Source organism: Labrys sp. HAY1-8F (assembly GCF_056754975.1).
Window position 1 is genome coordinate 1,628,537 of record NZ_JBPGWZ010000001.1, and the last position, 56,844, is coordinate 1,685,380.

The 56,844-nt window shown below is 65.2% G+C and carries 51 protein-coding genes and 1 pseudogene (2 of these 52 only partly in view); 31 read left to right on the plus strand and 21 right to left on the minus strand.

Annotation, left to right across the window (positions count from 1 at the left end):
- The 12 genes from ACR9ZN_RS07525 to ACR9ZN_RS07580 form a co-directional block, all read right to left on the minus strand.
- Window positions 1-401: the 5' portion of an ABC transporter permease gene (locus ACR9ZN_RS07525; protein WP_441771624.1), read on the minus strand. The gene continues 658 nt to the left of window position 1, outside the view; only the first 401 of its 1,059 coding nucleotides appear in the window; its start codon is at window positions 399-401; its stop codon lies off the left edge, out of view.
- Window positions 391-1,920: a sugar ABC transporter ATP-binding protein gene (locus tag ACR9ZN_RS07530; RefSeq protein WP_481271810.1), complete on the minus strand. Its 1,530-nt coding sequence runs from the start codon at window positions 1,918-1,920 to the stop codon at window positions 391-393. Before ACR9ZN_RS07530 ends, ACR9ZN_RS07525 begins: the two co-directional genes overlap by 11 nt.
- Before the next feature lie 169 nt (window positions 1,921-2,089).
- Window positions 2,090-3,118 carry a sugar ABC transporter substrate-binding protein gene (locus ACR9ZN_RS07535; protein WP_434960003.1) on the minus strand — a complete coding sequence of 343 codons (1,029 nt, stop codon included), beginning with the start codon at window positions 3,116-3,118 and terminating at the stop codon, window positions 2,090-2,092.
- Between the two features lie 151 nt (window positions 3,119-3,269).
- Window positions 3,270-4,265: an ABC transporter permease gene (locus ACR9ZN_RS07540; protein ID WP_454816997.1), complete on the minus strand. Its 996-nt coding sequence runs from the start codon at window positions 4,263-4,265 to the stop codon at window positions 3,270-3,272.
- Between the two features lie 10 nt (window positions 4,266-4,275).
- Window positions 4,276-5,229, minus strand: coding sequence for an ABC transporter permease (locus ACR9ZN_RS07545; protein WP_454816995.1), 954 nt, complete (start codon window positions 5,227-5,229; stop codon window positions 4,276-4,278).
- The gene (locus tag ACR9ZN_RS07550) at window positions 5,222-6,850 is read right to left on the minus strand and encodes a dipeptide ABC transporter ATP-binding protein (protein ID WP_481271811.1); all 1,629 of its coding nucleotides are present in this window, start codon (window positions 6,848-6,850) and stop codon (window positions 5,222-5,224) included. The genes ACR9ZN_RS07545 and ACR9ZN_RS07550 overlap by 8 nt, the downstream gene beginning before the upstream one ends.
- Window positions 6,851-6,874: 24 nt before the next feature.
- Window positions 6,875-8,653, minus strand: coding sequence for an ABC transporter substrate-binding protein (locus ACR9ZN_RS07555; RefSeq protein ID WP_454816992.1), 1,779 nt, complete (start codon window positions 8,651-8,653; stop codon window positions 6,875-6,877).
- 58 nt (window positions 8,654-8,711) lie between these two features.
- Complete coding sequence (locus tag ACR9ZN_RS07560) at window positions 8,712-9,977, minus strand: GNAT family N-acetyltransferase (protein WP_481271812.1); 1,266 nt, start codon at window positions 9,975-9,977, stop codon at window positions 8,712-8,714.
- A gap of 5 nt (window positions 9,978-9,982) precedes the next feature.
- On the minus strand, window positions 9,983-11,248 hold the full coding sequence (locus ACR9ZN_RS07565; protein WP_434959997.1) for an acyl-CoA dehydrogenase family protein: 1,266 nt from the start codon (window positions 11,246-11,248) through the stop codon (window positions 9,983-9,985).
- Between the two features lie 39 nt (window positions 11,249-11,287).
- Window positions 11,288-12,733, minus strand: coding sequence for an LLM class flavin-dependent oxidoreductase (locus tag ACR9ZN_RS07570; protein ID WP_481271813.1), 1,446 nt, complete (start codon window positions 12,731-12,733; stop codon window positions 11,288-11,290).
- 12 nt (window positions 12,734-12,745) lie between these two features.
- Window positions 12,746-13,987: an acyl-CoA dehydrogenase family protein gene (locus ACR9ZN_RS07575; protein ID WP_481271814.1), complete on the minus strand. Its 1,242-nt coding sequence runs from the start codon at window positions 13,985-13,987 to the stop codon at window positions 12,746-12,748.
- Window positions 13,984-15,405, minus strand: coding sequence for an NtaA/DmoA family FMN-dependent monooxygenase (locus tag ACR9ZN_RS07580; RefSeq protein WP_481271815.1), 1,422 nt, complete (start codon window positions 15,403-15,405; stop codon window positions 13,984-13,986). The genes ACR9ZN_RS07575 and ACR9ZN_RS07580 overlap by 4 nt, the downstream gene beginning before the upstream one ends.
- A 331-nt stretch (window positions 15,406-15,736) precedes the next feature.
- Here ACR9ZN_RS07580 and groES point away from each other — a divergent pair, with 331 nt between their 5' ends.
- The 8 genes and pseudogenes from groES (at window position 15,737) to ACR9ZN_RS07620 (ending at window position 22,994) form a co-directional block, all read left to right on the plus strand.
- Window positions 15,737-16,024, plus strand: coding sequence for a co-chaperone GroES (gene groES, locus ACR9ZN_RS07585; RefSeq protein WP_322433050.1), 288 nt, complete (start codon window positions 15,737-15,739; stop codon window positions 16,022-16,024).
- Between the two features lie 74 nt (window positions 16,025-16,098).
- Window positions 16,099-17,727 (plus strand): chaperonin GroEL, encoded by a 1,629-nt coding sequence (groL, locus tag ACR9ZN_RS07590; RefSeq protein WP_481271816.1) that lies wholly within the window; start codon window positions 16,099-16,101, stop codon window positions 17,725-17,727.
- 102 nt (window positions 17,728-17,829) lie between these two features.
- Window positions 17,830-19,410: an ABC transporter substrate-binding protein gene (locus ACR9ZN_RS07595; protein WP_481271817.1), complete on the plus strand. Its 1,581-nt coding sequence runs from the start codon at window positions 17,830-17,832 to the stop codon at window positions 19,408-19,410.
- Window positions 19,411-19,425: 15 nt separating this feature from the next.
- Window positions 19,426-19,644: pseudogene (locus tag ACR9ZN_RS07600) on the plus strand (ABC transporter permease); the annotation flags it as partial.
- Between the two features lie 100 nt (window positions 19,645-19,744).
- Window positions 19,745-20,374, plus strand: a complete 630-nt coding sequence (locus ACR9ZN_RS07605; protein WP_481271818.1) for an ABC transporter permease — start codon at window positions 19,745-19,747, stop codon at window positions 20,372-20,374.
- Entirely contained in the window at window positions 20,374-21,249 is an 876-nt protein-coding gene (locus ACR9ZN_RS07610) for an ABC transporter permease (RefSeq protein ID WP_454816976.1), read from the plus strand. The genes ACR9ZN_RS07605 and ACR9ZN_RS07610 overlap by 1 nt, the downstream gene beginning before the upstream one ends.
- Window positions 21,250-21,272: 23 nt before the next feature.
- Window positions 21,273-22,193: an ABC transporter ATP-binding protein gene (locus ACR9ZN_RS07615; RefSeq protein ID WP_481271819.1), complete on the plus strand. Its 921-nt coding sequence runs from the start codon at window positions 21,273-21,275 to the stop codon at window positions 22,191-22,193.
- A gap of 3 nt (window positions 22,194-22,196) precedes the next feature.
- Window positions 22,197-22,994: an ATP-binding cassette domain-containing protein gene (locus ACR9ZN_RS07620; protein WP_481271820.1), complete on the plus strand. Its 798-nt coding sequence runs from the start codon at window positions 22,197-22,199 to the stop codon at window positions 22,992-22,994.
- Window positions 22,995-23,007: 13 nt separating this feature from the next.
- On the opposite strand, the gene ACR9ZN_RS07625 is transcribed toward ACR9ZN_RS07620, so the two are convergent.
- Window positions 23,008-23,520, minus strand: coding sequence for an OsmC family protein (locus ACR9ZN_RS07625; protein ID WP_434959987.1), 513 nt, complete (start codon window positions 23,518-23,520; stop codon window positions 23,008-23,010).
- 214 nt (window positions 23,521-23,734) lie between these two features.
- Between ACR9ZN_RS07625 and ACR9ZN_RS07630 the strand changes: the two genes are divergently transcribed.
- The 9 genes from ACR9ZN_RS07630 (at window position 23,735) to ACR9ZN_RS07670 (ending at window position 33,441) form a co-directional block, all read left to right on the plus strand.
- Entirely contained in the window at window positions 23,735-24,514 is a 780-nt protein-coding gene (locus ACR9ZN_RS07630; protein ID WP_454816968.1) for an SDR family NAD(P)-dependent oxidoreductase, read from the plus strand.
- Between the two features lie 283 nt (window positions 24,515-24,797).
- Complete coding sequence (locus ACR9ZN_RS07635) at window positions 24,798-25,937, plus strand: ABC transporter ATP-binding protein (protein WP_481271821.1); 1,140 nt, start codon at window positions 24,798-24,800, stop codon at window positions 25,935-25,937.
- 52 nt (window positions 25,938-25,989) lie between these two features.
- Complete coding sequence (locus ACR9ZN_RS07640) at window positions 25,990-27,096, plus strand: ABC transporter substrate-binding protein (protein ID WP_481271822.1); 1,107 nt, start codon at window positions 25,990-25,992, stop codon at window positions 27,094-27,096.
- Between the two features lie 189 nt (window positions 27,097-27,285).
- Window positions 27,286-28,230 carry an ABC transporter permease gene (locus ACR9ZN_RS07645; RefSeq protein ID WP_441771610.1) on the plus strand — a complete coding sequence of 315 codons (945 nt, stop codon included), beginning with the start codon at window positions 27,286-27,288 and terminating at the stop codon, window positions 28,228-28,230.
- Window positions 28,227-29,027, plus strand: coding sequence for an ABC transporter permease (locus ACR9ZN_RS07650; RefSeq protein ID WP_434959982.1), 801 nt, complete (start codon window positions 28,227-28,229; stop codon window positions 29,025-29,027). Before ACR9ZN_RS07645 ends, ACR9ZN_RS07650 begins: the two co-directional genes overlap by 4 nt.
- 40 nt (window positions 29,028-29,067) lie before the next feature.
- Window positions 29,068-30,399, plus strand: a complete 1,332-nt coding sequence (hisD, locus tag ACR9ZN_RS07655; RefSeq protein ID WP_441771609.1) for a histidinol dehydrogenase — start codon at window positions 29,068-29,070, stop codon at window positions 30,397-30,399.
- Between the two features lie 3 nt (window positions 30,400-30,402).
- A complete protein-coding gene (locus tag ACR9ZN_RS07660) occupies window positions 30,403-31,419 on the plus strand; it encodes a zinc-dependent alcohol dehydrogenase (protein WP_481271823.1) in 1,017 nt (338 codons plus the stop codon).
- Window positions 31,420-31,488: 69 nt separating this feature from the next.
- Window positions 31,489-32,235 carry a histidine utilization repressor gene (gene hutC / locus ACR9ZN_RS07665; RefSeq protein ID WP_441771607.1) on the plus strand — a complete coding sequence of 249 codons (747 nt, stop codon included), beginning with the start codon at window positions 31,489-31,491 and terminating at the stop codon, window positions 32,233-32,235.
- Window positions 32,236-32,286: 51 nt separating this feature from the next.
- Window positions 32,287-33,441 (plus strand): alpha-hydroxy acid oxidase, encoded by a 1,155-nt coding sequence (locus ACR9ZN_RS07670; RefSeq protein WP_481271824.1) that lies wholly within the window; start codon window positions 32,287-32,289, stop codon window positions 33,439-33,441.
- A gap of 73 nt (window positions 33,442-33,514) precedes the next feature.
- Here ACR9ZN_RS07670 and ACR9ZN_RS07675 read toward each other — a convergent pair whose 3' ends face one another.
- The gene (locus tag ACR9ZN_RS07675; protein ID WP_454819250.1) at window positions 33,515-34,852 is read right to left on the minus strand and encodes a hemolysin family protein; all 1,338 of its coding nucleotides are present in this window, start codon (window positions 34,850-34,852) and stop codon (window positions 33,515-33,517) included.
- Window positions 34,853-35,320: 468 nt separating this feature from the next.
- Here ACR9ZN_RS07675 and ACR9ZN_RS07680 point away from each other — a divergent pair, with 468 nt between their 5' ends.
- From ACR9ZN_RS07680 to ACR9ZN_RS07695, 4 genes are all read left to right on the plus strand, one after another.
- Window positions 35,321-36,640, plus strand: a complete 1,320-nt coding sequence (locus ACR9ZN_RS07680; protein ID WP_481271825.1) for an ABC transporter substrate-binding protein — start codon at window positions 35,321-35,323, stop codon at window positions 36,638-36,640.
- Between the two features lie 243 nt (window positions 36,641-36,883).
- Complete coding sequence (locus tag ACR9ZN_RS07685; RefSeq protein WP_454816957.1) at window positions 36,884-37,774, plus strand: carbohydrate ABC transporter permease; 891 nt, start codon at window positions 36,884-36,886, stop codon at window positions 37,772-37,774.
- A 3-nt stretch (window positions 37,775-37,777) separates the two neighbouring features.
- Window positions 37,778-38,599 (plus strand): carbohydrate ABC transporter permease, encoded by an 822-nt coding sequence (locus tag ACR9ZN_RS07690; protein WP_454816955.1) that lies wholly within the window; start codon window positions 37,778-37,780, stop codon window positions 38,597-38,599.
- Window positions 38,600-38,738: 139 nt separating this feature from the next.
- The gene (locus tag ACR9ZN_RS07695) at window positions 38,739-39,512 is read left to right on the plus strand and encodes an SDR family NAD(P)-dependent oxidoreductase (protein ID WP_434959974.1); all 774 of its coding nucleotides are present in this window, start codon (window positions 38,739-38,741) and stop codon (window positions 39,510-39,512) included.
- Between the two features lie 267 nt (window positions 39,513-39,779).
- On the opposite strand, the gene ACR9ZN_RS07700 is transcribed toward ACR9ZN_RS07695, so the two are convergent.
- The gene (locus ACR9ZN_RS07700; RefSeq protein WP_481271826.1) at window positions 39,780-40,466 is read right to left on the minus strand and encodes an RES family NAD+ phosphorylase; all 687 of its coding nucleotides are present in this window, start codon (window positions 40,464-40,466) and stop codon (window positions 39,780-39,782) included.
- Window positions 40,459-41,145 carry a hypothetical protein gene (locus tag ACR9ZN_RS07705; protein ID WP_481271827.1) on the minus strand — a complete coding sequence of 229 codons (687 nt, stop codon included), beginning with the start codon at window positions 41,143-41,145 and terminating at the stop codon, window positions 40,459-40,461. Before ACR9ZN_RS07705 ends, ACR9ZN_RS07700 begins: the two co-directional genes overlap by 8 nt.
- 209 nt (window positions 41,146-41,354) lie before the next feature.
- On the opposite strand from ACR9ZN_RS07705, the gene ACR9ZN_RS07710 reads away from it, so the two are divergent.
- The gene (locus ACR9ZN_RS07710; protein ID WP_481271828.1) at window positions 41,355-42,167 is read left to right on the plus strand and encodes a hypothetical protein; all 813 of its coding nucleotides are present in this window, start codon (window positions 41,355-41,357) and stop codon (window positions 42,165-42,167) included.
- Window positions 42,168-42,216: 49 nt separating this feature from the next.
- Window positions 42,217-42,807 (plus strand): HutD/Ves family protein, encoded by a 591-nt coding sequence (locus tag ACR9ZN_RS07715; protein ID WP_454816945.1) that lies wholly within the window; start codon window positions 42,217-42,219, stop codon window positions 42,805-42,807.
- 6 nt (window positions 42,808-42,813) lie between these two features.
- Here the strand turns inward: ACR9ZN_RS07715 and ACR9ZN_RS07720 are convergent, their stop codons facing one another.
- Window positions 42,814-43,716: a LysR substrate-binding domain-containing protein gene (locus tag ACR9ZN_RS07720; protein ID WP_441771598.1), complete on the minus strand. Its 903-nt coding sequence runs from the start codon at window positions 43,714-43,716 to the stop codon at window positions 42,814-42,816.
- Between the two features lie 278 nt (window positions 43,717-43,994).
- On the opposite strand from ACR9ZN_RS07720, the gene ACR9ZN_RS07725 reads away from it, so the two are divergent.
- The 7 genes from ACR9ZN_RS07725 to ACR9ZN_RS07755 are packed head-to-tail and all read left to right on the plus strand — an operon-like array spanning window position 43,995 to window position 52,061.
- Window positions 43,995-45,518 (plus strand): leucyl aminopeptidase, encoded by a 1,524-nt coding sequence (locus tag ACR9ZN_RS07725; RefSeq protein WP_454816943.1) that lies wholly within the window; start codon window positions 43,995-43,997, stop codon window positions 45,516-45,518.
- On the plus strand, window positions 45,508-46,413 hold the full coding sequence (locus tag ACR9ZN_RS07730; RefSeq protein ID WP_454816941.1) for a proline iminopeptidase-family hydrolase: 906 nt from the start codon (window positions 45,508-45,510) through the stop codon (window positions 46,411-46,413). The genes ACR9ZN_RS07725 and ACR9ZN_RS07730 overlap by 11 nt, the downstream gene beginning before the upstream one ends.
- A gap of 24 nt (window positions 46,414-46,437) precedes the next feature.
- Entirely contained in the window at window positions 46,438-48,099 is a 1,662-nt protein-coding gene (locus tag ACR9ZN_RS07735; RefSeq protein ID WP_434959967.1) for an ABC transporter substrate-binding protein, read from the plus strand.
- Window positions 48,100-48,119: 20 nt separating this feature from the next.
- Window positions 48,120-49,136 (plus strand): ABC transporter permease, encoded by a 1,017-nt coding sequence (locus ACR9ZN_RS07740; RefSeq protein ID WP_481271829.1) that lies wholly within the window; start codon window positions 48,120-48,122, stop codon window positions 49,134-49,136.
- Window positions 49,136-50,107, plus strand: a complete 972-nt coding sequence (locus ACR9ZN_RS07745) for an ABC transporter permease (protein ID WP_434959965.1) — start codon at window positions 49,136-49,138, stop codon at window positions 50,105-50,107. The genes ACR9ZN_RS07740 and ACR9ZN_RS07745 overlap by 1 nt, the downstream gene beginning before the upstream one ends.
- Window positions 50,104-51,063 (plus strand): ABC transporter ATP-binding protein, encoded by a 960-nt coding sequence (locus ACR9ZN_RS07750; RefSeq protein ID WP_481271830.1) that lies wholly within the window; start codon window positions 50,104-50,106, stop codon window positions 51,061-51,063. Before ACR9ZN_RS07745 ends, ACR9ZN_RS07750 begins: the two co-directional genes overlap by 4 nt.
- Window positions 51,064-51,071: 8 nt before the next feature.
- A complete protein-coding gene (locus tag ACR9ZN_RS07755) occupies window positions 51,072-52,061 on the plus strand; it encodes an ABC transporter ATP-binding protein (protein ID WP_441771595.1) in 990 nt (329 codons plus the stop codon).
- A gap of 29 nt (window positions 52,062-52,090) precedes the next feature.
- Here ACR9ZN_RS07755 and ACR9ZN_RS07760 read toward each other — a convergent pair whose 3' ends face one another.
- Window positions 52,091-52,972 (minus strand): LysR family transcriptional regulator, encoded by an 882-nt coding sequence (locus ACR9ZN_RS07760; protein WP_434959962.1) that lies wholly within the window; start codon window positions 52,970-52,972, stop codon window positions 52,091-52,093.
- Window positions 52,973-53,087: 115 nt separating this feature from the next.
- On the opposite strand from ACR9ZN_RS07760, the gene ACR9ZN_RS07765 reads away from it, so the two are divergent.
- Window positions 53,088-54,068 (plus strand): quinone oxidoreductase family protein, encoded by a 981-nt coding sequence (locus ACR9ZN_RS07765; RefSeq protein WP_481271831.1) that lies wholly within the window; start codon window positions 53,088-53,090, stop codon window positions 54,066-54,068.
- Between the two features lie 233 nt (window positions 54,069-54,301).
- Here ACR9ZN_RS07765 and ACR9ZN_RS07770 read toward each other — a convergent pair whose 3' ends face one another.
- The 3 genes from ACR9ZN_RS07770 to ACR9ZN_RS07780 form a co-directional block, all read right to left on the minus strand.
- Complete coding sequence (locus ACR9ZN_RS07770; RefSeq protein ID WP_481271832.1) at window positions 54,302-55,462, minus strand: LysR substrate-binding domain-containing protein; 1,161 nt, start codon at window positions 55,460-55,462, stop codon at window positions 54,302-54,304.
- 150 nt (window positions 55,463-55,612) lie between these two features.
- The gene (locus tag ACR9ZN_RS07775; protein WP_434959959.1) at window positions 55,613-56,311 is read right to left on the minus strand and encodes an ABC transporter ATP-binding protein; all 699 of its coding nucleotides are present in this window, start codon (window positions 56,309-56,311) and stop codon (window positions 55,613-55,615) included.
- On the minus strand, window positions 56,304-56,844 hold the 3' portion of the coding sequence (locus tag ACR9ZN_RS07780; protein ID WP_434959958.1) for an ABC transporter ATP-binding protein. The gene runs 263 nt beyond the window's last position; the window shows 541 of its 804 coding nt (coding positions 264-804); its start codon lies off the right edge, out of view; its stop codon occupies window positions 56,304-56,306. The genes ACR9ZN_RS07775 and ACR9ZN_RS07780 overlap by 8 nt, the downstream gene beginning before the upstream one ends.

Genomic DNA, 56,844 nt, shown 5'->3' on the forward strand with positions numbered 1-56,844 from the left:
GCCGCCACGCAGGTCGTGTCAGAGAAGCCGGCCTGGTTGAGCAGGGCAAAGACGGCGGCCGAAAGCCCGAGCGTGCCGGCAAGGGAGAGGTCGATGCCGCCGGCGATCACATCCGAACCGCCGGTGATCAGCACCAGCGTCAGGCCAAAGCCCAAGATGCCCAGCACCGCCGATTGCGACAGGATGAGGCCGATATTGGCGGGCGAGACGAAGGAGGGCACGTTGACAGCGAAGAAGGCCATCACAGCCAGGAAGAAAAGCAGCCCGCCGGCCCGGACCAGGCGCGCGCCGGCGCCTCCCGCCAGATCACGCCAGCTCGCACCGGCCCTGGATTCATGAGGCTTGGGGTGGATCGAGGCCGATGTCGCGGATGCAACCGCTTCCAGGGTTTCATGCGGCATGGCTGGCTCCTTCCCCGGGATCGGCGCCCGTCAGGGCCGCGGCCAGCAGCTGGTCGGACGAGGTGGCCGCGGTCTCGTAGGTGCCGACCACGGCGCCGCGATGCATCACCAGGACGCGGTCGCACACGCCCAGGAGCTCGTCGAGATCGGCAGAGAGCAGCAGGATGCCCGCCCCCTCCTCCGCCAGCTCGGCAATAAGGCGATAGATCTCGGCCTTGGCCGCGACATCGACCCCGACCGTCGGCTCGTCAAGCACATAGATGTCGGAGCGACGGGCCAGCCATTTGGCGATCACCACCTTCTGCTGGTTGCCGCCGCTGAGGGTGCGCACGGCTGCGTCCTGGCCGCTGGCCTTGATCTTGAGTGCCTCGATCAGCTTCGACACTTTCGAACGCTCGCCGGAGCGGTCGAGCCAGCCCAGGCGCGTGATCTGGCAGAGGCTGGCGAGTGTGGCGTTCTCGCGGATGGAGAGGCCGAGCGCCACGCCCTGGGCCCTGCGGTCCTCCGGCACCAGAGCGAGACCCGCCTGCGCCGCCGCCACGGGGCTGGAGAGGCGCCGCGCACGTCCATCGACCTCGATGGTGCCCGCCCGCGCCGGCCGCAGTCCGAACAAGGCCTGGACGAGTTCCTTGGCTCCCGAGCCGAGCAGCCCCGTCAGCCCGATCACCTCGCCGCGATGCACCGTCAGGGACACATTGGCAAAGGCCGGCGGCGCACCGAGGCCGGCAAGGGACAGCACGGGCTTGCCGCGTTCGGCGCGATGCTTGGGGAACAGGTCCTTGACGTCGCGATCGACCATCAGGCGGGTAATCTCGCTGATGGTCGTGCGCGAGGGCTCGAGATGGGCGACATCCCGGCCGTTGCGCATGATTGTCACGACATCGCAGATGCGTTCGATCTCGGCCAGGTAATGCGAGATGTAGATGCTGGTCAGGCCGCGCGCCTTCAGTTGCGCGATGGCGGCAAACAGGCTCTCGACCTCGCGCTTGGCCAGCGCCGCCGTGGGCTCGTCGAAGATGATCAGGCGGGGCTTGGCCAGCAGCGCACGCGTGATCTGGACGATCTGCTGCTGCGCCGTCGACAGGTCGCGGATGAGTGCGCCGCGAGGCAACGTGATGCCGAAGAAATGCCGCAGGGCCTCGTCCGCGCGGCGCTGCAGGCTCGGCTGCCAAACGCCGAGGCGCGACCCCACGGTTTCGCGCCCCAGGAACAGCGCTTCGCCGACCGTCGCGGTCGGCACCAGCAGCCGGTCCTGGTGGATGAAGGCGATGCCGAGTTGCTCGGCCTTCTGGGGCGAGAGATGATCGAGCGGCCGGCCCTCGAATTCGATGCTGCCGGCTTCCGGGCTGACGAGACCGGCCAAAGCCTTGATCAGGGTCGACTTGCCGGCGCCGTTCTGCCCGACCAGGCCGTGGACGGTGCCGGGCGCGACCACGAGTGAAGCGTCATCGAGGGCCCGGGTCGGTCCGAAGGTCTTGACGAGGCCGCGCATGGCCAGAACGGGAGATATGGATGTCATGGCGTCGATCACCGGCCAGCTCAGCCCTTGCTCAGAGGAATGCGGCACGGGACCGGCCACGAGGAAGAGCCACCCCATCCGGGCTTGCGGATGGGGTGGCTGGGCAGGATGGTGTCAACGAGGGCACCCTGCGGGGTTGGTCGGATGCGGGTCGATCAGGTAATGGCGATCAAGCCTGGCCGAGCTGCTTTTGCACCTCGGCGGCGTTCTTCTTGTTGGCGATGACGGCCGGCAGGAAAGTCTGCGAGGGCAGCGTGGTATCGCCGTTGAGATAGCGGGCGAGGTTCAAGACCGCCTGGCGGCCGATGACCGAGGGCTGCTGGGCCGCCACCGCACCAGCCGGCGCCTTGGGATCCTTGACCAGCGCCAGCACTTCGGGGGTGCCGTCGACGCCATAGGTGAGGATCTCGCTGCGCCCTGCGGCGATCAGGGCCTGGGTGGCGCCGAGTTGGGGAATGTCCCAGGCCGACCAGATCGCCGAGATCGACCCCTTGTCCGGATATTTGCTGAGCAGGGCGGTGATCTGCGCATAGGCGTCCTGCACCGTGTTGGGGATGACGTCGCGCAACTCGGGCTGGATAATTTTCACCTCGGGATAATATTTGAGGACGTTGCGCAGCTGGGTGTAGCGGATCTCGCAGACAGGAACGCCCGAAAAGCCGTTGAAGACGACGACATTGCCCTTGCCGCCGATATCGGAGACCAGCTGCAAGGCGAGCTGGGCACCCAGGGAGAAATTGTCCGAGGTCGCCGTGTTGATGACGTTGGTCGAGGGCAGGTCGACTGAAAAGACCGGGATGCCGGCCTGGCGCAGCTTCTTCAGCCAGGGGTCGACGACCGAGAGGGTGCCGAGCGTCTGGATCACCGCATCCGGCTTTTGCGTCACCAGCGTCTGCAGCTGGCTGACCAGCGTCTTGTCGTTGCGCCCGGCATCGAGCCCGATCGGCGTACCGCCGAGTTCCTTCACGGTCTCGACCTGGGCCTGATAGGCCTTCAGGTCGAAGAAATGGTCGGTACCCGCGACGCTGATCGCGATGGTCTTGCCCTTGAGGGAGGGCAATCCCGCTTCAGGCTTGGCCGCTTCCGGTTTGGCGGCATCGTCGGCCCGGGCAGTGCCGCCCAAGGCTGCGGCGGCAGCCAGGGCCGAGCCCATTTTCAGAAGCGAGCGGCGCCCGAGCGGCGTGGAGGAAGTCGTCATCGTGTCGGTCCAGCTTTGATCTCAGCCCGTCTGTCGAGGCCTGGTCAGAGCACACACGTTTGCCGATTATATGTCAACTAAATTTATAGACTTAATATATTGGAATCATCGAGCGCTTCCCAAGCCGACCGTGAGGATGCCCATCGGCCGCTCATCCGGCTGCCGCCAGCGGGTCGCGCAGCCTGGTGATGGCATCGACCAGGAAGTTGCAGGCCACGAAGATCGCCGCGGTGAAGATGGTGGTGCCGATCACCACGGGAAAATCCCCGTCCAGCGCGGCATTGATCGCCAGCCTGCCGACACCGTCGAGGCCGAAGATCTGCTCGGTCACGATCGCCCCGCCCATGATCACCGCCAGTTCCAGCCCGGCCAGGGTGATGATGGGATTGAGGGCGGCCTTGAGCGCATGGCCGACCTGGACGCGCCATTCGCTCAGGCCCTTGGCCCGGGCCGTGCGAATATAGTCCGCTCCCAATACGTCCAGCATGGCCGCCCGCACCACACGTTGGAAGATGCCGATCTCCGCGATCGCCAACGTCAGCCAGGGCAAGGCCAGATGACGAGCCCATTCGAAGGGATTGTCGAAGAAGGGCACGTAGCCGCTGCTCGGGAACCAGTCGATGCCCACGGTCGAGAGCTGGTAGAACAGGAAGAAGGACAACAACATCCCGCTCAGGAAGGTGGGAACCGACAGCCCGACATAGGCGATGGCCGCCAGAGCATGGTCGAGCAGGGAGCCGGGCCGCCGCGCCGCCAGGATCCCCAGCACCAGCGAGACCGCCATCCAAATGATCAGCGCTCCCAAAGCGAGCGAGAAGGTCACGGGCACCTTGTCGAGGATCAGCTCGGTGACGCCTGTCTGTTTGCGGAAGGAATAGCCCAGACCCGGCGGCCAGTGCGCGAGCCCCATCGCCGCCCCCTGGATGTCCGGACCGCGATAGAGATATTGCCAGAGCTGGACATGCCAGGGCTCGTCGAGGCGCAGCGCATGGGCGACTGCATCGATCGCCTGCTGATTGGCATTGCGCGGCGCCAGCATCACCGCCGGATTCTGATAAGCGAGGCGTGTGATGAAGAAGGCGATGACGAGGACGATCACCAAGGTGGTGACCGCCCTGAAGGCCAGGCCGAGAATGAAGCGCAGCATGATCCGTCTCTCAGCGCCGATGGGGATCGAGGATGTTGCGCAAGCCCGCACTCAGCGTGTTGAAGCCCACCACCGTCAGGAAAAGGGCGATGCTCGGCCCGAGCAGGAACCAGGGCTGCAGCTGGTAGAGCGAGGAGCGTTGCGCATCCGCGATCATGTTGCCCCAGCTCGCCGTCGGAGCCTGGATGCCGACCCCCAGGAAGGACAGAGTCGCCTCCGCCACGATGTTGTTGGGCAGTTGCACGGCCCAATAGACCAGGGCGACTGGCGCGACATTGGGCAGGATCTCCCGGATCAGGATACGCCGGCGACTCGCGCCGAGCGTCTGCGCCGCCTGCACGAAGGGACTGTGCCGAAGCGAGAGCACCAGCCCCCGCGTCAGGCGGGCGAAATAGGTCCAGGAGAACAGGGCGATGATCAGCACCACCACCAGCAGGGGATCGGCGATCGGCTGGCCGCTGGCGCCGCGGTTGAGCGCCAGCAGGCTGAGCGCCGTCACCACGAACGGAAAGGACAAGGCCACGTCGATGCCCTGCGAGATCACCCGGTCTGCCAGCCCGCCGAAATAGCCGGCGATCAGGCCGATCGAGGTTCCCACCACCATGGCGAGCGTCGTGGCGGGGATGGAAACCAGCAGGGAAACGCGCGCGCCATAGAGCGTGCGGACCAGGACATCGCGGCCATCGCCGTCGGCGCCGAGCGGAAAGGCCCAGCTCGGCCCGATCGGCAAACCATCCTCCGACAGGGCGATGTCGCTGAACTGCTCCGTCGGTCCGTGGCCGAGCCAGAGCGCCACCAGGGGCGCGAGCAGCGCCGCAGTCACCACCCCGAGCACCAGCAGCCCGCCGAAGCGCACGGATGGCTCCGCCAGCACTGCCCATAGGCCGCTAGGCGGCCGCCTCAGTTCAAGGCGGGAGGAAACCTGCTCGGGGCCCTCGGTAAAAGTCCGGGTCGCCTCAACCATGCAGGACCAGCCTTTCATGCCGGTTGAGATCCCTCGCCTTCTGCCCCGGAATGGCTGCGATGAGCGCCTGCGTATAGGTCTGCCCGGGACGCCGGAAGACCTGCGCGGTCGCCCCCTCCTCCACGATGCGGCCGGCCTGCAGCACCAGCACGCGATCGCACAGATCGGCCACCACGCCCAGATCATGGGAAATGAACAGGATGGAGACGCCGAGCCGGCTTCTGAGGGAGCGCAGCAGCGCGATGATCCTGGCCTGGGTGGTGATGTCGAGGGCCGATACCGGTTCGTCGGCCACGATCACGCGCGGCTCCAGTGCCACCGCGCGGGCGATCGCGATGCGCTGGCGCTGCCCGCCGGAAAGCTGGGCGGGATAGCGATCGAGCACGTCTTGGGGCAGCTCGACCACCTCGACGAGGTCGCGGATGCGCGAGCGAATCTGCGGTGCGGACAGATCCGTGTTGATGATGAAGGGCTCCGCCAGGATGGCACTGATCCGTCGCCTCGGATTGAGGCTGCCATAGGGATCCTGGAAAACCATCTGGATGGCGGAACGTTGCTGCCTGGTGAGGGTCATGGCGCCGGCGTGGGCATAGACGCTGTCGCCGAGCCTGACCTGGCCTTCGTCCGGCCTGTCCAGTCCGACGACGATCCGGCCGATGGTCGACTTGCCCGAACCAGACTCGCCTACCACGCCCAGGATCTCTCCCTCGCGCAGGGCAAAGGAAACGCGATCGAGCGCCTGCAGCGTGCCTTCGGCCTTGCCGCCCCGGCGGAAGCGTCGGGAAATCGCTTCCACCGTCAACAGGGGAGCGGTCTCAACCGGCACCGCGGAGCCAAGGGCCAGGCCGTGGCGCGCCGCTCCCAGCAGCAGCCTGGTATAGGGCTCCTTCGGTGCATCATAGATGCGCGCCGCCGGCCCCTGCTCCACCACGCTTCCCCCGCGCATCACCACCACGTCGTCGGCGATATCGTTGACGACGCCGAGATCATGGCTGACGAAGATCAGGGCCATACCATGGCGCTCCTGCAATTGCCGCAGGAGCGTGAGGATGGCGGCCTGCACTGTCACGTCGAGCGCCGTCGTCGGCTCGTCGGCGATCAGCAGGTCCGGGCCGAGCGCGATCGCCATGGCGATCATCACGCGCTGGCGCATGCCGCCGGAGAACTGATGAGGGTAGTCATCGATGCGCCGGGCGGGATCGCGAATGCCGACCTCGTCGAGCAGATCGAGGATGCGCGTGCGCAGGGCCGATCGTCCCACGCGCTGGTGGGCCGTGATCGCCTCGCCGATCTGGCTGCCGATCGTCTTGAGCGGATGCAGATTGGAGAGCGGATCCTGGAAGACGAAGCCGATCTGCGCGCCCCGCAGGCGACGCAGCCGGCCCGCCGACAGGCCGAGAAGCTCGGTGCCGCGATGGCGCGCACTGCCCGTCACCACCGCCGAGGGGGGCAGCAGGCCGGTGGCCCCCAGCAGCGACACGCTCTTGCCGGAGCCGGATTCGCCGACGATGGCCAGTGTCTTGCCGGCCTCGACGCCGAAGGAGACGCCGCGCACCACCTCGGTGCGATGCCGCCGCGTTCCAAAGCTCACATCCAGATTGTCGACCGCGAAAATCGCCATGGCCGCCTCTCCTGCGCCCTGTCGCTATTTACGCAGGGCAATGTTGGTGATGTCGGCATGCACGGCGAGCGAGGACCAGTTCCACAGCGCGATGCGATCGGAGGTGATGGCGACCTTGCGCTTCTCGAACAGGGGGATCCAGGGCAGGTCGGCGGAAACGAGGCGATCGGCCTTGGCCCAGATCGGGCCTGGATCATCGGAAGGGAAGGCCTCGGCCGCCAGCTGGTTGAGCTCCTTGTTGGAATAGCAGACCGCATGGGTATTGCCGGTGCCGCAGGGCGAGGCATCCGAATTCAGCCAGCCTCCAAGCAGCATGCGCGTGCTCGGCCCCTGCCAGTCGGGTGCGAAGGCCGCCCCCAGGAAGACATCCCAATGGCTCTTGGGGTCCTGGATGTAGGACCGGTATTGCGAACTCGGCACCGGGATGAGGTTGAGGGTAAAGCCGGCCGCAGCCAGGTCTTCCTTGAGCGTCACCGCGATGGCCTGGGTCTGCGCCGTGGTCTGGTACACAGCATCCAGCGTCACGCCGTCGGGATAGCCGGCCTTGGCCAGCAGTTCCTTGGCCCTGGCCGGATCGCCCGCGCTCTTGGGCGTGGCGTAGGGATCGAAGGGCTCGTAGCCCAGGATGGTCGAGGTGATGATCTGGCCGAGCGGGAGAGCGGCGATCGAGCCGCCCTGACGCTGGACGAGATGGGCCTTGTTCACCGCATAGGCCAGGGCCTGGCGCACTTCGAGCTTGCGCAGGGCGGTGGCGCCGGGGCCGGTGGCTTCCGGCCGGGCGTTGAAGGTGATGAAATTGGCCGAGCCGCTGTTGGATGCATGCAGATAGGGGCTCTTCTGCGCCTGATACTGCCGGATCGCGGCCAAAGGCGGCACGTCGAGATAGAGCGACAGGTCGGCTTCACCGGCACGGATCTTCTGCACCACGGCGTCTTCGGTATTGGTGGTGAAGTCAACGACGATCTCATCGACATAGGCCTTGCGGGCTGGATCGGCGGCATGATTGTAGTTGGCCACCTTCTTGAGCACGAGCTTCTGGCCCTGGTCATAGGCTGCGACGTAGTAGGGACCACTCGAGGGCAGGTTCTTCCTGAATTCCAGCGAATCCGGGAAATATTTGGAGGCGATTTCCGGCGGCAGCGGGCTGACGAAGTTCATCGACAGGATGTTGAGGAAATCATAGTTCTTGGAGTCCGAGCGCAGCACCAGCGTCCTGTCGTCGGGCGCGGAGACACCGGCGATGTCATGCGTGTCGGTGAAGGCCTTGGTGGCGGCGAGATCGCCCGTCGGCACCTTGGCGAACTGCTTGCAGTAGTCGGCGAAGCCCGAAAAGGCGAGATTGAAATAGTTGATGGCTGCGACCTGCTTGTTGGGATCGCAGAAGCGCTTGATACCGTAGACGAAATCGCCCGCCGTGATCTTGCGCGTGGTCGAGCCGGAATAGGTGATGCCATCGCGAAGATGGAAGGTATAGGTCTTGCCGTCGGGGCTGACGTCCCAGGACTCGGCAAGGTCGGGCACCAGCTTGGTGTCGTCCTTGATGTCGCCGGGCGCGCCCGGATAGGTCACGAGCTGGCGTGTCACCGCCCGCAGGATCTCCCAGGAATCGGTGCTGTAGCCGGTCAAGGGATCGAAGGCATCGAGATCGGGGTCGAGCGAGGCGATGCGCAGCGTCCCGCCATACGGAACGTCGTCAGCCGCCTGTGCAGCGCCGAGAGCGAGGCCGCCCGTCAGCAGCAGGGCGGCCGTAAAGCGCGACGCGGAGCCGAGCAGCCTGGAACGAGCGAAATGCCGGGATTTCATAGTCTGTTTCCTGATGTATCGAAGAAAGGACGAAGGCCGCTTCGCCATGGCGAAAGGCCTAAAAGACGGTGCCGGCATGGGGCTGCGCCGACGTGGCGAACAAGGCATCGAGCGTGGACAGCACCGCCTCGCTCTCGGCCTTGACCCGGCCGGCCCTGGCGAGTTGCCACCAGCGCGTGCCGCCGAGATAGGTCGTTGCCAAGGCGGCGATATCGAGCTCGGCCTGCGCCGGAGCGTCTGTCGGCACCGCACCCTGCGCCGAGAGGCGGAACCGGCCATTGTTCTCGGCGAAAAGGGGGTCGCTGACGGCGAGCACCACCTCGCCTTCACCGCCATAGCGGCGCGTTTCCAGCGCCAGGCGCACATCGAGAAGACGCAGCCAGGTTTCGTCGCGCTGGCCGGTCACACGCGCCTGCCGATGGTTTTCGAACAGCCATGGCAGGGCGTCATCCACCGGCCGGCCGGGGAAGAGGATGCGATGCACCAGATCGACACTGAGAAGATGGGCGACCAGTGCGCCATAGGCGGCATCGTCGGCCACGACCAGATCGTCCACGACCAGGGTGCGATCCGAACCGGCGAACCACTCGTCGAGGCCGATCGGGTGATAGCGCACATAGCCGCTCTCCCGTCCTTCCTCCCCGGCCACCACGACATAGGCCGGCGCCTTGGACAGGTCCTGGCGCAAGCGCTGGAAGTGCCACCAACCGCGCCAGCGGGCGATGGTGCCGGCCCGCTCAGTGCCGGCCTGGGCATGGATGACGGGCAGCAGCGACCAGGCCTCGTCCGGATCGACGAACCGCACCGGCCCGCCACGCGGCACCTCGGGGCGCAGACGCGCTCCTTCGGCGGCGAGGTCGAAACTGACCTGCGAACTGGCGATGCCATAGCCGAAATGGGCGTAGATGCGCGCATCCGAGGCCCGCAGCGTGGCGACGGCATCGCCGCGCGAACGCGCCTCCGCCAATTGCCTTTCAAGGAGAGCCGTGCCGATGCCCCGCCTGGTATGGGTGGGCAGCACGCCGACATGGGTGACGGCGGCATGGGCGAGGCGTCCGCCACCCGGCACCGTCAAGGTGCTGGCATAGGAATTGACCGTACCCACCAGCGTGCCTGATGCGAAGGCGCCGAGGGTGCGACCCGCCTCATAGATGTCGGCGATGAAGCCAGCATCTATCGGTCCGAAATTCGGCAGTCCCACCATGGCGGTGCGAAACAGGCGAGCGGCCTGGATCAGCTCTGAAGTGCCTTCCAGAATCCTAACCCGAGCCGGTGCCGGGCTCGGCGCCCTGACGGCCGAGAGGTCTACGGCGTGCAGCGACATGGCGCTCAGGCCTTCGCCGGCGGGGTGAAGACGCGAGGCTTCGGCAGCGTCTGGTTGAGCGCGAATTCGCCGATTTCGCGCAGGCGGTAGGACACCGGGTCATGCACCGTATGGGTACGTACATTGCGCCAATAGATGTCGAGACCGTATTTGTTGGCCGTCGAGCGGGCGCCCGTCGCCTCATAGATATCGGCGGTGACCTCAAGCGAGACCTTGGTGGCGATGACCTTGGCCTGGTCGATCAGAAGGGCAAGCTCGCCCCACGCTTGCGCCGTCAGCGCCGGGCCGGCCAGCAGTGCCGCCTGATAGAGGGCCGCGGCCTTGTCCGCCAGGGCCACGCCGGCGGCGATGCCCGCCGACAGGCGCCCGAAGAGCTGGAGATGGTAGGGATCCTCGGTAGCCCTTTCCAGCCCCGACTCGGGCCAGGGCCGGCCATGGCTGCGCACATAGGCGGCCGCAGCCTTGAGCGCTCCCTCGGCAATGCCAAGATAGAAATTGACGAAGATCAGCTGGCTGAACAGCACGCGCAGCCCGTCGCGCTGCTCGACATCGCCGACATAGTGGTCGAGACCCGACAGGAGGTCCGCTTCGGTCGCCTCCACTCGATCGAAGATCACCGAGCCGCTGGCGGTGAGACGCTGGCCCAGATTGTCCCAATCGCCCTCGAAGCTGATGCCCTTGCGCGAGGGCGGGACCTGGAAATGCACCCGCTTCTCGCCGTCCCACACAGTGACGGTGAGGATCTGCGCGATCGAGGCGCCGGTGGCGAAGGTGCGCCGGCCGCTGATCAGATAACCGTTCGCGGTCTTCTCCAGTTCGGCCTTGGGATCGCGCGGATTGCTGACGCCGCCCTGGAACCAGCCCTCCTCGGCAACGCCGCGAGCCGTGCCCTGCCATTGTTCGGGCGTGCCGAGGATGTAGCTCCACACTCCGTTGGAATAGTGATAGGCGATCAGTTGCCCGATCGAGCCGTCCGCTGCAGAGATGATACGGCTGATCTCGAGCGCCTGCGCGAGATTGGCGCCGGCGCCACCCAGGGCTCGCGGCACGGCAAGGCCGAGAAGGCCAGCCTTGCGCAGGAGCCCGATTTCCTCGAACGGATCCTGGTTGGCGCGGTCGCGTTCGAGCGCACTGGCCGCGAGTTCGGCGGCGACATGTTCGGCGCGGCTGCGCCACTCCACGAACTCCGCCTCCGAAAGGCCGGCATAGATCTCGATGGCGGCATCCCTGCGCGTATCGCGCAGGGCGCTCACGGTTGCGTCATAGGCCACTTTGTCTCGTCCTTGTTCAAAACTGTCGGCAAATGGGGGTCACTCGGCCGCGGTCGCGGCCGGCACGTCCCGCGTGGGGACAAAACGGGTGAAGTCGCGGAAGGAGGCGCCGCGATGGTCCTCGCGCAGCCGGCGCTGGCCATCGCCCTGGAAGCGTTCGCGCAGGGTCACCGGCGTCGCCGGCCGCTCGCGGATGCGGCCGCGCTGCCGAAGCTCGGGCACGACGAAGCGGATGAAATCCTCGAAGGAGCCGGGGCTGATGGCATAGGCAAGGTTGAAGCCGTCGATGCCGGTCTCGTCGGCAAGGCGCTCGAGCGCGTCGGCAACCTTCTTGGGCCCGCCGACCAGGGTGGGATGGATGCCGCCAACGCCGATATAGTCGGCGACATCGCCCACGGTCCAGCGCCGGTCGGCATCGATGCTGGTGAGGCTGGACAAAGCCGAGCGGCCGGCATTGGTCTCGATATATTCGATGGGATGATCGAGGGGATATTGCGACCAGTCGACCCCGGTCCAGGCCGAGAACAAAGCGAGCGCCGCCTCCACGCTGGTGTAGGAGAGATAGTCGCGATACTTCGCCTCGGCTTCCTCGTCGGTTTCAGCCGTCACCACGCTAATGGCAGTGATGAACTTGATGGCGTCGGGCGCCCGGCCGAGTTCGATGGCGCGCGAGCGGATCTGCTCGATACGCCGGCGGATCGACGGCGAATTGGTACCGCCCAGGAAGACGACTTCGGCATTCTGCGCCGCGAATTCGCGCCCGCGCGTCGAGGTGCCGGCCTGGTAGAGCAGGGGCGTGCGCTGGGGGCTCGGCTCGGACAGATGCGCGTCCGGCACGGTGAAATAGGTGCCGCGATGATGGATGGCATGGACCTTGGAAGGATCGGTATAGATCCCCCGCTTGCGATCGCGGATGACCGCATCCTCCTCCCACGACCCTTCCCACAGCTTGTAGGCAACGTCGACGAACTCCTGGGCGCGGTCATAGCGCTCGTCATGATCGATCTGGCGTTCGAGGCCGAGATTGCGCGCGGCCGACTCCAGCACGGAGGTGACGACATTCCAGGCGATGCGCCCCTTGGTGAGGTGGTCGAGCGTGGTGAACTTACGCGCCAGCAGATAGGGCTGCTCATAGGTGGTCGACACCGTGATGCCGAAGCCCAGATGCCGGGTTGCCGCCGCCATGGCCGAGACCAGCAGCAGAGGATCGTTGACCGGGGATTGGGCGGCGGTGCGCAGCGAGGCATCGGGCGTGCCGGCATAGACGTCCAGGTGTCCGAGCGCATCGGCCAGGAACAGCCCGTCGAAGCCGCCTTCCTCGAGCAATTTAGCGAGGCCGATCCAGTAATCGATGCTGGTATAGGTGTCGGCCCGGTCGTCGGGATGGCGCCACAGGCCCGCCGAGACGTGGCCGACGACGGCCATGCCGAAGCCATTGAGCAGAAAGGGTTTCTTGGCGGCAATCGGCGGTGATGAAACGGACATCGTTCAAACCATTCACGAATAATAGGTGGGTGGAGGAACCGTCCCGTTGAGGGCGTAGTCGCCCACTTCCAGGACCTTGTAGTGCACGGGATCGTGCAGCGAGTGGGTGCGCACATTGCGCCAGTAGCGATCGAAGGAGAGCGCTCTGGTGGTGGCCCGCGCGCCCATCAGCTCGAACAGGCGGGAGGTGACCTCCAGCGCCACCTCGGTCGAATGCACCTTCGACTGGTAGGCGATGGCGGCGACCTCGCCTCTCTCCTGCTCGGTCAGCGCGCTCCCGCGTTCCACCGCGCGCTGGGCCGCCTCACCAGCCGCATCCGACAGGGCCACGGCCGAGGCCAGCGCGACGGAGAGCCTGCCGAAACGCTCGACCACCAGCGTGTCCTCGCTGGCCTTGCCGGCCGGCGAGGAAAGCCAGGGCCGCGAGCGCGTGCGGACATAGTCGCGCGCCTCCTCGAAGGCACCGAGCGCCGTGCCGAGATAGAGTTCGCCGAAGGCGAGCTGGATGATGGGCACATGCAGGGTTTCGGCCGGCGTCTGCGGGGCGTCCTCGCGGCGATGCGCGACGAGGTCGTCCAGGCTCACCGCGACATTGTCGAAACTGGCGCTGCCGGAGACGGTCAGGCGCTGACCCATATTGTCCCAGTCATGGCCGAAGCTCAGGCCCGGCGCGGGATTGGGCACCACGAACTGGCCGATATGGCCGCCGGCATCGCCCCCGCCGATCTCCGTCCCCGGCGCGAAGCGCACCCAGACATGCAGGGTGTCGGCCACCGCCGCACCGCTGGCAAAGGGCTTGGAACCGTTGAGCACGAAGCCCGTGCCTTGCGGCGTCGCGCTGATGAGCGGCTCATAGGCGGCCTGGGCCACGCCGCCATGGAACCAGCCCTGCCGGAGGAAGCCCTCCGCGCGCCGGGCAAACAGCGCCTGGTTCGCGCCATTCCGGCCCAGGGCCGTGCCGAACAGATGGTAGGTAGCGATCTGGGCGATGGAAGTATCGCCCTTGGCCAGGATGCGGATGATCTGCAGCACCTGCCGGGTGCTGGCACCGCCCCCGCCAACCGCTTCTGGCAGGAAGATCGTCAGCAGTCCGGCCTTGCGCAGCAAATCGATCTCCGCCACCGGATCGGCACCGGCGGCATCGCGCGCCGCCCCCGTCCGCTGCAGTTCCGCCGCGACCTGCTCGGCCGCCTCAACCCGGAGCCGAAACCGCTCCTCCCTGCTCAGGGCTGCCCGCGTTCCATCGGCGCTCATGACCGGGCCTCCGCCGTCTGGGCTGCCGGGAAGGCGAAGCGGGCCGCGGGATGGTCAGGCGGCACCCGCGGGGAATCGGTGCCGAACAGGCGGCTGCGCAGCGCCCCGGTCCGGCGTTCGCGCAGGCGCCCGCGCCGGTCGAGCTCAGGCACGACATGCTGCGCGAAATCGCGGAAGCTACCGGGATTGACGATATGGATGAGATTGATGCCGTCGGTATCGGTCTCGGCGAGGCAGGCGTCGAGATCGTCGGCGACCCGGGCCGGCCCGCCCACCAGCGCCTTCACCCGCCCGAAGCCGCCATCGGGCAGGAAAGCCTCGCGCAGGGTCCAGCGCCTGCCCGAAGCCGGGTCGTCGAACATGCGCAGCAGGGAGCGGTTGGCGTTGGTGTCCCGATAGCGCAGCGGCTCATCGAGGGGGTGACCGGCAAAATCGATGCCCGTGCTCGCCGAATAATGGGTGATGGCGCCTTCCAGGCTGTAATGGCGGCGATAATCGTCGAACTTCATGCGGGCCGTTTCGTCATCCCCTGCCGTGACCACGGCAAGCGCGCTGACGAAGCGGATGGCTCCCGGCGCCCGGCCCGCCTCGCGGGCCAGTTCCTTGATGCCGGCGACATTGCGCCGGATGCCGGCGGCGTCGGCCCCGGCGACAAAGACCACCTCGGCATGGCGGGCCGCGAAAGCCTGTCCGCGCGGCGAGCCGCCGGCCTGGAAGATCACTGGCACGCGCTGGGGGCTGGGCTCGGAAAGATGCGGGCCGGGAACGGTGTAATAAGGGCCGCGATGGCCGATGCCATGCACCTTGGAGGGATCGCTATAGAGCCCTTCGGGGTGGTCCGCGCTGCCGCGGTCGCGCAGGACGGCATCGTCCTCCCACGAGCCCTGCCAGAGCTTGTAGGCCACTTCGAGGAATTCGTCGGCGCGGTCATAGCGCTCGTCGTGAGGGTATTGGGCCTCCAGCCCCAGATTGCGCGCGGCACTGTCGAGCTGGGAGGTCACCACGTTCCAGGCGATGCGCCCGCGGGTGACATGATCCAGCGTGGTGAATTTGCGGGCGAGCAGATAGGGCTTTTCGTAGCTGGTCGAGACGGTGATGCCGAAACCGAGATCGCGCGTGGCCGCCGCCAGGGCCGAAACCAGGAGCAGGGGGTCGCCGAGGGGAGATTGCGTGCCGGTTCGCAGCGAGGCCTCGGCGCTGCCGCCATGCACGTCGAGCAATCCCAGCGCATCGGCGATGAACAGATTGTCGAAGCGACCCTCGTCGAGGATCCGGGCGAGCTCGATCCAATAGTCGAGATCGGTATAACGGTACGTCTCATCCTCGGGGTGTTGCCACAGCCCGTAATTGACATGGGAAACCGAGTTCATGGTGAACCCGTTCAAAATGATCGGTTCGGCGGACACGACGTACGTCATCCATTTCTTGAGCAAAGCGCGTTCATGACTGAACGCTTTTTTGCTCTAACTCATTGTTTCGACGCGTCTTTGCGGTTCTTGGTGAGCCCGTCGAATCGCAAAACGCTTTGGGGAAGTTTGGTTCGCCGGGATGGCCGCGCCTGCTGTCGCCGCAGGCTGCGTCCGGCAATCGATGGAGGTATGATTACGCATCAATTACATATTGTCTATATATTTTGTATTCTTTTTATTGACGACGGCGCTTGACCCGCCCTAGCATGGGTTCAAGCCGCAAAACCCGCCTGAATCAGGCGGCAGATCGCGGTGCTTCAATCAATCTGAGGTAGAATCCATGAGCTTTCGACCGCTCCATGATCGCGTGGTCCTGCGTCGCCTGGAAGGCGACGAGAAAACCAAGGGCGGCATCATCATACCTGACACCGCCAAGGAAAAGCCCCAGGAGGGCGAGGTGGTCGCCGTCGGCCCCGGTGCGCGCGACGAGAGCGGCAAGCTTCAGCCGCTGGACGTGAAGGCCGGCAACCGCGTGCTGTTCGGCAAATGGTCCGGCACGGAAGTCAAGATCGACGGCCAGGACCTGCTCATCCTCAAGGAAGCGGACATCCTCGGCATCATTGCCTGACGTCCCCTCCCCCTTTTCACAGTCAGACAGGCCCGGAGCGCTTTCGTCACCGCCCGGCCCGAAGGAATTCAACCATGGCAGCAAAAGACGTCAAATTCTCCTCCGATGGCCGCGAGCGCCTGCTGCGCGGCGTCGACATCCTGGCCAATGCCGTCAAGGTCACGCTCGGCCCGAAAGGCCGCAATGTCGTGATCGAAAAATCGTTCGGCGCGCCGCGAATCACCAAGGACGGCGTCACCGTCGCCAAGGAGATCGAGCTCGAGGACAAGTTCGAGAACCTGGGCGCCCAGCTCCTGCGCGAAGTCGCCTCCAAGACCAATGATCTTGCCGGCGACGGCACCACCACCGCCACGGTCCTCGCCCAGGCCATCGTGCGCGAAGGCGCCAAGGCGGTGGCGGCCGGCTTCAACCCCCTCGATCTCAAGCGCGGCATCGACCTCGCCGTTACGGCCGCGATCAAGGATATCGAAAAGCGCGCCAAGAAGGTCAAGTCGTCCGAGGAAGTGGCCCAGGTCGGCACCATCTCGGCCAATGGCGACAGCTCGATCGGCGCCATCATCGCCACCGCCGTCGACAAGGTCGGCAACGAGGGTGTGATCACCGTCGAGGAAGCCAGGAGTCTGGAGACCGAGCTCGACGTCGTCGAGGGCCTGCAGTTCGACCGCGGCTATCTCTCCCCCTATTTCGTCACCAATGCCGAGAAGCTGGTGGTGGAGTTCGAGGACCCCTACATCCTCATCCACGAAAAGAAGCTTTCTTCGCTCCAGCCCTTGCTGCCCGTGCTCGAAGCAGTGGTGCAGACCGGCAAGCCCCTGTTGATTATCGCCGAGGACGTCGAGGGCGAGGCGCTCGCCACCCTGGTGGTCAACAAGCTGCGCGGCGGGCTGAAGGTCGCCGCCGTCAAGGCGCCGGGCTTCGGTGATCGCCGCAAGGCCATCTTGGAGGACATCGCCGTCCTCACCGCCGGGGAGACGATCTCGGAGGATCTCGGCATCAAGCTCGAAAACGTCACGCTCTCCCAGCTCGGCCGCGCCAAGCGCGTGCGCATCGAGAAGGAGAACACCACCGTCGTCGACGGCGCCGGCAAGAAGAAGGACATCAGCGCCCGCGTTGCCCAGATCAAGGCGCAAATCGAGGAGACCACCTCCGACTATGACCGCGAGAAGCTGCAGGAGCGCCTGGCCAAGATCGCCGGCGGCGTCGCGGTGATCCGCGTCGGCGGTTCGACCGAGGTCGAGGTCAAGGAGAAGAAGGACCGGGTCGACGATGCGCTCAACGCCACCCGCGCTGCCGTCGCCGAAGGCATCGTGCCCGGCGGCGGGGTTGCGCTGCTGCGGGCCAAGGCCGCCGTTGCCGAGCTCAAAAGCGAGAACGCCGACGTCCAGTCCGGCATCAACATCGTCCTGAAGGCCCTGGAAGCGCCGATTCGCCAGATCGTCGAGAATGCCGGCGTCGAGGGCTCGATCGTGGTCGGCAAGATCACCGAGAACAAGTCGGCGACCTTCGGCTTCAACGCCCAGACCGAGACCTTCGTCGATCTCCTGGAGGCCGGCATCGTCGATCCGGCCAAGGTGGTGCGCACCGCCCTGCAGGATGCCGCCTCGATCGCCTCGCTGATCGTCACCACCGAGGCCCTGGTGACCGAGCTGCCCCGGGAAAAACCGCCGGTCGGCCCGCCGGGCGGCGGCATCGGCGACTTCTGACGCCGACATCAGGCAGGCGGATCGCCCCCGGCCTTCCGCCTGCCGCGACGCACCGTTGCCCGGCGCGTCCGCTCCTCTGACTGGAATGAATGGAAGATTACGATGCGGTTCGTTTCCCTGGGCCTCAGGCTGAGCCTCGCCGGCGCCCTGTTCGCCCTCGTTCATGGCGCGGCCCTCGCCGACGACGCCGACAAATATGGCGGCACGCTGATCGTCGCCCAGAACGCCGAGATCACCAATCTCGATCCAGGCCGGGAAGGCGGCTGGGAGACCTTTCGCATCGCCCGTCACATCCACGAGGCGCTGGTGACCGAGGACCTGTCGAAATCCGGCGCTGAGGTGAAGGTGCCGCCCCTGAAGGCGGCCCTCGCCGAATCCTGGGAGATCTCGCCGGACGGGCGGGTCTACACCCTCCATTTGCGCCGCGGGGTCAAGTTCCATGACGGCACCGATTTCAATGCCGAGGCCGTAGCCTTCAATATCCGCCGCGGCTGGGATCCGAAATTCGAGTTCTACGACAAGATCAGCGCCGCCAACCTCGCCTATACCTATTCCTCGCTCAGCCGGATCGACACGCCCGACGACCACACCCTCGTCCTCACCTTCGCCGAGCCGTTCAGTCCCTTCCTGCGGATGCTCGCCCAGGGCAGCGGCGGCTCGGGCGGCATTGCCAGCCCCACGGCCATCCGCAAATACGGCAATGACGGCTATGCCGAGCATCCCGTCGGCACCGGCCCTTATCGCTTCGTCGAACGGGTCCGCGGCCAGAAGGTCGAGATCGAGCGCTTCGACGGCTATTGGGGCGACAAGCCCTTCCTCGACCGCATCATCTTCCGGCCGATCATTGACGGCAATGCCCGTGTCGCCGCGCTGGAGACCGGCGAGGTCGACATCATCTCCTGGCCGCCGCGCGACAGCGTGGCCAAGCTGAAGGCGGAGGGCTTCAGCGTCGACAATGTCGACCTGCCTTCGGTCTATTACTACACCTTCAACACCGCCAACGAGACCTTCAAGGATCCGCGCGTGCGCCAGGCGCTCGCTTTGTCGATCGACCGGGCCGGGCTGGCGCGCGACCTGCTCAAGGATACGGCCGGGCCTGCCTATGGCATCCTGAACCCGGGGAGCGATGCCTTCGACCCCTCCTTCCGCGACTATCCGCACGATGTGGAGAAAGCCAAGCAGCTGCTGGCCGAAGCCGGCCACCCCGACGGTGTCAGCGGCCTCCTGGAGATCTATACCGGCGGCGAGCCGGTGGCCGAATGGATCCAGCGCGACGCGGCCAAGGCCGGCATCAAGCTCAAGATCCGCTCCTATGACTGGAACAGCTTCCTGGCCCGCAACAAAAAGAGCGGCCCCGAGGTTGCCCTGACCTCGATGGAATGGGGTTTTCTGACACCCTATTGGCTTTACATCGTCGCCCACAGCCAGAGCAGCGGCAATACGGGCCACTACAACAATCCGGCGTTCGACAAGGCGGTCCATGAGGCGATCACCGCCGTCAAGGCCGAGGACATCAGGGACAAATGGCGCGAAGCCAACCGGATCCTGGCCGCCGATGTCGGCAAGCTGCCGATCTATTACGAGCGCACCCATTATGCCGTGGGCAAGAATGTCGGCGGCTTCGCCACCCCCGCCCAGGATTGGTACGATCTCAGCCATGTCTGGCTGAAGGAAAAGCAATAGGCCGGGGGTGCTGGGATGATCGCCCTCATCGCACGCCGCGCAGTCGCCTCGCTCGCCATTCTGGTGCTGGTGACCTTCCTCGTCTTCCTGGTGGTCTATTTCAGCCCGGGAGACCCGGTGGCGATCATGCTCGGCCGCGACGCCTCGGGCGAGACCGCCGACCAGATCCGCCGCGATCTCGGCCTCGACAGACCCTTCCTCGTCCAGTATGGCGCCTGGCTGTGGGGCCTGCTGGGCGGCCATTTCGGCACATCGATCACCATGCATGTGCCGGTGCTCGACATCCTCGTCCCCGCCTACGTCAACACCTTCATCCTGGCGCTGGCGAGTTCTGGTGATCGCCTTGACCGTCGGCGTCCTGCTCGGCGTGCTCTCCGGCCTGCGGGCCGGGGGTTGGTTCGACCGGCTGGCGGCCGCAATCAGCGAGGGCCTCGCGGCGACGCCGGTGTTCTGGCTCGGCATCATGCTGATCTGGCTGGTCTCCAAGCAGCTGCGCTGGCTCCCTTCATCGGGCATGTACAATCTCAGGGGCTCCCATTCCCTGGCCGATCTTCTCGCCCATCTCGTCCTGCCGGCCTTCTCGGCCGCCGTGCTCGCCATCGCCATCATCATGCGCCTGACGCGCGCCAGCGTCATCGACGCGCTCAATGCCGATTATGCCAGGATGTTCGCCTCGGCCGGCATGTCGACGCCGAGGCTGCTGTTCACCCAGATCGCCCGCAATATCCTGGCGCCGATCGTCAGCATCGGCGGGCTGCAATTCGGCACGCTGTTCGGCGGCGTCATCTTCGTGGAGACAGTGTTCGCCTGGCCCGGCCTCAGCGCCCAGCTCTACAACGCCATCACCGCCCATGACATCCCGGTCATCCAGACCGGCGTCCTGATGATTGCCGCGACCTTCATCGTGATCAACCTGATCGTCGACCTCGCCCTGGTCTGGCTCAATCCACGAGCAAGAGCCTGATGTCGCTCTCCCAAGCCTCGAATTCCCTCGGGCCATCCCCCACCGACGCGCCCATACGGCGACGCTGGATCAATCGCGGCGTCATCGGCCTTGCGATCATCGTCGCGGTGGGCGCCCTGGCAGCCCTGGCCCCCCTGATCTCGCCCTATGACCCCGACATCGGCGAAGGCGCCCTCCGCCTCGCACCGCCCGGCACGCCGGGCCATTTGCTCGGGCTCGACGGCCAGGGGCGCGACATCCTCTCCCGCCTGATCTGGGGCGCGCGCCTGTCCCTGATCGCCAGCATTGTCCCGGTCGCCATCGCCTTCATCGTCAGCCTTGGCCTTGGCCTCGCCGCCGGCTTCGCGCGCAAGCCTCTGGGCGAGGTGATCATGCGCGGCATCGACGTGCTCTTCGCCTTTCCGATGATCCTGTTTGCGATCGCCATCGCCGCCATGCTCGGCCCGGGCCTCACCACCATCATCGCCACCATCGCGCTGTCGCTGGTTCCCTATATGACGCGCGTGGTCTATTTCGCGGTGCTGGCGGAAACCGGGCGCGAATATCTGGATGCGGCGCGCCTGCTCGGCGCCGGCCGGACGGCCATCCTGTTCGGCGAGCTCCTGCCCAACGTGCTCTCGCCCGCCATCATCTACGCCACCACGCTGATCGGGCCGATGATCGGCTTTTCCTCCGGCCTCAGCTTTCTCGGACTCGGCATCCAGCCACCCTTGGCCGATTGGGGGCGGATGACCGTGGATGGCGTCGGCGTGTTCGCCGAGGGCGCGCCGCATGTGGTGATTGTCCCCGGCGTCGCCATCATCGTCGTCTCGCTGGCCTTCAACTGGCTCGGCAGTGGCCTGCGGAACTGGCTGGATCCTCATCACCACGCGTAATCGCACTCGTTGAAGGAGCGGCCATGTCGATCATTGCCCCCATTGCGCATCACAAGGTTCAAGCGTCGCCAGGCCCTTCGGATCTTTTGCGCCTCGCAGATCTGCACGTCACCATCACCACACCCCGCCGCACCATCAAGGCCGTCAGGGGCGTCGACCTCAATCTCCAGGCCGGCGAGATTCTCGCCCTCGTCGGCGAGTCCGGCTCGGGAAAGACCATGACGGCGGCCTCCATCGTCGGCCTGCTGCCGCGTCCTGCCGCCCGGATTACGCAAGGGCGCATCCTCTTCCAGGGCCGGGATCTGCTCGCTGCCGGCACGCGCGACCGCCAGCGCATCCTGCGCCAGGACATCGCCTTCATCGTCCAGAGCTCGCTGACCTCCCTGAACCCGACATCCACCATCGGCCGGCAGCTTGCCGACATGATCGCCTTCCGCAACGGGTTAGGCCGCAGTGAGGCCCGCCGCGAAGCTGAGCGCTGGCTTGGCGAAGTCGGCATCGAAGCGGCCGAACGCGTCATGGCCTCCTATCCGCACAGGCTGAGCGGCGGCATGCGCCAGCGCGTGCTGATCGCCATGGCGATCAACAGCCGCCCCAAGCTCATCATCGCCGACGAGCCGACGACGGCGCTCGACACAGCCACCCAAAAGCAGATCCTGGCCTTGCTGTCGCGGATCCGCGACAGCTATGGCACCGCCATCCTGCTGATCACCCATGATTTCGGCGTGGTGTCGTTCCTGAGCGACCGCATCGCGGTCATGCAGCAGGGACGCATCGTCGAGACCGGGCAGACCGAGCGGGTGCTTGCGGCACCCCAACATCCCTACACGGCGACACTGATCGATGCCGTGCCGCGCCTCGACCATCCCCTGCCCCGCCCCATGCCCAGCGTGATCAGCGAGCAGGATCGGCCGGCCATCCTTGCCCGTGCAGCCGGACGATAAGCGATGGTGGCATCCCCTCTCCTCCAGGTCCGCGGCCTCACCCGGCGCTATAGCGTACGCACCGGCCTGTTCGGCCGGCAGCACGAGGTCGTCGCCGTCGAGGATGTCGATTTCGCGATCGAACGCCGCGAGATCGTCGGCATCATCGGCGCCTCCGGTTCGGGCAAGTCGACGATCGGGCGCCTGTTGACCGGCCTGGACCAGCCCGACGGCGGCGAGATCCTGTTCGGCGGCGCCAGGATCGACGGGCTGTCCGACCAGGCGCGCCGCCCCCTGCGCCGCCGTCTCCAGCTCGTGCTGCAGGATGCGTCCTCGGCCCTCAATCCGCGCCGGCGCGTGGGCGTCCAGATCGCAACGCCGATGCTGCGGCTGGGCATCGCCGCCGACCGCGAGGACGCACGCGAGCGCACGTCCCGGCTCCTGCGCCTGGTGGGACTGAGTCCCGACGCGGCCGAGCGCTACCCGCATGAATTCTCCGGCGGACAGCGCCAGCGCATCAACATCGCCCGCTCGCTCGGCGTCGAGGCCGAATGCCTGATCCTGGACGAGCCGACCTCCGCGCTCGATGTCTCCGTGCAGGCCCAGATCCTGGCGCTGCTGCTCGACCTCAAGCAGCAGCTCGGCCTGACCTATGTGTTCATCAGCCACAATCTGGCGGTGGTGCAGTCCTTCTGCGACCGCATCCTGGTGCTCGACAAGGGGCGCCTGGTGGAAAACCTGCCGTCCGGCACTATCACCAGGCAAGCCAGGGCGCCGGCCACCCGCCGCCTGCTGGAGGCAAACCTCTCCCTGTCCGGTTGAGGAGAACCCCGCGTCAGGCCATCCGGTGCAGCGACACGCTGGTCTTCGGGCCGTTCTTGATGGTCTGAAACACCACGCAATAGCGCTCGGTCAGCTTCAGCAATTGGTCAAGCCGTTCTTGCGGCGCCTCGGTGTCGACGTCGAAGCGAAGCCGGATCTCGGCAAAGCCGACCGGCGCCTCCCTGTCGACGCCCAGCGTGCCGCGAAAATCGAGGTCTCCCTCGGCGCTGACCTGGCCGGCCTTGAGAGGCAGGTCGATCGCCGTCGCCACCGATTTCAGCGTCACGCCGGCACAGGCCACCAGGGCTTCCAGCAGCATGTCGCCGGAGCACAGTTCCAGCCCGGATCCGCCAGTCGCCGGATGCAGGCCGGCGGTCGCCAGCGCCCGCCCGGTTTCAACCTTGCAGGCAATGCCCTCGCCATCGATCGAGCCCTTGGCTTTCAGGGTGATCAGCGCCGTCGTCGGGTCGGCGCGATAGCGCTCCTTGATCGGCGCCTGCATGGCGCGCAGTTCAGTCGAATCCATCTGTCCCTCCCGGACCATCACGATGTCGCGTTGGCGCGGACTATAGGCGCCGCACACCGCCTGGCAAATGCCTCTACCGTCCCCTGGGGTTCGTCCCCGCAAGCCAGGCACCTTGCGATCCGCGCGATTTTGTCTGATGAAATTAAGTCAGCCTTCACCGACCCGATTGCAGAGCAGCCGGCGATCGCATTTGCCCGATGGCGAGAGGAGCACCATGTCGCGCCCGATTTTCGACCTCACCGGCCGCCGCGCCATCGTCACCGGTTCCAGCCGAGGTATCGGCCAGACCATCGCCGTGTCCCTGGCCGAGGCGGGCGCCGATGTCGCCGTGACGGCACGCCGGCTGGAGAATCTCGAAAGCACCCGCCAACTCGTCGAGGCAACGGGGCGCCGCTGCATCGCCCTGGCCCAGGATGTCGCAGATGTCGAGGACTGCAACGCCGTGATCGGCCAGGCGGCCGAGACACTCGGCGGCCTCGACATCCTGGTCAACAATGCCGGCGTCGAGACCGTGCGCCCATCCTTGGACGTCGACGAGGCCTTGTGGGACAGCATCGTCTCGACCAACCTCAAGGGCGCCTTCTTCTGCTCGCAGGCAGCCGGCCGGATCATGGCCGGAGCTGATGGTGGGGGCCAAGGCGGAGCTATCGTCAATCTGTGCTCCCTCACCTCCTTCGTCGGCATTCCCACCGCGGTTCCCTACGGCGCCTCCAAATCCGGCCTGCTCGGGGTCACCCGCGCCCTCGCGGCCGAATGGGCTGTTCACCACATCCGGGTGAACGCGATCGCGCCCGGCTATTTCCGCACGGCCATGACCGAGGTGTTCTACCAGGACGAGGCGTGGCAGGGGCAGATGCTGGCGAAGATCCCGCAACGGCGCTTCGGCGAGCAGGCGGATATAGCGGGCGTCGCGGTGTTCCTGTGTTCGGATGCCGCGGCCTATGTCACCGGCCATTGCATCCCGGTCGATGGCGGCTATCTCGCCTCCATCTGATTCCGGGAGCAAGGCGCGTTCACGGGCGAACGCTTGCCCATTTTAACGTCGCGTTTCGACACGTCCTTGCGGTTTTGATGACTGCGTCTCATCGCAAAGCGCTTTGATCGCTTCAGCTTCGATCTTCATGCACTGCACAATAATTAGTCACAATAGCGGTGCGGGCAAGAATTGCGCAGACAGCGTTGACCGTATTTGTATGTAGCTGTATAGACAGCTTCGTGCTGCCATGAATTCGGCCTGCGGGACCGAACGCGGCAACCCGGGAAGACAGGGGAACGAAATGGAATCTGCGCCCCTCAGCAGCCGCCTGTCTGGCGGAGCGAGCTCCTTTGCCGTGTCCGTGAAGGACGTCGCCATGGTCTTTGGCGATGTCCATGCGGTCAAAAGCGCATCCTTCGACCTGCCCAAGGGAAAATTCCTCACCATTCTCGGCCCGTCCGGCTCGGGCAAGACCACGCTTTTGCGCATGGTGGCCGGCTTCGACGCGCCGACCCGCGGCGAGATCTTCATCAACGGCCAGCCCGTCAGCGCCGTGCCGGCGCATAAGCGGGCCATCGGCATGGTGTTCCAGAGGCTGGCGCTGTTCCCCCACATGACAGCCGCCGAAAACGTCGCCTTTCCCCTCAAGATGCGCCGCCACGATGCCCGCGGCATCGCCGCCAAGGTAGAGCGCTATCTTGAGCTCGTGCGCCTCGGCGGCTATGGCGCGCGCCGCATCAACGAATTGTCGGGCGGCCAGCAGCAACGCGTGGCGATCGCCCGCGCTTTGGTGTTCGAGCCCGACCTCCTGCTGCTCGATGAGCCGCTGGCCGCCCTCGATCGCAAGCTGCGCGAGGAAATGCAGCTGGAGTTCCGCCGTATCCAGAAGGAGCTCGGGGTGACGACGATCAACGTCACCCACGACCAGCGCGAGGCCCTGGTGGTCTCCGACGAGATCATCGTGATGAATGGCGGCCAGATCCAGCAGAAGGCCCGCCCGCTCGACGCCTACCGGACGCCGGCCAACGCCTTCGTCGCCAATTTCATCGGCGTCACCAATTTCATCGAGGGCGTCGCCGGTGCCGCGACAGCCTCCACCCTGGCCTTCACCAGTGCGGGTCGCAGCCTGGTCGGCGTAGCAGCCAATCCCGCCGAACCGCCGGCTCCCGGCGAGGCCTGCCAGGGCGCGGTCAGGGCCGAGCAGGTCCGGATCGCGCCGAGCGCGGCGAAGCTGCAGGGCCTCGAGACCATCGTGGACGGCGTGGTCGAGGATTCCATCTTCGAGGGCGAGCGCATCGTCTACGAAATACGGGTTCCGGCTCTCGACGGCGCACTGCTGCGGGTCTTCGATCACGATCCCATCGCGCATCAGCAATTCGACCCGGGCGAGGCCGTCAGCCTGGGATGGAATGCCAAGGATATGCATGTCTTCAAGAAGTGACGCCAAGTCCAAGAAGTGACCCGAGAAGGTCCGATCCAGAGGAGAACCAGTGATGTCACAAGATCAGTTCCTGTCGATTGAGATCCGCCGGCGCACTTTGCTCGCCTCCCTGCTGGCGGCGGGCGCGACGGCCGCGTTGGGCACGGGCCGGGCCATGGCCGCCGAGCCCGAAAAGCCCTCCGAAATCATCGTGCGCGCCTGGGGCGGCAGCTGGGTCGATGCCCTGAAGGCGGGTGTCTCCGACAGCTTCACCAAGAAGACCGGCATCGCCGTGCGCCACGATTTGACCGAGGACAACGAAATCCAGCCCAAGCTGTGGGCAGCCGTGGCCCAGAAGCGTACCCCGCCGATCCATGTGAACTGGGACACCACCACCAACGCCACCAAATCGGCGCTGCGCGGCGTGACGGAAGACCTTTCCGACCTGCCCAACCTCAAGAACACCACCGAGCTTGCCAAGCCCGTCGGCCTCGACGGCTATCCGATCGTCAACACCTACGGCTATGTCTATGTGCTGGCCTATCGGCCATCGGCCTTCCCCAACGGAGCGCCCAAATCCTGGAAGGACCTGCTCGATCCCAAGCTGAAGCGCCGCATCGCGCTCTACAATGACGGCATCGGCTTCCATTTCCCTGCCCAGATCGCCGGCGGCGGCAAGCTGGAGGATATTCCGGCCAACATGCAGGCGGCCTGGGACTTCATCGCCAAGGTGAAGGAGCAGCAGCCCTTGCTGGGCGAGGATCCCGATTTCACCACCTGGTTCCAGAAGGGCGAGATCGACGCGGCCTGCACCATTTCCACCAATGCGCGCGAGGCCAAGAAGAACGGCATCGACCTCGCCTGGGTAGTGCCGGAGGAAGGCGCCAAGTTCGACACGGACGGGCTGTGGATTCCCAAAGGCCTGCCGGAGAACGAGCTCTATTGGGCCAAGCAGTACATCAACCACGCCTTGACCAAGGACGCCCAGCAGATCTGGCTCGACGGCCTGGGCCTGCCGGGCGTGGTACCCGGTCTCACCCCGCCGGCCGATCTCGTCAACAACCCCGCCTATCCGACCAAGGAAGAGGATTTCAAGCACCTCATCCGCATCTCGTCGCGGACGCAGGTAGAGAACGAGAGCAAGTGGTTCGCCAAGTTCAAGGAAATCATGCAGGGGTGAGACAAACCAGCCTTCTCCCCTCGCGGGACCTAAGGCACTTCCCATGGAATTGCCTTAGGTCCCGGCAGGGGGATGAGGGGTGTTGGCAGATACCTTGCAAGGTTGCGTATCTCCCCTCATCCGACCTCGCTACGCTCGGCCACCTTCTCCCACAAGGGGAGAAGGCAGATTCCATCGAGGACCGACAGGATGCGCTCTTCGCGTGCCGCCTATCCCCTGACCTGGCGCATCATGGATGCGCTCGAGCGCCTGGCTGCCCTGGTGTGGCCGTCGAGCTTCAAGGCCGGGCTGCCCTATCTGATGCTGCTGCCCGCGCTCGTATTGGTCGGCCTTCTCGTGCTCGGCCTGATCCAGATGGGCGATGCCAGCCTGCGCGTCCTCGACACCAGCACCTTCCTGATGTCGGAGAACTACACGCTCGCCAACTACCAGCGCGTGGTGAGCGAAAGCTTCTTCACCGCCGTGGCCGGGCGCAGCCTGATGGGCGCCGTCATCGTGACGACAGCCACGCTGATCCTGGCCTTCCCCTATGCCTATCTGATGGTGCGCACGCCGTCCTCCGGCTTGCGCAAGTTCCTTCTGGTCGCGCTGTTCCTACCCTTCTTCATCGGCCAGGTGGTGCGCGCCTATGGCTGGCTGATCATCCTGGGCAATCAGGGCATGGTCAACGAGGCCCTCGGCCTGGTCGGCGTGGCGCCCATGCGCCTGCTCTACAACTATCCCGCCGTCCTCTTCGGCCTGGTCCAATACATGTTGCCCTTCGCCGTGCTGATGCTGGCGCCGGCCCTGACGGCGATACCGGCGGAACTGGAAGCCGCTGCCAGTTCGCTCGGCGCGGGCTGGGTGCGGACCTTCCGCCATATCGTCCTGCCCCTCGCCCGTCCGGGCCTCGTCGGCGCCGGCCTCGTCGTCGTCACCCTCTCGCTGACCGATTTCGCGGTGCCCGCCATCCTGGGCGGCGGCACGCAGGACTTCATCGCCAACGCCATCTACGACCAGTTCTTCCGCACCTCCGACCAGGGCCTGGGCGCCACGCTGTCGCTGATGCTGGTGGCGGTCGGTTCCATTCTCGTCGGCGTGGTGTTCATGCTGTTCGGCGCCGGCACGCTGGCCATGAGCGGAGAACGCAAATGACCGGCAGCACCAGCAAGTCCATCGTGATCTGGGGCTTCGTGATCGCGGCGCTGGTGATGCTGTCGGCGCCGACCATCGTGGTGCTCGGCGCCTCCTTCACCGCGGGCAACATCATCACCTTCCCGCCCGAGGGCTTCTCCTTGCGCTGGTACGGTGCCATCGCCCAGGCAACCGATCTGCGCCAGGCCTTTGTGCGCTCGCTGATCGTGGCGACGATCTGCACCCTCATCGCGGTGCCCGTCGGCACGCTGGCCGGCATCGCGCTCGCCAAATACAGGATCCGCTTCGAGCGCTCGATCCAGGTCTATCTGCTCCTGCCCTTCACCATCCCGCTGATCGGCTCGGGCATCGGCATGATGCTGGTCTTCGGCAATCTCGGCGTGCTCGGCCGGCTCTGGCCCGTCGGCATCGCCTGCTGCGTGATCAACTTGCCCTTCATGATCTGGGCGGTCACGGCCAGCGCCAGCAATCTCAGCCCGGACCTGGAACTGGCTGCGGCCAATTGCGGTGCACCGCCCTTGCAGCGCTTCATCTACATCACTTTGCCCGCGGTGCTGCCGGGGATCATCACCGGTTCGCTCCTGATGTTCATCCTCGCCCTCAACGAGTTCCTGGTCAGCCTGCTGCTGGTGGATGCGCGTTCCGTCACGCTGCCGGTGCAGATCTACAACTCCATCCGCTCCATCATCACGCCGGATCTCGCCGCCATTTCCGTCGTCTTCATCGCCTGCGCCGGCCTCGCCATCGCGCTGCTCGATCGGCTCGTCGGCCTCGACATCTTCCTCAAATCCAAATGACGTCAAAGGCCGCCAGCGGCCGCGTATCCAGGACAGAACGATGACCTCAGCCCGCTTCTACGACTATGCCAGCCTCAGCGCGGAGGAGAAGGCCGCCCTGTTGCGCCGTTCGGAAACGGACATTTCCAAATTCATCGAGAAGGTCGCGCCGATCCTCGAGGCGGTCAGGACCGAGGGCGATGCCGCGCTGGCCCGCTTCGGCCGGGAACTGGACAGGGCCGAGGTGACCGAGGCCAACCTCAAAGTCACGCCGGCCGAATTCGATGCCGCCTTCAAGCAGGTCGATGGCGACGTCATCCAGGCGATCACCTTCGGCATCGACAATATCCGCCGCTTCCACGAGGAGCAGAAGCCCGAGGCCATGTGGCTGAAGGAAATCCGGCCGGGCGCCTATGCCGGCGACCGCTTCACCCCGATCCAGTCGGTCGCCCTCTATGTGCCGCGCGGCAAGGGTTCCTTCCCGTCCGTGACCATGATGACCTCGGTTCCGGCCGTGGTCGCCGGCGTTCCCAACCTTGCCATCGTCACGCCGCCGGCGCCCGACGGCTCGGTCGATGCGGCCACGCTGGTCGCCGCTAGGCTCGCGGGAGTGGAGACCGTCTACAAGGTCGGCGGGGCACAGGCGGTCGCGGCCGTCGCCTATGGCACCGAGACCGTCAAGCCGGCCCTCAAGATCGTCGGCCCCGGCAGCCCTTGGGTCGTTGCCGCCAAGCGCCTATTGTCGGGCGTCATCGATACCGGCCTGCCGGCCGGTCCCTCCGAGGTGATGATCCTGGCCGATGACACCGTGCATGGCGGCCTCGCCGCACTCGATTTGCTGATCGAGGCCGAGCACGGGCCGGATTCCTCGGCCTATCTGGTCACCCATAGCCGCCGGGTTGCCGAAGAGGCGCTCGCCGCGCTGCCCGAGCATTGGGCCCGCATGACCGAGCAGCGCGTCACCTTCTCCAAGGCCGTGCTGACGGGCAGCACCGGCGGCGTGGTGCTGACCTCATCGATCGAGGAGAGCTACCAGTTCGTCAATGACTATGCGCCCGAGCACCTGGAAATTCTGTCCGAGGAGCCCTTCATTCATCTCGGCCACATCACCGAGGCCGCTGAGATCCTGATGGGGACGCACACGCCGGTCAGCATCGCCAATTTCTCGCTCGGGCCGAATGCCGTGCTCCCGACCAGCCGCTGGGCCCGCACCTACGGTCCGCTTTCGGTGACCGATTTCGTCAAGCGTTCTTCGATCGGCTATGTCACCGCGCCGGCCTATGCGGAATTCGCCCGCCACTCCCACAAGCTGGCGCTCTATGAGGGCTTTTCCTCCCATGCCAATGCCGTCTCGCCGATCCGCGAAGCCTATCTGAAGAAGAAGGGCGGCTGAGCGATGAAGGCGGTCCGGCTGTACGATGTCAGGGACCTGCGCGTGGAGGCGGTCGAGGCCCCCTCTTCCCCGCCGCCCGGCCATGTCAATCTCGCAGTCAGGGCCGCCGGCATCTGCGGCTCGGACCTGCACAATTACCGGACCGGCCAGTGGATCACCCGCCGCCCCTCGGTTGCGGGCCACGAGTTCTGCGGCCGTGTGACAGCGATCGGTGAGGGTGTGAGCGGGTTTGCGGTCGGCGATGTCGTCGTCGCCGATTCGAGATTCTGGTGCGGAAATTGCGCCGCCTGTGCCGACCGGCGGCACAATGTCTGCGAGAATCTCGGCTTCGTCGGCGAGGCCTGCGACGGAGGCTTTGCGGATGCCGTGCAATTGCCGGCCCGGTTGCTCGTGCCGCACGCGCCTTCGCTGCCGCCGCGGATCGCCGCCATGGCCGAGCCGCTGGCAGTGGCGCTGCACGCGGTACGGCGCCTCGCCGCATCGCGCGGCGAGCCGGTCCTCGTGGTCGGCTGCGGCACGATCGGGGGATTGTGCACCCTGCTGCTCGCCCATCTGCACGATGGCCCCATACTGCTCAGCGAACCCAACGCCGCGCGCGCCGACTTGGTGTCCGCCCTGAGCGGAGGCAGGCGGATCGGCCTGGCGGCCGACGACATCGCCGCTGCGCTTGGGGAGCGGCGACTGCGTCATGCCATCGATGCGACGGGACATGCCGGGGCAATCGCCACGACGCTCGGCCTCCTCTCCGGCGCGGGGGCTCTCTGCCTCGTCGGCATCGGCCACGGCAGGCTGGACCTCGACCCCACTGAGCTGGTCGAACGCGAGATCGCCTTGATCGGCTGCCACGCCTTCGCCGACGACGAGCTCGTGCAGGCCACCTCGCTGCTGGGTCAGTTGCAAGGAGCGCTGGAACAACTCTGCGAAGTCCTGCCAGCCCTCGACGAGATCCCGGCGGCCTATGAGCGTTTGCTGGCCGGTCCAAGCGCGAAACTAAAAACCATCGTCCAGCTCACGGATTAGCAGGCCTTTATTTTCCCGATTGCATGACCCGACAGGCTTTCTCGACCCCCCCAAGCAGGAGACAGGACCATGGACGTTCTTTCCGACTCCGCCTCTCCCCTCTACGAGAAGGTCAAGGACTTCGTCCTCGGCAACATCGCCAGCGGCAAATGGGGGCGCCATGCGCGGCTGCCTTCGGAGCACGACCTCGTCGCTGCTCTCGGCGTCTCGCGCATGACCGTGCACCGGGCCTTGCGCGAGCTGACGGTGCAGGGGCATTTGCGCCGCATTCCTGGAGTCGGCACCTTCGTGGCGCCGCCTAAACCGCAATCGACGCTCATCGAGATCAGCAATATCGCCACCGAGATCAAGGCACGCGGCAGCCGCCATCGCGCCGAGGTCGTCACGCTCGAACGCATATCGCAGCCCACGCCCGAACTGATGATCGCCTTCGAATTCGAGGCGATCAAGCCGGTCGACCACTCGATCGTCATCCATTTCGAGAACGGCGTGCCGGTGCAGCTCGAAGAGCGCTATGTCAACACCGATCTGGTCAGCGGCTATCTCGACCAGGACTACACGGTTGCGGCGACCTACGAATATCTGCAGCAATCGACGCCGCTCACCGAGGTGGAGCATCTGATCAGCGCCTTGCCGGCGGGGGAGGAAACCGCGCGCCTGCTCCATATCCGCCCCGGCGACAGCTGCCTCGTCCTGCACCGCAAGACCTTCTCGGGGCCGGTTGTCGCGACCGTGAACACCTTCACCTATGTCGGCAGCCGCTATTCGCTGGGCAGCCGTTACCTTCATACAGGAGCAAAGCGTGTTCATGACTGAACGCCTGCTCGCTGTTCCTCGACACCCTCGATCCCATCACGGCGTAATTCCATGCAATTGGTGAACGTGCACGACTATCGGGAGGCGGCCCGCCGCCGCCTCCCGAAGATCTTCTTCGACTATATCGATGGCGGATCCTTCGAGGAGGATACGCTTCGGGCCAATCGCGACGATTTTGCCCGGCTGACGCTTCGCCAGAACGTACTGGTGGAGCCGCGTGAGCAGGACCTCTCCACGCATTATCTCGGCATGCGCTATCCCCTGCCCTTCATGCTGGGGCCGGTCGGCTTCCTCGGCCTCTATGCCGGCAAAGGCGAGGAGAAGGCGGCCCTGGCGGCGCATGAGGCGGGGATCGCGCTCTGCCTTTCCAACTTCTCCATCGCCTCGCTCGCCGATGTCAGGCGAGCGAGCAAGGGCGTGCTCCACTTCCAGCTCTATATGCTCGACGACCGCTCGCTTTGTGAGGAGTTCCTGGAAGGAGCCCGCGCCGCCGGCGCCGACACGCTGTTCGTGACCGTCGACACCGCGATCACCGGCATCCGGGAACGCGACGTCCGCAACGGCTTCCGTTCGCTGACGCGGGTGACGCCGGGGCTTTTCCTTGGCCTCGCTCGCAAGCCGGGCTGGCTTCTCGACGTGGCCGCGGGCGGCATGCCCAGCGTCCGGGCGATCGAGCACCGGCGCGAATTCGGGCGCGGCGCGCTCGAACAGGCCGCCAATCTCTCGCGTCACATCGACAAGACGGTGTCGTGGAAGGACATGGCCTGGCTGCGCGAGCGTTGGCAGGGCAGGCTGGTCGTCAAGGGCGTTCTCGCCCCCGAGGATGCTGAGCGGGCCAAGGCGATCGGCCTGGACGGCGTGGTGATCTCCAACCATGGCGGACGCCAGCTCGACGGCGCATCGAGTACCATCGCAGCCCTGCCCGCCATCCGCCGGGCTGTTGGTCCCGACTTCTGCCTGATGCTCGATGGCGGCATTCGCCGCGGCGCCGACATCATCAAGGCCATCGGGCTCGGCGCCGACGGTGTCATGCTGGGCCGGGCCTATACCTATGGCCTCGCCGCCGCGGGTCAGGCCGGAGTCGCCGACGTGATCGACATCCTCACCCGGGAAGTCTCGATCACGCTGGCGCTAATGGGCATCGCTTCGATCGACGAACTGAAGTCGCTCGGCACGAAGGCCGTCATTCCGGCTGATTGCCCGTAATGTGCTGCATCACTCCGTAGAGAAGGCAAGTCGCGCCTTAATCGTCGCGATCTGAGTTATGTGGCTTCCACCCTCACGGCTCGGCCCTGTCCACCCGGCGCGCCAGGAGCTTGTCGATGCGGCGGTCGTCCATGTCGATGATCTCGAACACCCAGCCGCCATAATCGAACTGCTCGCCGACATCCGGCAGGTGGCCGAGCTGCGAGAGCGCAAAGCCGGCAATGGTGTGGAAGTCGCGGTCCTGCGGCCGCGTATGCAGTTGCAGCCGGTCGAATGCGGCATAGGCCGGCATCATGCCGTCGATCAGCAGGGAGCCGTCCTGGCGCTCGACGATATCGGGCTCTTCCCCTTCGACCTCGGGCATGTCGCCCGCCATCGCCTCGAGCAGGTCCGTCTGGGTGACGATGCCTTCGAGGCCACCATATTCGTCGACGATGAGGGCAAGCCTGATCGGGGTCCGCTTGAACTGGTCGAGCACCCGGAAGATCGGCATGGCCTCATGCACGATGATCGGCTGGCGGATGGCGGCAAGCGGATCGAGCCTCTCGCCATCCAGTACCCGGTCGAGCAGGTCCTGCTTGACGATCATGCCAAGCGGCTCGTCGATATTGCCGCGCCCCACCAGGAGATGGTCGTGACGACATTCGCGGATGATGCGCAGCGTCTCCTTGGGATCGTCGTCGATATCGACCCAGTCGATCTCGCGCCGTGGGGTCATGATATCGCTGATGCGGCGCCCGCCGATGCTGAGCACGCGCACCATCACCTCCTCCTGGGCATCCTGCAGGATGCCGGCATCCTGGCTGGCCCGGACCAGCAATTTGAGTTCCTCGGGCGAATGCAGCGATTCCTCTCCGGAACCGGGCTGCAATCCACACGCCCGCAGCACCAAATTGCCGAGGCCGTTCAGCATGAGGATGGCCGGGCGCAGCAGGAACAGGAACAATCCCAGCGGCCTGACGATCCATAGCGCGGTTCCCTCGCTGCGCTGCAGGGCCAGGCTCTTGGGCGCGAGCTCGCCCAGGACGATGTGGAGAGCCGTAATGATCACGAAGGCGATGGCGACGGCAATGGCGTGCGCGCCGACGGTGGCGATCCCACCAGGCAGCCAGCCGAGCAGCGGTTCGATGAGGTGGGCAAGTGCCGGCTCGCCGATCCAGCCCAGGGCCAGGGACGAGATGGTGATGCCGAGCTGGGTTGCCGCCAGATTGGCGTCGAGATTGTCGATGGCGCGCAAAAGCGGCCGGGCATTCGTCCGCCCCGCCGCGGCAAGTTCGGCCACCCTGCTGCGGCGAACCGCGACGAGCGAGAATTCGGCCGCCACGAAAAACCCGTTGGCGGCGACGAGAGCGAAGACGGCTAGTACCCTCAACAAATCCATGACGAGAGCACCGTCGTCGGAACCGGACATCATCTCCCCTTCCGCGCCACAGGCGCGGTCCTTTCACAAAACGATCTCTCCTAGCATCGCCGCTCTGAAGCCGGGAGGCAAACCGCTCCTCGTCAAGGCTGTGCGAAACCCCGTGGAAAGGAGAAGTCACCCGCCGCCATGCGCCTGGAAATCCAGCCCCCTCCGGATGACAGCAGATCGCGCCCGCTGCCGGCAGCTTCGTTGTTGACTTAAACAATCTCCATGATAACTTTTGGAATGTTATGAAAAAATATGAGAGAAAATTACCAACACCCGGAGGAAAATAGCCTGGCCCGCTAGCAATCGCTGCCAAAACTCGCCTGTCTTGCCCGAATTTGGATGAAGCTTGCGCATTTTTCCAATGCTGCAACACGGGGACTCTTGTCTTCGCGCCAGGGACGGGCCGGCCATCGACTTTGCAGCGCATCGAGATGTCGAACACGACACCAGAAGGAGGAGGAGGAAACCATGCGAGCTCTCAAGACACTGTGCCTTGGCGCGGTGGCGGCGTTCATCGCCGGCCTGCCGGCGCAGGCCGAAACCAAGCTCACCATCGCCACCGTCAACAACAACGACATGGTGGTGATGCAGAAGCTGTCGAAGGATTTCGAAGCCAAGAATCCCGACATCAAGCTGAATTGGGTGGTGCTGGAAGAAAACACCCTGCGCCAGCGCCTGACCACCGATATCGCCACCAAGGGCGGCCAGTATGACGTCATGACCATCGGCCTGTTCGAAGCGCCAATGTGGGGCGAGCGCAACTGGCTGACGGCGTTCGATGCCGTGCCCGCCGAATACAAACTCGACGACGTGCTCAAATCGGTACGCGACGGTCTGTCCTATGACGGCAAACTCTACGCCTTGCCCTTCTATGCCGAAAGCCAGATGACCTTCTATCGCAAGGATCTGTTCGACAAGGCCGGCCTGACCATGCCCGAGCAGCCGACCTGGAAGGATATCGATGGCTTTGCCGCCAAGATCCATGATCCCGATCACGGCGTCTATGGCATCTGCCTGCGCGGCAAGCCCGGCTGGGGCGAGAATATCGGCCAGATCACGCCGGTCGCCAATTCCTATGGCGCACGCTGGTTCGACATGGAGTGGAAGCCTCAATTCGATACGCCGGCCTGGAAGGAAGGCCTGACTGCCTATGTCGATCTTTTGAAGAAATATGGCCCGCCGGGCGCCGCCTCCAACGGCTACAATGAGAATCTTGCTTTGTTCGCCAGCGGCAAATGCGGCATGTGGGTCGACGCCACCGTCTCGGCCGGCTTCCTCAACGATCCCAAGCAGAGCAGCGTTGTCGGTAAGCTCGGCTATGCCCACCCGCCCTATGGCAAGTTCAACAAGGGCAACCACTATCTGTGGTCCTGGGCGCTGGCGGTGCCGGCTTCCTCCAAAGCACCCGATGCGGCCAAGAAGTTCATCTACTGGGCCACTTCGCCCGACTATATCAAGCTGGTCGCCGATTATTCCGGCATCGTCACCGTGCCGCCCGGCACGCGCCAGTCAACCTATGACAATGCCGATTACATCAAGGCCGCCCCCTTCGCCAAGCTGACGCTGGACACCATCCAGACCGCCAACATGACGGACGCCACCCAGGAGAAGGTGCCCTATCGCGGCATCTCCTTCGTCGGCATTCCCGAGTTCCAGAGCATCGGCACCGCGGTCGGCCAGGAGTTCGCCGCCGTGATCGCCGGCAAGAAGACGGTCGACCAGGGCCTGGCGGCGGCCCAGTCGCTGACCCAGCGCGCCATGCGCCAGGCCGGCTATCCGAAGAAATAGGCCGGAACAAGCTTGCCGGGCGAACCGCCCGGCAATCCCTCAAGATGCGTTTTCTCTCCCGGAACGCATCTTCGGCGGCGCGATCCCGATCCTGCCTCAATCGGGATCGCGTCGCCAATCCCCGGGGAAGGCGGGCGAGCAAGGGCTTTTGCCCGTCCCACCCCCCAGTTTCGTCGCGTTATTGCGTTTCCGGACCACAGACCGGATCGCCAAACGCGCCAGGATCGATCCGAAAGGAGCTCCATGGCCGTCGCCCTGTTCGCTCGCCACCGCGGCGTCGGCGTCGATACGCGTCCCCTGCTGGCGCCATCCGTCCTGTTGCTGTTCTTCTGGATGATCGTGCCGCTGGCACTGACGGTCTACCTGTCGTTCCAGCGCTATAATCTGAACTATCTCGACCAGACCGGTTTTGCCGGCCTCGACAATTACCGCTATCTGCTCGAGGATCCAGGGCTGACGAACGCCATCCTCAACACCGTCATCCTGGTGGTGAGTGTGCTGGCGATTACGGTGGTGGTCGGCGTCCTCGGCGCCATCCTGCTTGATCAGCCGGTATTCGGCCGCGGACTGGCGCGCCTTTTGTGCATCGCGCCCTTCTTCATCATGCCCACGGTCGGCGCCCTGGTGTGGAAAAACCTGCTGATGCATCCGGTGAACGGGTTGTTCGCTTGGATCTCACGTTCCCTGGGCCTGCCGGTCATCGACTGGTTCAGCGACTATCCATTGCTATCGGTGATCATCATCGTGGCCTGGCAATGGATCCCGTTCGCCCTCCTGATCCTGCTGACCTCGCTGCAATCGCTCGACCGCGAGCAGATCGAAGCAGCTCGCATGGACGGCGCCAACGGGCTGCGGCTGTTCGCCCACATCATGCTGCCGCACCTCTATCGGGCCATCACCATCGTGGTGATGATCGAGACCATCTTCCTGCTCTCGATCTTCGCCGAGATCCTGGTCACCACCGCCGGCGGCCCGGGTGACGCCTCCACCACCCTGCCCTATCTGATCTACAAGACCGCCCTTCTCGATTCCGACATCGGCGGCGCCTCGGCCGGCGGCATGCTCGCCGTGGTTCTCGCCAACCTCGTCGCCATTTTCCTCATGCGCACGATTTCGCGCACGCTGGAGGATTGATCGATGGCCGTCTCACTCACCCGTCGCATCATCGTCAGCGTGCTGTGCTGGCTGTTCACTCTGGTGCTGTTCTTTCCCATCCTGTGGATGATACTCACCGCCTTCAAGACCGAGCAACAGGCCATCGCCACGCCCCCGATCCTGTTCTTCCAGCCGAGCCTGCACAATTTCGAGGAGATCCTGGAGAGCGCCGACTATCTCCACTTCTTCGCCAACAGCGTGATCATCTCGGTCGGCTCGACAGTGCTCGGCATCCTCATCGGCCTGCCGGCGGCCTACGCCCTCGCCTTCTTCCCGGGCCCCCGCGCCAAGGATCTGATGATGTGGATGCTGTCCACCAAGATGATGCCGGCGGTGGGCGTGCTCGTGCCGATCTATCTCCTGTTTCAGTGGGCGGGATTGCTGGACTCGCTCGCGGGGCTGACCGGCCTCTACACGCTGATCAACCTGCCGATCATCGTATGGATGCTCTTCACCTTCTTTCGCGACGTGCCCAAGGAGATCCTGGAAGCGGCGCGCATGGACGGCGCCGGCCCTCTCAAGCAATTCGTGTGGATGCTGCTGCCAATGACCATGCCCGGCATCGCCTCCACGGCGCTGCTGGCCATCATCCTGTCCTGGAACGAGGCGTTCTGGAGCATCAACCTCACGGTGACGCAGGCCACGCCGCTCACCGCCTTCATCGCCCGCTTCTCGAGCCCCGAGGGCCTGTTCTGGGCCAAGCTTTCCGCCGCTTCGCTGATGGCGATCGGCCCCATCCTGATCTTCGGCTGGCTCACGCAGCGCCAGCTCGTCCGAGGTCTCACCTTCGGCGCCGTCAAGTGACGGCGCTACCACTCAAGTATTTTCCTGATCGAGAAGTCGATAGATTTCTCGATCAGGAAAAACACGTCGAAACAAAGAGTTCGCGAGAAGGTCGATTGGAAGAAATCGCCCCTTCTCTCGTCTGGAGGATATTGCAGCGATGTATTTGAAGAAATTCGACCTATCCGGCCAGTCGGCCTTCATCACCGGCGGCGGCCGCGGCATTGGGCTCGCCAGCGCCGAGGCCTTGCTGGAGGCCGGCGCCAAGGTGGTGATCTCTGATCTCGACCCGGCCGTGCTCGCCAGTGGCCGGGAGGCCTTGACCGCCAAGGGCTGGACCGTCGATGCCGTCGAGCTCGACGTCACCGATGCCGATGCTGTCGGCAGGGCCGCGCGCGAGGCCAATGAACGCCATGGCGGCGTCGACATCCTGATCGCCAATGCCGGCATCGCCTGGCCAGATACCGGCGGCGAGGACATGACCGACGAGGTCTGGCGCAAGGTGATCGATGTCGACCTCAACGGCTGCTACTGGAGTTGCCGCGAATTCGGGCGGGCGATGCTGCAGCGTGGCAAGGGCTCCATCGTTACGCTGGGCTCGATGTCCGGCCTCATCTCCAACAAGCCCCAGCGCCAGGTCCACTACAATGCCGCCAAGGCCGGCGTGCACCACATGACCAAATCGCTGGCCGGCGAATGGGCGCCCCACGGCGTACGCGTCAATGCCGTGGCGCCGACCTATGTCGACACGCCGATGTCGCGCGGCGGCTTCGACAAGCCGGATCTGTTCCCGGTGTGGATGGAGATGACGCCGATGAAGCGCGTGGCGCGCGCCGACGAGATCGCTTCGGCCATCCTGTTCCTGGCCAGCGACGCCGCGAGTGCCATGACGGGTGCCGTCGTCGTCGTCGATTGCGGCTACACCATCTGGTAGCCGCTCTCGCGTCCATCGGGAGTGCAGTTCCCCAGAGCCAGAATAGAGCGCGGAAATCCTTCCCCGAAGTCGGGGAAGGTGGCACTGCGCAGCAGTGACGGAAGGGGGCGGGTGGCGCAAGCCGGTTAGATAAAGGCGAAATCGCGCCACTCACCCCCACCCGAACCGGCTTCGCCGGTCCACCCTCCCCGAAGTCGGGGAGGGATTCTCGCGTTCCACAGGGTCTTGCAGAGATGTGCGGACGGGACAGACAGCCACGCTCCGCCGTCAGGCCTTGCCCGCGACCAGTTTCACGCCGATGCGGTCGGCCAGCCCTGTCAGCTCGGTGAGGGCTTCGCCCGAGCCGAGAAGGACACGCTGCCCACCCACTGGAGCCAGGACATCGTCGGGAAGGCGATCGCCGAACAGGACGAGGGCGAGGGCGCGGTCGTCCTGCCGGGAAATCCAGCACAGGCCCTGCGCCTCGGGAAGAGCCGCATGGAAGGCCGCGGCCCAGGCACGCGTGCCGGGATAGCGGTCCTTTTCCGTATCGATGAGCTGGGTCCGGCGTACCCCGAGGCGGCGCAAGGCCGTCGCGCTGAGATCGACGAGCAGGAGATCCTGCCGTGGCTCGAGCCGGGAATGCACCTGGCCGGCAAGCCTGGCCTTGTCGAGCGTCTTCAGGCGCGCGGTGAAGGGAACATCGTGGAAGACGGTCTCCATGGCGGCGCAGTCGAGGGAGGTGCCGCCATAAAGGGTGGGGATCGGCGCACCCTCCTCGTTCTTGATCGGGCTGAAGCGGGCATTGCCGGCAAGGCCGGGATTGAACTGGGCCGGCCCATATCTGTCGAGGTGAATCCGGTGGATGACCTGGCCCTTGGGCCAGGTCATCAGTGTCGTCTTGGCGGCAAGCTGTGATGGCGATGCGGGTGTCAGCGGGCGTGCCTTGGCAAGCCTCAGCGCGCCCCTAGCCATGCAGCACGCCCTCCATTTCGTCGCGGGCCGCCGCGATGACCCGGTCGGGCTCCCTCGCCAGCAGGTCCTGAGGACGCTCCCCGCCCAGATAGCTGTTGTCGGAGGCGAACCAATAGGCCGCGCCCCAGCCATCCTTGGCCTGGCCGAAGATCTTCAGCACTTCGCCCAGCGGCCTGGCCGGCCGATAGCCGGTCGAGGGGTCCAGGCCGTAGCCGGGGAAATAGTCGATACCCTGATGGCGGATGGCGAAGATCTGCCCGTCCTTCTTCCACTTGTTAGGCTGGGCACTGGGATTGGTCGCGCTGAACCCCGCCACCTCCGCAACTTGGGCAGCAGTGAGCCATTCGCCATCTTCCAGCACGGCCTTGCGCGCCTCGGCCGTCATCCTGGCCTCGGCCAGCATATGCTGGGGCAACGGCACCTGGGGCACCAGGGCCTCGATGATCGACTGGAGGGCGGCCTTCTCGCGCCGGGCCATGATTGCGCCAACGAGCGGGGCGATGCTCTCGAACGTATGGGCGAGCACCTTCACCGCCGGAGAACTGACCTGGTCCAGCGTCACGGCGATGACCTGCGTCCCCTTGGCGCCGAGATGGCCGAGGCCGTCGCGCACCTCTTCCGGGGTCCCCGTGATGGTGGTGACCCCCGACAATGCCTTGAGTGCCTGGGCGGTCGTCATGTCGTCAGCTCCAAATCCAAATTATCATGGTTATCTATATAGCATGATAACCCATCTCATCAAGGAGACTCCGTCCAAGCAGCGGCCTTGCCCCGTCGGCATGCCACGGTTTTCCCAAAGCAGCGTTTCGGAAAATGCGAATTCCCGTCTTTGCGGCGGATCGCTAGCCTTCGAGCGTCGAAGCAGGGCCGCTTCCGGGGATTTGCCCAATGACATGGACACAGCCTATCCAGCATGAGCAATGGCAGGCGGCAGGCCACGGCGGCTTGCGCCACGTCGCCGATTGCCTGCCCGCTGGAGACCCCGACCGCGACGCCGTGCTGCTGCTCGGCAATTTCGACGGCTTCCATCGCGGCCACCAGGCCTTGCTCGATGCCGCCGAGATCATTGCCGGCGGGGACCTGCCGATCGCCGTGATGTCCTGCGAGCCCCATCCGCGCAGTTTCTTCTGCGCGGCGGATTCTCCCTTTCGCCTGACCACCCCTGCGACGAAGGCCCGTCGCTTTGGCGCCCTGGGGCTCGACTACGTCTTCTCGCCGACCTTCGATGCAGCCTTCGCCTCACTGACACCGGCGGAATTTGCCCACAGGATCCTCAAGCAGGCTCTCGGCATCAGCCACGTCGTTGCAGGCGACGACTTCCGCTTCGGCCGGTCGCGAGCCGGCGATGCCGACCTGCTCACCCATCTCGGCAGATCCCTCGGCTTCGGCGTGACCTGCGTCCCGGAAGTCTCGGCCAATGCCCAGCGCTGCTCGTCCAGCCAGGTTCGCGCCTTCCTACGGGCTGGCGACCTCCGGGCGGCCAATGCCCTGCTCGGCACGCCCTGGCTTGCCGAAATCGTCCCATCAGGCTCCCAGCTTACCCTTTCCCCCCTGCTCTGCCGGCCGCCCGCCGGCTTCTATCTGTGCAGAACCGACAGCGGCATCCGGCGTCTTCATCTGGCCGCCGATGGAGCGATCGCCTCGGATCGAGGCGCGGCGCTGGCACCGGGCCTCCTCCGCTTCCTCGATCGGCTGGCCTGACCGGCGCCGGCCGCCACCGAAATCCCTGCCCCAACGAAACTGGACCGTCATGGCCGTCGAACACCTTGCCCGCACCACCTATGCGACATTGCCCTGGAAGAACGGGCGCGGGGAAACCGACGAGATCTATCTTTCGCCGCCAGGCGGCTCGCGCGACGATTTCGAGGTGAGGATCAGCAGCGCTCCGATCCTCGAGGACGGCGCCTTCTCGAGCTTTCCCGGTGCGGAGCGGGTGATCACCCTGATCGAGGGCGAGGAATTGGAGCTCGACTTCGGGCACTCCAGGCATCGGCTCCTGCCCTTCGCGCCATTCCGCTTCGATACCGGCCTTGCCCCCATCGGCAGGCCGGTCAAAGGGCCCGTGCGGGTCTTCAACGTCATGGCCAGCCGTCAGCGCTGGCGCCACGTCGCGCAGAAGGTGCTGGCCGCCCCCAGCGACTATGAAATACCGCCCGACGATCTCGTCATCGTCTTCGCTGCCAGCGGGACATGGAGCCTGAAGCCCGTCACGCAAGCCCCCCTCCAATTGGCGACACGCGATACGGCGTTGCTGAGCGCAGAAGGACCGGCATGCCTTGCAGCCCAGCACGGCCGTGAGGCACGCGCCATTGTCCTGCAGATGAGGTCCATGGCGATTTGATATGATTCAGGCGATCGCCATCGCCCGTTTGTGCTCGGCGACCTCGGCCAGCAGCCAGTCCTGGAACAGGCTTGCGCCCTGCTTGTTGCCCACGCTTCGGCGTCGAAAGAGATAGATGCCGGCCGGATAGACATGGCGGGCGGGGAACGGGGCGACCAGCCGACCCTGCTCCAGCAGATCCTGCGCCATCATGGTGTCGGCAAGGGCAATGCCAACGCCGTTGATGGTTTCACGCATGATCAGCGTGCAATCATCCATGATGGTGCCGGATTTAGGCGGGCTGTAGGCCACGCCTTCCTGCTCGAACCAGCGCATCCATCGCGTGGTTTCGCATTCGTGTATCAGATGATGATGAATGAGATCCGCCGGCGAGCGCAGCGGCAGGGGCCCCTCCAGTAGTGACGGGGCGCAAACCGGCGTCAGCACCAGCGGGATCAGCAGCGTCAAGGCGGGACCGGCCTTGTAGTCGAACTCGTCGACGATGGCCAAGTCGAAATTGGCGCGCTTGCCCGAGGTCATCACCTCCAGATCCACGGAGGGATGCTCGCGGCGAAAGCCCGGCAGCCGGTCGGCCAGCCACAGATTGAGCACCGGGGGCACGCATAGCACCCGCACGCGATGCGCCTTGCCCTGGCGTGGGCCGTCGTGAAAGCTGACATCGTCCGTGGCCCGCCAGATCGCCTCGAAGGCCTCCGACAGGCAGCGCGCATAATAGGACCCCCGCGTCGTCAGGGTGACCTGGCGAAACCCGCGCTCGAACAGTTCCTGGCCCAGCGTGGTCTCGAGGGTGCGGATGTGGCGGCTGATGGCGGACGGGGTCAGATGCAGCTCTTCCGCCGCTTCCTTGAGGCTGCCGAGACGCGCGGCGGCCTCGAAAGCGCGCATGCCATTGAGTGAGGGGAGTGCCATGCACCGATGATGAATTGTCAGATGAGTTTTTGTCAACCGACGTGGTCGAAATTGGCGTTTGATCGCCTGCCGTCTTCAAGGATACCGAAGAAGGACCAAGTCGTCACGACAAAGCGACCACAGGGGACATCGGCACCGCACCGTCGCCAAAGGCGGTCGCGGCTCTGCGCATGCGCCAGAACTTCGGATCGAACGGCAAGGGCCGTACGCCGGAGCGAGGATATGCACCAGGAGACAGTCCCCGCGCGTGTCGCTGCAATAAGGGAGTCCTCCGTCCGATGCCGCAATCTCCAGTGCCCGTGTTCGAGCCGGCAGACGGGATCTCCTCCGCAGCCGCCACCATCGTGGTCCTGCAGCCTGCCGGGCAGGAACTCGGACCTCGGGCAGCGGCCTTGGACGCCGAAATGGGCGGCCTTCTATCCCGGGTCTGCTCCGATCCGATCTCCCTCGCCGCATCCGGCACCTGCACCGACATCATCGCACCGCTCGCGGTATCGGCCCGGCGGGTGATCGTGCTGGCGCTGGGTCAGGCCGGAGCGCTCAATGCCCTGTCCCTGGCGCGAGCCGGCGGCGCGCTTGCCGCGCATCTGGAAAGCAAGGGCATCGGCGAGGCGACGCTCGTCCTCGATCCCGTCGCCGGCACCAGCCTGTCCGGGGCGGAAATCCTGGCGCGCGTCGCGCTCGGCGTCCGGCTGCGCCGCTACCGCTTCGACCTGCGCAACACGCGTCCAGTGGCGCAGGCGGATCAAGCCTGGCGGCTGGAGCTTGTCGGCGCCGGCAAGACCGAACTCACGGCGGCGCTGGCCCGCGCCAATGCCATCGCCGATGGCGTCGACTATGCCCGCACCCTGGTCAACCTGCCGCCGAACCATCTTCATCCCGACAGTTTCGCCGATCATCTGGAGGCCTTGCGCCAGTCCGGTATCGAGGTCGAGATTCTCGATGCGGCCCGGCTGCAGGAGCTCGGCATGAACGCGCTCCTGGCCGTCGGTTCCGGCTCGGCCCGCGCGCCGCGGGTGGCTGTGCTGCGCTATCGCGGCAAGGGATCGGGCGAGCAGCCGCTCGCCTTCGTCGGCAAGGGCGTCTGCTTCGATTCCGGAGGCCTTTGCATCAAGGGCGGCGCGCAGATGTTCGACATGAAGGCCGATATGGGCGGCGCGGCCGCGGTGGTCGGCCTCCTGCTGGCGCTTGCCCGGCAGGGCAGCCCCGTCCATGCCGTGGGCGTGCTCGGCATCGCCGAGAACCTGCCTTCGGGCACCGCACTCAAGCCGCGCGAGATCATCACGACGGCCTCGGGCCAGACCGTAGAGATCTTCGATACGGATGCGGAGGGGCGCCTGCTCCTGGCCGACTGCCTCCATTATGCCGCCTCGCGCTTCGAGCCCTCGGTGATCGTCGACTTGGCCACCCTGACCTATTCGGTGATGCGGGGCCTGGGGTCGGTCTTCGCCGGCCTGTTCAGCACCGATGACGCCATCGCCTCCCAGATGATCGCAGCCGGAGAAACGGTCGGCGAACGGTTCTGGCAATTGCCGCTCGACCGCGCCTATGACGAGGGATTGTACTCGCCCTTCGCCGATCTCAGGCACCATGCCAAGGACATGGAAGACGGCGACGCGCCCTATGCAGCCGCCTTCCTGCGCCATTTCACGCAAGACCGCCCCTGGGTCCATCTCGACATCGCCGGCAAGGAACTGGCCGAGAGCGACCGTCCCTTGGGCCGGCAGGGCGCCACGGCCTTCGGCGTGCAGATGCTGGAAGAATGGGTCCATAACCAGAATGGGAAGCACAATGTCGCTTGAGATCACCAGCCGGGACGGCCGGGCTAGCTTCCAGGGCTACGAGACCTGGTATCGGGTCAGCGGCGAGCTCGGGAGCGCCAAGGCCCCGGTGGTGATCCTGCATGGCGGACCGGGCGTCGCCCACAATTATGTCGATGCTTACAAGCTGCTCGCCCGCGACGGACGCGCCGTCATCCACTACGACCAGTTGGGTTGCGGCAATTCCACCCTATTGCCGGAGAAAGGCGCCGATTTCTGGACGCCAGCGCTCTTCATCGACGAGCTCGAGAACCTGGTCGACCATCTCGGCATTCGTGCCGGCTTCCATGTGCTCGGCCAGAGCTGGGGTGGCATGCTGGGTGCCGAATATGCCGTGATCAGGCCTGAGGGTCTGAAGTCGCTGACCATCGCCAATTCGCCGGCGTCGATGAAATTGTGGGTGGAGGAAGCCAACCGCCTGCGCGCCGACCTGCCCCTCGACATACAGGAAACGCTGACCCGGCACGAAGAGGCCGGCACGACGGAGGATGCGGAGTATCATGAGGCGACCATGGTCTTCTATGAGCGCCATGTCTGCCGTGTCGTGCCCTTCCCGCCAGAGGTAGCGGCAAGCTTCGCCCAGGTGGCACGCAATCCTACCGTCTACAATGTGATGAACGGCCCCAACGAGTTTCATGTCATCGGCACGTTGAAGAGCTGGAGCGTCATCGACCGCCTGCCCGCCGTCGAGGTGCCCACGCTGATCCTCTCCGGACGCCATGACGAAGCCACCCCCGCGACCGTGCAGCCCTACAAGGACGGCATCAAGGGATCGCGCTGGGAAATATTCGAGCATTCCAGCCACATGCCGCATGTGGAAGAACAAGAAAGATGCATGCGGGTGGTCGGGGACTTCCTGGATCAACACGACAGTTGAACTGTCAAGAAGAGGGGATCGACAATGAAGAGACTGCTTTTGGCTGTTGCAGCCACGGCCTTGCTGGCCGGCTCCTGGCTGGCGCCGGCACAGGCCGAATATCTCAAGGAACATCGCGGCGGCACCATCCGCCTGCTGGCCCGCTCCGCAGCCGGAACCCTCGATCCGCATATCAACTACACCGACCAGGGCTGGCAGATGTACCAGCCTGTTTATGACGGGCTCGTCATCTTCCGCAAGGCGGAAGGCAAGGACGGCTTCGAGGTCGTGCCGGATCTGGCCGAGGCCCTGCCCGCGGTCAGCAATGAGGGCAAGACCTTCGCCTTCAAGCTGCGCAAGGGCATCAAGTTCTCGAACGGACAGGATCTCGGCGTGAAGGATGTCGTCGCCTCCTTCCAGCGCATCTTCAAGATTTCCGGCCCGACCTCCGGCACCTTCTATGCCGGCATCGTCGGGGCCGACAAATGCCTGGCCGATACCAAGAGCTGCACGCTGGAAGGCGGCATCGTCGCCGACGAGGCCGCCGGCACGATCACCATCAATCTCACCAAGCCGGATGCCGAGCTCCTCTACAAGCTCGCTCTGCCGCATGCGGTGATCCTGCCTGCGGATACGCCGGCCGAAGACATGGGCTCCCGGCCCATCCCCAGCACCGGCCCCTACATGATCTCGGCTTTCGACCCCAACAAGGGCATGACGCTCTCGCGCAATCCCCATTTCAAGCAATGGAGCGAGCAGGCCCAGCCGGACGGCTATCCCGACGCGGTGCAGTATGATTTCGGCCTGTCCGAGGAAGCCGCCGTCACCGCGATCCAGAACGGGGAAGCGGACTGGATGTTCGATCCGCTGCCGAGTGATCGTCTCGGCGAACTCGGCACCAAATTCAAGGATCAGCTCCATATCTCGCCGCTTTCGGCATGGTGGTACGCCCCGCTCAACACCCGCTTGGCTCCCTTCGACAATGAGAAAGCCCGCCAGGCCGTGGCCTTTGCGATCGACCGCAACACGCTGGTCAAGCTGTTCGGCGGCAAGGTGCTGGCCACGCCGGTCTGCCAGGTCCTGCCGCCGGATTTCCCCGGCCATGAAGACTATTGCCCCTTCACCAAGAATCCCGGCGCCAAATGGTCGGCCACCGATCTCGACAAGGCCAAACAGCTCGTCGAGGAATCCGGCACCAAGGGCCAGAAGGTCACCATCATCGTCGAGGACACTGCCATTTCGCGCTCCATCGGCGTCTATCTGCAGAGCGTGCTGACCAGCATCGGCTATGTCGCGGACGTCAAGCCGATCTCGACCAACATCCAGTTCACCTACATCCAGAACACCAACAACAAGGTGCAGATGTCGGTCAGCCAATGGTACAAGGATTATCCGGCGGCTTCGGACTTCCTGAACATCCTGTTCGGCTGCGCCTCCTTCCGTGAGGGCTCGGACGCCTCGATCAACATCTCCGGTTTCTGCGACAAGGAGATCGACGCCAAGATGCAGAAGGCGCTGGACCTGGGTGTCACCGACCAGAAGGCCGCCGACAAGATGTGGGCCGAGATCGACAGGCAGATCACCGACAAGGCGCCGGCCGTCGGCCTCTTCACGCCCAAGCGCCTCGACTTCGTCAGCAAGCGCGTCGGCAATTTCAAGTTCAACCCGCAGTTCAACTGGATGGTCACGCAGGCCTGGGTTCAGTGACACACTTCGAGGAAACCTCCGTGGCGAATGACGTCGTCGCCATGCCACGCCGATCGCGAGGGCCCTGGGCCCTCGCTTTCGTGAAGCTGAGACGCAACAAGGCGGCCATGGCCTCCCTGGCGCTGTTCCTGCTGATCGTGGCTGCCTGTCTCAGCGCACCGCTCTATGCGCGCTGGGCCGGGGTCGATCCGTTCGCTTCCACCCTCGACGCCGTCATCCAGATCGATGGCGCCGAGGTACCGGTGATGGAGCAGTCGACGGAGGGGCTCGGGCTCGGCTACACGCCGCTCGGCCCGACCTGGCGGCTCGGCAATTATTTCCTCGGCGCCGACAGCCAGGGGCGCGACGTCATGGCCCGGATGCTCTATGGCGGCCTCTCTTCGCTGATGATCGCGGGGGCCGCCACCATCTTCACGCTGATCTTCGGCACGGCCGCGGGCCTGATCGCCGGCTATTTCGGCGGCATCGTCGACACGATCCTGTCGCGCTTCCTCGACGTCCTCTGGGCGTTTCCGATCTATCTGCTGGCAATTTCACTTTCCATCGTCACCATCGCGCAGGGCATTTCGATCGGGCCGATCGTGATCGAATCCGGCAGTCTGTGGCTGCCGATCATCATCATCGGTATCGTCTATGTGCCCTATGTGGCGCGCCCCATTCGCGGGCAGGTGCTGTCGCTGCGCAAAAGTGAATTCGTGCTCGCCGCCATCAATCTGGGCGTGCCGGGACGGCGTATCCTGTGGCGTGACATCCTGCCCAACATCACCACCACCCTGATCGTCTTCGTGCCGCTGATGATGGCGCTGAACATGCTGACCGAATCGGCACTGTCCTTCCTGTCGATCGGCGTGCAGCCGCCCGCCGCGAGCTGGGGCACCATCATCCAGGACGGGCAGGCGCTGCTCTATACGCGCCCCATGGTGGCGCTGGCGCCGGGCATCGCGATCGCCCTTTCGGTGATGGCGCTCAACGTCTTCGGCGATGGCCTGCGCGACGCGCTCGACCCGCGTTCCAAAGTTCGACTGGGGCGCGACTGATGATCTATGCCATCCTGCGCCGCTTCGGCCAGATGCTGTTCGTGATGTTCGGCATCTCGGTCATCGTCTTCCTGATCTTCTTCGCCACGCCCGGTGCCGATCCAGCGGCTCGCATCGCCGGCCGCAACGCCTCGCCCGAGGTGCTGGAGGCCGTGCGCCACAATTTCGGCTTCGACCAGCCGCTCTATGTCCAGTACGGCCTGATGATGAAGAAGATCTTCGTCACCGGCGACCTGACCTCCTTCGTCAATCGCGGCTGGAAGGTGGTGCCGGCGGTGCTGGACTCCATCCCGGTCACGCTCTCGCTGGTGTTCGGGGCGGCGATCCTGTGGGTCGTGGTCTCCGTCATCATCGGCATGATCGCCGCCGCCACGCGTGACAGCTGGATCGACAGGCTCCTGATGGCGGCGGGGCTGATCGGCATTTCCATGCCGGTCTACTGGCTGGGCGAGGTGATGAACCTGATCACCCAGAGCCGCTATCACGACACCTGGCTGTTCGGCTGGGTGCCGCCGCTCGGCTACAAGAACTTCTTCGACGATCCCAAGGGCTGGTTCCTCACTTTGGTCATCCCCTGGGTCACGCTCGCGGTGCTCTATATCGGCATCTACGGGCGCGTGCTGCGGGCGGCGATCATCGAATCCCTGCAGGAGGACTATATCCGCACGGCTCGCGCCAAGGGCCTGTCGGAAACGCGCATCCTGCTGCGCCATGCGCTCAGGACCTCGCTGATTGCCTTCATCACCCTGTTCGGACTCGATTTCGGCGCGCTGGTGGGAGGCTCCGCTTTGCTGACGGAGGTGGTGTTCGGCCTGCATGGCATCGGCAAGCTCACCTATGACGCCCTGCAGAACCTCGATTTGCCGATGATCATGGCAACCGTGATGTATGCGTCCATGTTCGTGGTCGTGGCCAACGCCGTGGTCGATTTCGTCTATATCCTTCTCGATCCGCGCGTGAGGACGTCATGATGCTGTCCGTACGCGATCTTCGGGTTTCCTTCCGCACCGATGACGGCCTGGTGCGCGCCATCGACGGGGTTTCCTTCGACCTCGCCGAAGGCGAGATCCTCGGCGTCGTCGGCGAATCCGGCTCCGGCAAGACCGTGTCGCTGCTGGCGGTGATGGGCCTGATCACCGATCCCAACGCGAGGATCGAAGGCTCGATCCGCTACAAGGGCCGCGAACTGGTGGGCCTGCCCGCGCGCGAACTCCGGCGCCTGCGCGGCAACGAGATCGCCATGATCTTCCAGGATCCGATGACGGCGCTGACGCCGGTCTACACCATCGGCTGGCAGATCGCCGAGCAGATCCAGGCGCATCGCAAAATCAGCAAGGCCAAAGCGCTCAAGCGCGTGGAGGAATTGCTGGCGGAGGTGAACTTCCCCAATCCGCGCGAGGCGATGTCGCGCTATCCCCACCAGCTTTCCGGCGGCATGCGCCAGCGGGCTGTGATCGCCATGGCTTTGTCCTGCGACCCGGCCCTGCTGGTGGCGGACGAGCCCACCACGGCGCTCGACGTCACCGTGCAGGCCGGCATCCTCGATCTCGTGCGCAAGCTGCGCTCGACCCATAATTCGGCCGTCGTCTTCATCACGCACGACATGGGCGTGGTCTCCGAGCTCGCCGACCGGGTCATGGTCATGTATGCGGGACGGGTGGTGGAGCGCGGCAGCCGGGCGGAATTGTTCTCCGATCCGCGGCACCCCTATACGCGGGCGCTCCTGGGTTCGATCCCGCCTTTGACCGGCGAGAAGCCGCGCCGCCTGCCGGCCATTCCCGGCTCACCGCCTTCGCTGCTCAGGCTGCCTGAGGGCTGCGCCTTCGGTCCGCGCTGCCCGGCGCGCTACGAACCCTGCCTGATGGACAAGCCCAGCCTCGGCAGCGGCACCCACGCCGCCGCCTGCTTCCGGGTGGCGCAAGCATGAGCGGACAGATGATCGAAAAAAATCGGCCGATCCTCGAAACGCGCGCGCTCGGCAAGCGCTTCTCGATCGGCAGCCGCTTTTCCGCCGAGGGCAAGCGCACAGTCCATGCGGTCGACAATGTTTCCCTGACGGTGGGACACGGGGAAACCGTCGGGCTCGTCGGCGAATCGGGCTGTGGCAAGTCCACGCTGGCTCGCTGCCTGGTCCGGCTCTACGACATCTCCGAGGGACAGCTCATCTTCGAAGGCGAAGACATTACCGGCACGTCGCTGGCCAAGCTCAGGCCGCTGAGGCGCCGGCTCCAGATGGTGTTCCAGGATCCATCGGCTTCGCTCAACCCGCGGCGGCGCGTCGGCGATCTGGTGGCGGAGCCGCTGCGCATCCACACCAAACTGTCGTCGGCGCAGATCGCCAAGCGCGTGGCTGAGCTGTTCGATCTCGTCGGGCTGCTGCCGGATCACGTCATGCGCTATCCGCACGAGTTCTCCGGCGGCCAGCGCCAGCGCGTCGGCATTGCCCGCGCCATCGCGCTCAATCCGGACCTGGTGGTTCTGGACGAGCCGGTCTCGGCGCTCGACGTCTCGGTGCAGGCACAGATCGTCAACCTGCTCGCCGACCTGCAGGAGAAGCTGAACCTCACCTATATCTTCATCGCCCATGACCTCTCCGTCGTCCGCCAGGTCTCGACCCGCATCGCGGTGATGTATCTGGGTTCCATCGTCGAGGAAGGTCCGGCCGAAGAGGTATTCGCCACGCCGGCCCATCCCTATAGCCAGGCCCTGATTTCGGCGGTTCCCATCGTGGAGACCACGCCGAGCGGAACGCGCAAGCGCATCATCCTCACCGGCGATGTGCCAAGCCCGCTCAACCCGCCGCCGGGCTGCCGCTTTCACCCCAGATGCCCGGTCGCCCAGGACCTGTGCCGTTCGGAGCGCCCGCAGATGCGGGACTACAGCCCCGGTCGCAAGGTCGCGTGCCACTTCCCGATCGCGTCTTAAAGCAAGATGCACAAGGATTTGTGCTGCCCTCAGCCGAAACGGGCGATGGCGAAGTCGACGAAAGAGCGCAGCTTCGGGGTGATGCGGCGGTCCGGAGCATAGAGGATGTTCATGACCCGAGATGGGGGCTCGTAGCCCTCCAGCAGCCGGATCAAGCGTCCGGCTTCGATGTCGCTCCGCACCAGGGACGCCGGCTGGAGCATGATGCCGAGGCCGGCCAATGCGGCCGTGAGCAGGGCCTGGCCATTATTGGCTAGGAAGCGATAGGACAGCTCGACCGTCTCCAAGCCTTCGGGACCGGCAAAACGCCATTGGTCACGCGTATTTCCATGCATGAAGCCGAGGCTCTCATGCTTGTCGAGGTCGGCCGGCTTTTCGGGATGGCCATGCGCAGCAAGATAGGCCGGCGCCGCGCAGACGGTGAACGTCATGGGCCGCAGTGGCCGGGCTATCAGGCTCGAATCGGCAAGAGGGCCGACGCGAAACACGGCGTCATACCCCTCGTCGATGAGGTCGACGACGCGATCGGACAGTGTGAGCTCGACATCGACTTCGGGATGGGCAGCCAGATAGTCCGGCAGGGCATTGGCGAGTTCATGCGCGCCGAAGGTCACCGGGGCGTTCACCCGGATCTGACCGCGCGGGGTGCCGCGCGTCTCGGCAGCCAGCACTTCGGCCGCCTCGACCTCGGCCAGGATGGTGCGAACCCGCTCGTAATAGCTGCGCCCGATCTCGGTGACGCTTTGGCGCCGGGTCGTGCGGTTGATCAGCTTGACGCCGAGATGGTCCTCCAGCAGGCGCACATGCTTGCCCACCATCTGCGAAGACATCGACAGCGCGTTGCCGGCCGCCGAGAAGGACCCCGCCTCCACGGCCTTGGCGAACACACCCATGCTGGTAAAGCGGTCCATTAATTTGAAACCATTCGTTTCAAGTCTAGCGATCAGCTCCCCATTTATCACGAAATGAAGTGAGATCATAAAGGACGGCGACATCGCAATACCGTCCACTCAGGAGATACCGTTCATGTCCGTCCAACGCAGAGTCGTCGTCAGCGAATATGGCGCGCCCACCGTGATGAAGCTCGAGACGCGGGACCTGCCCGCGCCCGGCGCCGCCGAGGTTCAGGTCAGGCACACGGCGATCGGCTTCAATTTTATCGACATCTACCAGCGCAAGGGTATCTATCCGCTGCAATTGCCGAGCGGGCTCGGCTTCGAGGCTGCCGGCGTGGTGGAGGCGGTCGGCCCCGGCGTCAGCGACCTCAAGGCCGGCGACAGGGTTGCTTATATCAATGCGGGCCTGGGTGCCTATGCGGATCGGCGCAATGTCCCGGCCGACAAGCTGGCGATCCTGCCTCGCTCGGTCAGCGACCAGGCGGCCGCGACCTTGTTCTTCAAAGGCATGACGGCGCAATATCTGCTGCGCAGGACTTACGCAGTCCAGCCGGGCGATCTCCTGCTGGTCCACTCGGCTGCCGGGGGTGTCGGCCAGATCCTCACGCGATGGGCGACGGCACTGGGGGCGACCGTCATCGGTACCACCGGCTCGCCCAGCAAGCGCGAGGCCGCGCTCGCCGCCGGATGCAAGGCGGTGATCGATCTCAACGATCCCGCCTGGCCCGAGGCCTTCCTCCAGGCGACCGGCGGCCGCAAGGCCCGCGCGGTCTATGACGCCGTCGGCAAGGATACGCTGATCAAGTCGCTCGAATGCGCCGCCCCCTTCGGGCTGGTGGTCTCTTATGGCGCGGCCTCCGGCCCGGCCCCCGCTATCGACCTCGACCTTCTCAACAAGAAGGGCGGTCTGTTCATCACCCGCCCGTCGATCTTCGCCCACAATGCCGACAGCGCCAGCTTCCGTGCCAACGCGGCCGATTTCTTCGATGCAGTCGCCAAGGGGCATGTGAGCGTGGATATCGGGCAACGCTTCTCGCTCGATGAGATCGCCAGGGCGCATGAAGCCGCCGAGGCCCGCCAGGTCGTCGGGGCCATTCTGATCACGCCGTAGGAAGACAACGTTTTAAAATGACGGTAGAGCGAGATGATCAATCCAGCAGGTAAGCGCGACGCTTGTGCCGCCTCTCCCCGTTTACGGGTATCGTCCATTCCTTTTGGAATGGACCGGGATAGAGCTAAGGGACAGCAGCAAGCGTTCAATCTGTAAGGTCGCGCAGCCCCTCATCCTTACTTCTCCCCGAAAACGGGGCGAAGGACCACCGGCGTCGCGCCTTTCGTCCTATCTCACCACTTTGCAAAACGCTTCGCGCACAGATCGCCGAAATGCCGGGCCGCAGGCGAAAGCTCGCGCTCGGCACGATGGGCCAGCACGATGCGGTTCTCGCGGTGCTTGCCGGTCAGAGGGCGGGTCACCAGATTGAGCCCGTCATAGCTCATGTCCGAGGCCGGCTTGGTCGCCAGGATCGAATAGCCCAGGCCATGGGCCACCATGCCGCGCACCATCTCGAAGGAGATCGAGCGATAGGCGATCAGCGGCTTGATGCCGGCGTCTTCCAGAATGCCGGTGAAATAGTCCCGGCTGGGCGGGGCATCGAGCAGGATCATCGGCTCGGCGGCGAGATCCTCGGGCGCCACCTCGCTCTGATGGCAGAGCGGATGATTGGCTGAGAGCAGGACATAGGGTGTCAACTCGCCCAAGGATAGCTTTTCGAACTCGCCGCCCAGGTCGAAATCATAAAGCAGTGCCAGTTCGCTCTCGCCCGCCAGCAGGCTTTCGCGCAGGCGCCGATGATCGCCCTCGATCAGCTTGACGCCGATCCCGCCCATCTCACGGATAAGCGAGGGCATGAGATAGGGCCCGAACGTGTGGAAGCAGCCAATCACCAGCCGGGCTGTCTCGCCCGCCAGCCCCGCGCGCAGCGAACTCGCCCCTTCGATCCGGTTCGACGAACCATAGGAACGATTGGCATAGATCAGCGGCGAACCGTGGCGGGAGAGATGGATATCGCGCACTTCGCACAAGAAGATGTGGTGCGTGCCGACCTTCTCGCTCGATAAGAGCTTGCAGTCGAACGCCACCAGGGGATCGGCGATGCGCGGCGCGCCGGTCGATGCGGTCACCCATTCGGTGCATTCGAACTTGTCGCCGATCTCGTCGCGAAAACGGCCAGCGAAGACATCCGAGATATAGGACTGGTCGTCCCGCAGGACGTTGACACACAAAACGCCGTTCTCGACGATCTTGGCCGCCGCCGGGCTGAGATGGTGGACGCAGACCAGCATGGTCGGCAGATCCGTATCCGCCGAGACGGAGGCCATGGCCGAGACGGTCACCCCTGCCCGGCCGGCCGGCCCGTCGGTGGAGACCACGTTCACGGTGCAGGCGGCCTGGCTCATGCCGCCGAGGAATTTCTCGCGCACCTTTGGATCGATCTCCACGCCCATCCGCGCTCTCCTGTTGGTCTTGAAGCCGGTGTCATCCCGGCCTTCCGCCGATCGATCCTTCCGGAAATCGTCGGCGCTGGAAAATATGGAATTCCGCTGCACGGGTTCGGAAAAGCCGCAGCACGACGATCCGGACTGGTCAAAGCCGATCTAGAGATAGAGGTGATGTACCGTGTCGTTGGCGAGCAGGTCCTTGCTGGTACCGCTCGCTGCGATCTGGCCGCGCACCAGCAGATAGCCGCGATCGGCGATCGACAGCGCGGTCTCGGCATTCTGCTCGACCAGCAATACGGTCTTGCCCTGGTCGCGGATGCGCCCGACGATGTCGAAATATTCGTCGATGAGCTTCGGCGATAGGCCGAGCGAGGGCTCGTCCATCACAACCAGCTGCGGATCGCCGATCAAGGCGCGGGCCAGGGCCACCATGGCCTGCTCGCCGCCCGACATCGTCCCCGCTCCCTGCGTCAACCTCTCGCGAATGCGTGGAAACAGGCCGGCCATCGCCTCCAGCCTGTCCCCGAACGGTACCCGGCATCTGGCAGCGTCGAAGGCGAGCTTGAGATTCTCGCGCACATTGAGGGTCGGGAAGAGTCGGCGCCCTTCGGGGACGAAGCCGACTCCCAGCGACGCCAGCCTTTCGGTGCCAACCGCGGCCACGTCCTTGCCCAGGATGCCGATCGAGCCCGTGTCGAGCTTGAGGAGGCCGCAGATGGCATTGAAGGTCGTGCTCTTGCCGGCACCGTTCGGCCCGAGCAGGCAGACGAGCTCACCCCTGTTCACCTGAAGCGAGACATTGCGGAGCATGGGCACCGGCCCATAGCTGGTCGAGACGGATTTGAGTTCAAGCATGACCGGCCTTGTGTCCGAGATAAGCCTGCTGGACGCGCGGCAGCTGCCGCACCTCCTGGAAGTCGCCGTCGGCGATCTTCCGGCCGTAATCGATGACGGCAACCCGGTCGGGCAGCGCCCTGACCAGACGCATGTCGTGTTCGATGATCAGGAAGGACAGGCCGGCTCGCCGGGCCATCACGGAGCGGATGCTTGCCATCAAGGCATCGGTGTCGCGATCGTCCATGCCCGAGGAAGGCTCGTCGAGCAGGATCACCTTTGGGTCGGAAGCAAGCGCTCGGGCAATTTCCAGGCGGCGGCGGTCGGCCTGGGGCAGCGTGCCTGCCAAGGTATGGCGCCGTTCGTAGAGGTCGGGCGAGATGGAGCGGATCAATTCGCCCGCGCGCTCGGCAGCCTCGTCGAGTTCGGCGCGTGCCTTGCCCGGACGAAGCAGCGCCGTGAGCACGCCTGTGCGGGTGCGGCAATGCATGCCGATCACCACATTGTCGACCAGCGTCAGGTCGTTGAACAGCCGGCTCGACTGGAAGGTACGG

Coding starts and splice junctions, on each gene's coding strand:
- ACR9ZN_RS07725 (WP_454816943.1), top strand. CDS start 43,995: ATGCCGCAATCTCCAGTGCCCGTGTTCGAGCCGGCAGACGGGATCTCC.
- ACR9ZN_RS07760 (WP_434959962.1), bottom strand. CDS start 52,972: ATGGACCGCTTTACCAGCATGGGTGTGTTCGCCAAGGCCGTGGAGGCG.
- ACR9ZN_RS07530 (WP_481271810.1), bottom strand. CDS start 1,920: ATGACATCCATATCTCCCGTTCTGGCCATGCGCGGCCTCGTCAAGACC.
- ACR9ZN_RS07705 (WP_481271827.1), bottom strand. CDS start 41,145: ATGACGACCGCCCAGGCACTCAAGGCATTGTCGGGGGTCACCACCATC.
- ACR9ZN_RS07615 (WP_481271819.1), top strand. CDS start 21,273: ATGTCGATCATTGCCCCCATTGCGCATCACAAGGTTCAAGCGTCGCCA.
- ACR9ZN_RS07750 (WP_481271830.1), top strand. CDS start 50,104: ATGATGCTGTCCGTACGCGATCTTCGGGTTTCCTTCCGCACCGATGAC.
- ACR9ZN_RS07730 (WP_454816941.1), top strand. CDS start 45,508: ATGTCGCTTGAGATCACCAGCCGGGACGGCCGGGCTAGCTTCCAGGGC.
- ACR9ZN_RS07670 (WP_481271824.1), top strand. CDS start 32,287: ATGCAATTGGTGAACGTGCACGACTATCGGGAGGCGGCCCGCCGCCGC.
- ACR9ZN_RS07710 (WP_481271828.1), top strand. CDS start 41,355: ATGACATGGACACAGCCTATCCAGCATGAGCAATGGCAGGCGGCAGGC.
- hisD (WP_441771609.1), top strand. CDS start 29,068: ATGACCTCAGCCCGCTTCTACGACTATGCCAGCCTCAGCGCGGAGGAG.
- ACR9ZN_RS07715 (WP_454816945.1), top strand. CDS start 42,217: ATGGCCGTCGAACACCTTGCCCGCACCACCTATGCGACATTGCCCTGG.
- ACR9ZN_RS07770 (WP_481271832.1), bottom strand. CDS start 55,462: ATGGGCGTGGAGATCGATCCAAAGGTGCGCGAGAAATTCCTCGGCGGC.
- ACR9ZN_RS07775 (WP_434959959.1), bottom strand. CDS start 56,311: ATGCTTGAACTCAAATCCGTCTCGACCAGCTATGGGCCGGTGCCCATG.
- ACR9ZN_RS07580 (WP_481271815.1), bottom strand. CDS start 15,405: ATGACGTACGTCGTGTCCGCCGAACCGATCATTTTGAACGGGTTCACC.
- ACR9ZN_RS07630 (WP_454816968.1), top strand. CDS start 23,735: ATGTCGCGCCCGATTTTCGACCTCACCGGCCGCCGCGCCATCGTCACC.
- ACR9ZN_RS07650 (WP_434959982.1), top strand. CDS start 28,227: ATGACCGGCAGCACCAGCAAGTCCATCGTGATCTGGGGCTTCGTGATC.
- ACR9ZN_RS07560 (WP_481271812.1), bottom strand. CDS start 9,977: ATGTCGCTGCACGCCGTAGACCTCTCGGCCGTCAGGGCGCCGAGCCCG.
- ACR9ZN_RS07540 (WP_454816997.1), bottom strand. CDS start 4,265: ATGCTGCGCTTCATTCTCGGCCTGGCCTTCAGGGCGGTCACCACCTTG.
- ACR9ZN_RS07545 (WP_454816995.1), bottom strand. CDS start 5,229: ATGGTTGAGGCGACCCGGACTTTTACCGAGGGCCCCGAGCAGGTTTCC.
- ACR9ZN_RS07765 (WP_481271831.1), top strand. CDS start 53,088: ATGTCCGTCCAACGCAGAGTCGTCGTCAGCGAATATGGCGCGCCCACC.
- ACR9ZN_RS07625 (WP_434959987.1), bottom strand. CDS start 23,520: ATGGATTCGACTGAACTGCGCGCCATGCAGGCGCCGATCAAGGAGCGC.
- ACR9ZN_RS07660 (WP_481271823.1), top strand. CDS start 30,403: ATGAAGGCGGTCCGGCTGTACGATGTCAGGGACCTGCGCGTGGAGGCG.
- ACR9ZN_RS07745 (WP_434959965.1), top strand. CDS start 49,136: ATGATCTATGCCATCCTGCGCCGCTTCGGCCAGATGCTGTTCGTGATG.
- ACR9ZN_RS07610 (WP_454816976.1), top strand. CDS start 20,374: ATGTCGCTCTCCCAAGCCTCGAATTCCCTCGGGCCATCCCCCACCGAC.
- ACR9ZN_RS07595 (WP_481271817.1), top strand. CDS start 17,830: ATGCGGTTCGTTTCCCTGGGCCTCAGGCTGAGCCTCGCCGGCGCCCTG.
- ACR9ZN_RS07680 (WP_481271825.1), top strand. CDS start 35,321: ATGCGAGCTCTCAAGACACTGTGCCTTGGCGCGGTGGCGGCGTTCATC.
- ACR9ZN_RS07690 (WP_454816955.1), top strand. CDS start 37,778: ATGGCCGTCTCACTCACCCGTCGCATCATCGTCAGCGTGCTGTGCTGG.
- ACR9ZN_RS07640 (WP_481271822.1), top strand. CDS start 25,990: ATGTCACAAGATCAGTTCCTGTCGATTGAGATCCGCCGGCGCACTTTG.
- groL (WP_481271816.1), top strand. CDS start 16,099: ATGGCAGCAAAAGACGTCAAATTCTCCTCCGATGGCCGCGAGCGCCTG.
- ACR9ZN_RS07620 (WP_481271820.1), top strand. CDS start 22,197: ATGGTGGCATCCCCTCTCCTCCAGGTCCGCGGCCTCACCCGGCGCTAT.
- ACR9ZN_RS07685 (WP_454816957.1), top strand. CDS start 36,884: ATGGCCGTCGCCCTGTTCGCTCGCCACCGCGGCGTCGGCGTCGATACG.
- ACR9ZN_RS07675 (WP_454819250.1), bottom strand. CDS start 34,852: ATGTCCGGTTCCGACGACGGTGCTCTCGTCATGGATTTGTTGAGGGTA.
- ACR9ZN_RS07695 (WP_434959974.1), top strand. CDS start 38,739: ATGTATTTGAAGAAATTCGACCTATCCGGCCAGTCGGCCTTCATCACC.
- ACR9ZN_RS07550 (WP_481271811.1), bottom strand. CDS start 6,850: ATGGCGATTTTCGCGGTCGACAATCTGGATGTGAGCTTTGGAACGCGG.
- ACR9ZN_RS07720 (WP_441771598.1), bottom strand. CDS start 43,716: ATGGCACTCCCCTCACTCAATGGCATGCGCGCTTTCGAGGCCGCCGCG.
- groES (WP_322433050.1), top strand. CDS start 15,737: ATGAGCTTTCGACCGCTCCATGATCGCGTGGTCCTGCGTCGCCTGGAA.
- hutC (WP_441771607.1), top strand. CDS start 31,489: ATGGACGTTCTTTCCGACTCCGCCTCTCCCCTCTACGAGAAGGTCAAG.
- ACR9ZN_RS07635 (WP_481271821.1), top strand. CDS start 24,798: ATGGAATCTGCGCCCCTCAGCAGCCGCCTGTCTGGCGGAGCGAGCTCC.
- ACR9ZN_RS07755 (WP_441771595.1), top strand. CDS start 51,072: ATGATCGAAAAAAATCGGCCGATCCTCGAAACGCGCGCGCTCGGCAAG.
- ACR9ZN_RS07575 (WP_481271814.1), bottom strand. CDS start 13,987: ATGAGCGCCGATGGAACGCGGGCAGCCCTGAGCAGGGAGGAGCGGTTT.
- ACR9ZN_RS07645 (WP_441771610.1), top strand. CDS start 27,286: ATGCGCTCTTCGCGTGCCGCCTATCCCCTGACCTGGCGCATCATGGAT.
- ACR9ZN_RS07735 (WP_434959967.1), top strand. CDS start 46,438: ATGAAGAGACTGCTTTTGGCTGTTGCAGCCACGGCCTTGCTGGCCGGC.
- ACR9ZN_RS07570 (WP_481271813.1), bottom strand. CDS start 12,733: ATGTCCGTTTCATCACCGCCGATTGCCGCCAAGAAACCCTTTCTGCTC.
- ACR9ZN_RS07535 (WP_434960003.1), bottom strand. CDS start 3,118: ATGACGACTTCCTCCACGCCGCTCGGGCGCCGCTCGCTTCTGAAAATG.
- ACR9ZN_RS07700 (WP_481271826.1), bottom strand. CDS start 40,466: ATGGCTAGGGGCGCGCTGAGGCTTGCCAAGGCACGCCCGCTGACACCC.
- ACR9ZN_RS07555 (WP_454816992.1), bottom strand. CDS start 8,653: ATGAAATCCCGGCATTTCGCTCGTTCCAGGCTGCTCGGCTCCGCGTCG.